At 68.3% G+C, this 55235-nt stretch carries 59 protein-coding genes, 1 tRNA gene, 1 other RNA gene and 1 pseudogene (2 of these 62 only partly in view); 45 read left to right on the top strand and 17 right to left on the bottom strand.

The window, feature by feature from the left end:
* From SROT_RS02880 to SROT_RS02900, 4 genes are all read left to right on the top strand, one after another.
* Positions 1 to 722, top strand: the 3' portion of a protein-coding gene (locus tag SROT_RS02880; RefSeq protein WP_013137509.1) for a decaprenyl-phosphate phosphoribosyltransferase. The gene continues 202 nt to the left of window position 1, outside the view; the window shows 722 of its 924 coding nt (coding positions 203-924); its start codon lies beyond the left edge, outside the window; the stop codon is at positions 720 to 722.
* A complete protein-coding gene (locus SROT_RS02885) occupies positions 700 to 2568 on the top strand; it encodes an arabinofuranosyltransferase AftB family protein (RefSeq protein ID WP_013137510.1) in 1869 nt (622 codons plus the stop codon). The genes SROT_RS02880 and SROT_RS02885 overlap by 23 nt, the downstream gene beginning before the upstream one ends.
* 8 nt (positions 2569 to 2576) lie before the next feature.
* Positions 2577 to 2649, top strand: a tRNA-Leu gene (locus SROT_RS02890).
* A gap of 477 nt (positions 2650 to 3126) precedes the next feature.
* The gene (locus SROT_RS02900) at positions 3127 to 3498 is read left to right on the top strand and encodes a hypothetical protein (RefSeq protein ID WP_013137511.1); all 372 of its coding nucleotides are present in this window, start codon (positions 3127 to 3129) and stop codon (positions 3496 to 3498) included.
* A gap of 40 nt (positions 3499 to 3538) precedes the next feature.
* On the opposite strand, the gene SROT_RS02905 is transcribed toward SROT_RS02900, so the two are convergent.
* The 4 genes from SROT_RS02905 to SROT_RS02920 all read right to left on the bottom strand — a co-directional run bounded on the left by SROT_RS02905 (position 3539) and on the right by SROT_RS02920 (position 6342).
* On the bottom strand, positions 3539 to 3895 hold the full coding sequence (locus SROT_RS02905) for a nucleotide pyrophosphohydrolase (protein ID WP_013137512.1): 357 nt from the start codon (positions 3893 to 3895) through the stop codon (positions 3539 to 3541).
* Complete coding sequence (locus SROT_RS02910; RefSeq protein WP_013137513.1) at positions 3892 to 4980, bottom strand: GNAT family N-acetyltransferase; 1089 nt, start codon at positions 4978 to 4980, stop codon at positions 3892 to 3894. Before SROT_RS02910 ends, SROT_RS02905 begins: the two co-directional genes overlap by 4 nt.
* Positions 4981 to 5353: 373 nt before the next feature.
* A complete protein-coding gene (locus SROT_RS02915; RefSeq protein WP_013137514.1) occupies positions 5354 to 5782 on the bottom strand; it encodes a transglycosylase family protein in 429 nt (142 codons plus the stop codon).
* Positions 5779 to 6342, bottom strand: a complete 564-nt coding sequence (locus SROT_RS02920) for a YfgM family protein (RefSeq protein ID WP_013137515.1) — start codon at positions 6340 to 6342, stop codon at positions 5779 to 5781. The genes SROT_RS02915 and SROT_RS02920 overlap by 4 nt, the downstream gene beginning before the upstream one ends.
* Before the next feature lie 177 nt (positions 6343 to 6519).
* Between SROT_RS02920 and SROT_RS15930 the strand changes: the two genes are divergently transcribed.
* Together SROT_RS15930 and SROT_RS02925 are read left to right on the top strand one after the other, a co-directional pair.
* Positions 6520 to 6831: an LIM domain-containing protein gene (locus SROT_RS15930; RefSeq protein ID WP_013137516.1), complete on the top strand. Its 312-nt coding sequence runs from the start codon at positions 6520 to 6522 to the stop codon at positions 6829 to 6831.
* 108 nt (positions 6832 to 6939) lie between these two features.
* On the top strand, positions 6940 to 8133 hold the full coding sequence (locus SROT_RS02925) for an acetyl-CoA C-acetyltransferase (protein ID WP_013137517.1): 1194 nt from the start codon (positions 6940 to 6942) through the stop codon (positions 8131 to 8133).
* An 18-nt stretch (positions 8134 to 8151) separates the two neighbouring features.
* Here the strand turns inward: SROT_RS02925 and SROT_RS02930 are convergent, their stop codons facing one another.
* On the bottom strand, positions 8152 to 8439 hold the full coding sequence (locus SROT_RS02930; RefSeq protein ID WP_013137518.1) for a hypothetical protein: 288 nt from the start codon (positions 8437 to 8439) through the stop codon (positions 8152 to 8154).
* Positions 8440 to 8601: 162 nt separating this feature from the next.
* Here SROT_RS02930 and priA point away from each other — a divergent pair, with 162 nt between their 5' ends.
* The 8 genes from priA to SROT_RS02970 all read left to right on the top strand — a co-directional run bounded on the left by priA (position 8602) and on the right by SROT_RS02970 (position 14821).
* The gene (gene priA, locus SROT_RS02935) at positions 8602 to 9348 is read left to right on the top strand and encodes a bifunctional 1-(5-phosphoribosyl)-5-((5-phosphoribosylamino)methylideneamino)imidazole-4-carboxamide isomerase/phosphoribosylanthranilate isomerase PriA (RefSeq protein ID WP_013137519.1); all 747 of its coding nucleotides are present in this window, start codon (positions 8602 to 8604) and stop codon (positions 9346 to 9348) included.
* Positions 9349 to 9415: 67 nt separating this feature from the next.
* Positions 9416 to 10219, top strand: a complete 804-nt coding sequence (hisF, locus tag SROT_RS02940; RefSeq protein ID WP_013137520.1) for an imidazole glycerol phosphate synthase subunit HisF — start codon at positions 9416 to 9418, stop codon at positions 10217 to 10219.
* Entirely contained in the window at positions 10216 to 10593 is a 378-nt protein-coding gene (gene hisI, locus SROT_RS02945; protein ID WP_013137521.1) for a phosphoribosyl-AMP cyclohydrolase, read from the top strand. Before hisF ends, hisI begins: the two co-directional genes overlap by 4 nt.
* A gap of 43 nt (positions 10594 to 10636) precedes the next feature.
* Entirely contained in the window at positions 10637 to 11167 is a 531-nt protein-coding gene (locus SROT_RS02950; RefSeq protein WP_013137522.1) for a hypothetical protein, read from the top strand.
* Between the two features lie 33 nt (positions 11168 to 11200).
* Positions 11201 to 11908 (top strand): hypothetical protein, encoded by a 708-nt coding sequence (locus SROT_RS02955; RefSeq protein WP_013137523.1) that lies wholly within the window; start codon positions 11201 to 11203, stop codon positions 11906 to 11908.
* A 121-nt stretch (positions 11909 to 12029) separates the two neighbouring features.
* Positions 12030 to 12932 carry a LysR family transcriptional regulator gene (locus SROT_RS02960; protein ID WP_013137524.1) on the top strand — a complete coding sequence of 301 codons (903 nt, stop codon included), beginning with the start codon at positions 12030 to 12032 and terminating at the stop codon, positions 12930 to 12932.
* Positions 12933 to 13077: 145 nt separating this feature from the next.
* Entirely contained in the window at positions 13078 to 14004 is a 927-nt protein-coding gene (locus SROT_RS02965; RefSeq protein ID WP_013137525.1) for a class I SAM-dependent methyltransferase, read from the top strand.
* Positions 14005 to 14110: 106 nt separating this feature from the next.
* Entirely contained in the window at positions 14111 to 14821 is a 711-nt protein-coding gene (locus SROT_RS02970) for a DUF1906 domain-containing protein (protein WP_013137526.1), read from the top strand.
* Positions 14822 to 14882: 61 nt separating this feature from the next.
* Here the strand turns inward: SROT_RS02970 and SROT_RS02975 are convergent, their stop codons facing one another.
* Entirely contained in the window at positions 14883 to 15134 is a 252-nt protein-coding gene (locus tag SROT_RS02975; RefSeq protein ID WP_013137527.1) for a hypothetical protein, read from the bottom strand.
* Positions 15135 to 15226: 92 nt separating this feature from the next.
* A complete protein-coding gene (locus SROT_RS02980; protein WP_013137528.1) occupies positions 15227 to 15796 on the bottom strand; it encodes an Imm61 family immunity protein in 570 nt (189 codons plus the stop codon).
* Between the two features lie 49 nt (positions 15797 to 15845).
* On the opposite strand from SROT_RS02980, the gene SROT_RS02985 reads away from it, so the two are divergent.
* The 9 genes from SROT_RS02985 to SROT_RS17395 all read left to right on the top strand — a co-directional run bounded on the left by SROT_RS02985 (position 15846) and on the right by SROT_RS17395 (position 23437).
* Positions 15846 to 16625 (top strand): DUF1906 domain-containing protein, encoded by a 780-nt coding sequence (locus SROT_RS02985; RefSeq protein WP_013137529.1) that lies wholly within the window; start codon positions 15846 to 15848, stop codon positions 16623 to 16625.
* A 135-nt stretch (positions 16626 to 16760) separates the two neighbouring features.
* Positions 16761 to 17570 (top strand): DUF1906 domain-containing protein, encoded by an 810-nt coding sequence (locus SROT_RS02990; protein ID WP_083777821.1) that lies wholly within the window; start codon positions 16761 to 16763, stop codon positions 17568 to 17570.
* Between the two features lie 49 nt (positions 17571 to 17619).
* Entirely contained in the window at positions 17620 to 18087 is a 468-nt protein-coding gene (locus SROT_RS02995; protein WP_013137531.1) for a DoxX family protein, read from the top strand.
* A 481-nt stretch (positions 18088 to 18568) separates the two neighbouring features.
* Entirely contained in the window at positions 18569 to 19009 is a 441-nt protein-coding gene (locus SROT_RS03000; protein ID WP_013137532.1) for a hypothetical protein, read from the top strand.
* Positions 18999 to 19343 carry a hypothetical protein gene (locus SROT_RS03005; protein WP_013137533.1) on the top strand — a complete coding sequence of 115 codons (345 nt, stop codon included), beginning with the start codon at positions 18999 to 19001 and terminating at the stop codon, positions 19341 to 19343. The genes SROT_RS03000 and SROT_RS03005 overlap by 11 nt, the downstream gene beginning before the upstream one ends.
* Before the next feature lie 2 nt (positions 19344 to 19345).
* Positions 19346 to 21187 (top strand): alpha/beta hydrolase, encoded by a 1842-nt coding sequence (locus SROT_RS15485; protein ID WP_013137534.1) that lies wholly within the window; start codon positions 19346 to 19348, stop codon positions 21185 to 21187.
* A gap of 8 nt (positions 21188 to 21195) precedes the next feature.
* Positions 21196 to 21861, top strand: coding sequence for a hypothetical protein (locus SROT_RS03015; RefSeq protein ID WP_245535345.1), 666 nt, complete (start codon positions 21196 to 21198; stop codon positions 21859 to 21861).
* Positions 21862 to 22243: 382 nt separating this feature from the next.
* A complete protein-coding gene (locus SROT_RS03020; protein WP_148223322.1) occupies positions 22244 to 23242 on the top strand; it encodes a hypothetical protein in 999 nt (332 codons plus the stop codon).
* 39 nt (positions 23243 to 23281) lie between these two features.
* Positions 23282 to 23437 (top strand): DUF7161 family protein, encoded by a 156-nt coding sequence (locus SROT_RS17395; RefSeq protein WP_013137537.1) that lies wholly within the window; start codon positions 23282 to 23284, stop codon positions 23435 to 23437.
* 93 nt (positions 23438 to 23530) lie between these two features.
* Here the strand turns inward: SROT_RS17395 and menE are convergent, their stop codons facing one another.
* From menE to serS, 6 genes are all read right to left on the bottom strand, one after another.
* On the bottom strand, positions 23531 to 24706 hold the full coding sequence (gene menE, locus SROT_RS03025; RefSeq protein WP_013137538.1) for an o-succinylbenzoate--CoA ligase: 1176 nt from the start codon (positions 24704 to 24706) through the stop codon (positions 23531 to 23533).
* A complete protein-coding gene (locus tag SROT_RS03030; RefSeq protein ID WP_013137539.1) occupies positions 24699 to 25010 on the bottom strand; it encodes a DUF3349 domain-containing protein in 312 nt (103 codons plus the stop codon). Before SROT_RS03030 ends, menE begins: the two co-directional genes overlap by 8 nt.
* Before the next feature lie 69 nt (positions 25011 to 25079).
* The gene (locus SROT_RS03035) at positions 25080 to 25367 is read right to left on the bottom strand and encodes a hypothetical protein (RefSeq protein WP_013137540.1); all 288 of its coding nucleotides are present in this window, start codon (positions 25365 to 25367) and stop codon (positions 25080 to 25082) included.
* Positions 25364 to 26623, bottom strand: a complete 1260-nt coding sequence (locus SROT_RS03040; RefSeq protein WP_041406863.1) for an inorganic phosphate transporter — start codon at positions 26621 to 26623, stop codon at positions 25364 to 25366. The genes SROT_RS03035 and SROT_RS03040 overlap by 4 nt, the downstream gene beginning before the upstream one ends.
* 134 nt (positions 26624 to 26757) lie before the next feature.
* The gene (locus tag SROT_RS03045; RefSeq protein ID WP_013137542.1) at positions 26758 to 27156 is read right to left on the bottom strand and encodes a VOC family protein; all 399 of its coding nucleotides are present in this window, start codon (positions 27154 to 27156) and stop codon (positions 26758 to 26760) included.
* A 16-nt stretch (positions 27157 to 27172) separates the two neighbouring features.
* A complete protein-coding gene (serS, locus tag SROT_RS03050; protein ID WP_013137543.1) occupies positions 27173 to 28444 on the bottom strand; it encodes a serine--tRNA ligase in 1272 nt (423 codons plus the stop codon).
* 75 nt (positions 28445 to 28519) lie between these two features.
* On the opposite strand from serS, the gene menD reads away from it, so the two are divergent.
* Together menD and SROT_RS03060 are read left to right on the top strand one after the other, a co-directional pair.
* Positions 28520 to 30178 (top strand): 2-succinyl-5-enolpyruvyl-6-hydroxy-3-cyclohexene-1-carboxylic-acid synthase, encoded by a 1659-nt coding sequence (menD, locus tag SROT_RS03055; protein ID WP_013137544.1) that lies wholly within the window; start codon positions 28520 to 28522, stop codon positions 30176 to 30178.
* Positions 30175 to 30615, top strand: a complete 441-nt coding sequence (locus SROT_RS03060; RefSeq protein WP_013137545.1) for a DUF3592 domain-containing protein — start codon at positions 30175 to 30177, stop codon at positions 30613 to 30615. Before menD ends, SROT_RS03060 begins: the two co-directional genes overlap by 4 nt.
* Before the next feature lie 82 nt (positions 30616 to 30697).
* Here the strand turns inward: SROT_RS03060 and SROT_RS03065 are convergent, their stop codons facing one another.
* Positions 30698 to 32626, bottom strand: coding sequence for a gamma-glutamyltransferase family protein (locus tag SROT_RS03065; protein ID WP_013137546.1), 1929 nt, complete (start codon positions 32624 to 32626; stop codon positions 30698 to 30700).
* Between the two features lie 17 nt (positions 32627 to 32643).
* Between SROT_RS03065 and SROT_RS03070 the strand changes: the two genes are divergently transcribed.
* The 10 genes from SROT_RS03070 to tpiA are packed head-to-tail and all read left to right on the top strand — an operon-like array spanning position 32644 to position 43986.
* Positions 32644 to 33804, top strand: coding sequence for an isocitrate/isopropylmalate dehydrogenase family protein (locus tag SROT_RS03070; RefSeq protein WP_013137547.1), 1161 nt, complete (start codon positions 32644 to 32646; stop codon positions 33802 to 33804).
* Between the two features lie 39 nt (positions 33805 to 33843).
* On the top strand, positions 33844 to 34749 hold the full coding sequence (locus SROT_RS03075) for a class I SAM-dependent methyltransferase (protein WP_013137548.1): 906 nt from the start codon (positions 33844 to 33846) through the stop codon (positions 34747 to 34749).
* A gap of 34 nt (positions 34750 to 34783) precedes the next feature.
* Positions 34784 to 36748: an excinuclease ABC subunit UvrC gene (uvrC, locus tag SROT_RS03080; protein ID WP_041406865.1), complete on the top strand. Its 1965-nt coding sequence runs from the start codon at positions 34784 to 34786 to the stop codon at positions 36746 to 36748.
* Entirely contained in the window at positions 36745 to 37710 is a 966-nt protein-coding gene (rapZ, locus tag SROT_RS03085) for an RNase adapter RapZ (protein ID WP_013137550.1), read from the top strand. The genes uvrC and rapZ overlap by 4 nt, the downstream gene beginning before the upstream one ends.
* Positions 37710 to 38699 (top strand): gluconeogenesis factor YvcK family protein, encoded by a 990-nt coding sequence (locus SROT_RS03090; protein WP_013137551.1) that lies wholly within the window; start codon positions 37710 to 37712, stop codon positions 38697 to 38699. The genes rapZ and SROT_RS03090 overlap by 1 nt, the downstream gene beginning before the upstream one ends.
* An 8-nt stretch (positions 38700 to 38707) precedes the next feature.
* Positions 38708 to 39688 carry a DNA-binding protein WhiA gene (gene whiA / locus SROT_RS03095; RefSeq protein WP_041407614.1) on the top strand — a complete coding sequence of 327 codons (981 nt, stop codon included), beginning with the start codon at positions 38708 to 38710 and terminating at the stop codon, positions 39686 to 39688.
* Positions 39685 to 40887: a nucleoside hydrolase gene (locus tag SROT_RS03100; RefSeq protein WP_013137553.1), complete on the top strand. Its 1203-nt coding sequence runs from the start codon at positions 39685 to 39687 to the stop codon at positions 40885 to 40887. The genes whiA and SROT_RS03100 overlap by 4 nt, the downstream gene beginning before the upstream one ends.
* 47 nt (positions 40888 to 40934) lie before the next feature.
* Positions 40935 to 41951, top strand: coding sequence for a type I glyceraldehyde-3-phosphate dehydrogenase (gap, locus tag SROT_RS03105; protein ID WP_013137554.1), 1017 nt, complete (start codon positions 40935 to 40937; stop codon positions 41949 to 41951).
* 17 nt (positions 41952 to 41968) lie between these two features.
* The gene (locus SROT_RS03110; RefSeq protein ID WP_013137555.1) at positions 41969 to 43195 is read left to right on the top strand and encodes a phosphoglycerate kinase; all 1227 of its coding nucleotides are present in this window, start codon (positions 41969 to 41971) and stop codon (positions 43193 to 43195) included.
* Entirely contained in the window at positions 43192 to 43986 is a 795-nt protein-coding gene (gene tpiA, locus SROT_RS03115) for a triose-phosphate isomerase (protein WP_013137556.1), read from the top strand. The genes SROT_RS03110 and tpiA overlap by 4 nt, the downstream gene beginning before the upstream one ends.
* Before the next feature lie 13 nt (positions 43987 to 43999).
* Here the strand turns inward: tpiA and SROT_RS03120 are convergent, their stop codons facing one another.
* Positions 44000 to 44797 carry a tyrosine-protein phosphatase gene (locus SROT_RS03120; protein ID WP_245535346.1) on the bottom strand — a complete coding sequence of 266 codons (798 nt, stop codon included), beginning with the start codon at positions 44795 to 44797 and terminating at the stop codon, positions 44000 to 44002.
* Between the two features lie 132 nt (positions 44798 to 44929).
* On the opposite strand from SROT_RS03120, the pseudogene secG reads away from it, so the two are divergent.
* The 7 genes and pseudogenes from secG to rnpB all read left to right on the top strand — a co-directional run.
* Positions 44930 to 45160: pseudogene (secG, locus tag SROT_RS16980) on the top strand (preprotein translocase subunit SecG); the annotation flags it as partial.
* 249 nt (positions 45161 to 45409) lie between these two features.
* The gene (gene ppc / locus SROT_RS03130) at positions 45410 to 48202 is read left to right on the top strand and encodes a phosphoenolpyruvate carboxylase (RefSeq protein WP_013137559.1); all 2793 of its coding nucleotides are present in this window, start codon (positions 45410 to 45412) and stop codon (positions 48200 to 48202) included.
* A 127-nt stretch (positions 48203 to 48329) separates the two neighbouring features.
* A complete protein-coding gene (locus SROT_RS03135; protein WP_013137560.1) occupies positions 48330 to 48797 on the top strand; it encodes a YbaB/EbfC family nucleoid-associated protein in 468 nt (155 codons plus the stop codon).
* A gap of 35 nt (positions 48798 to 48832) precedes the next feature.
* Positions 48833 to 49126: a hypothetical protein gene (locus tag SROT_RS03140; RefSeq protein ID WP_041406867.1), complete on the top strand. Its 294-nt coding sequence runs from the start codon at positions 48833 to 48835 to the stop codon at positions 49124 to 49126.
* A gap of 30 nt (positions 49127 to 49156) precedes the next feature.
* Complete coding sequence (locus tag SROT_RS03145; protein WP_013137562.1) at positions 49157 to 49882, top strand: zinc ribbon domain-containing protein; 726 nt, start codon at positions 49157 to 49159, stop codon at positions 49880 to 49882.
* A gap of 52 nt (positions 49883 to 49934) precedes the next feature.
* Complete coding sequence (locus tag SROT_RS03150; protein ID WP_013137563.1) at positions 49935 to 51071, top strand: bifunctional RNase H/acid phosphatase; 1137 nt, start codon at positions 49935 to 49937, stop codon at positions 51069 to 51071.
* 77 nt (positions 51072 to 51148) lie between these two features.
* Positions 51149 to 51554: RNase P RNA component class A (gene rnpB / locus SROT_RS15865), an RNA gene on the top strand.
* Positions 51555 to 51610: 56 nt separating this feature from the next.
* Here rnpB and SROT_RS03155 read toward each other — a convergent pair.
* The gene (locus SROT_RS03155) at positions 51611 to 52381 is read right to left on the bottom strand and encodes a S1 family peptidase (RefSeq protein WP_245535347.1); all 771 of its coding nucleotides are present in this window, start codon (positions 52379 to 52381) and stop codon (positions 51611 to 51613) included.
* A 347-nt stretch (positions 52382 to 52728) separates the two neighbouring features.
* On the opposite strand from SROT_RS03155, the gene SROT_RS03160 reads away from it, so the two are divergent.
* Positions 52729 to 53007: a WhiB family transcriptional regulator gene (locus tag SROT_RS03160; protein WP_013137565.1), complete on the top strand. Its 279-nt coding sequence runs from the start codon at positions 52729 to 52731 to the stop codon at positions 53005 to 53007.
* Positions 53008 to 53016: 9 nt separating this feature from the next.
* On the opposite strand, the gene SROT_RS03165 is transcribed toward SROT_RS03160, so the two are convergent.
* Positions 53017 to 53589 carry a metallopeptidase family protein gene (locus SROT_RS03165; protein ID WP_013137566.1) on the bottom strand — a complete coding sequence of 191 codons (573 nt, stop codon included), beginning with the start codon at positions 53587 to 53589 and terminating at the stop codon, positions 53017 to 53019.
* Positions 53590 to 53700: 111 nt separating this feature from the next.
* Between SROT_RS03165 and SROT_RS03170 the strand changes: the two genes are divergently transcribed.
* Entirely contained in the window at positions 53701 to 54087 is a 387-nt protein-coding gene (locus tag SROT_RS03170; RefSeq protein ID WP_013137567.1) for a DUF3499 domain-containing protein, read from the top strand.
* Positions 54084 to 55235: the 5' portion of a phosphomannomutase/phosphoglucomutase gene (locus SROT_RS03175; RefSeq protein WP_013137568.1), read on the top strand. The gene runs 246 nt beyond the window's last position; 1152 of the gene's 1398 nt are visible here — the first part of the coding sequence; its start codon is at positions 54084 to 54086; the stop codon falls past the right edge of the window. Before SROT_RS03170 ends, SROT_RS03175 begins: the two co-directional genes overlap by 4 nt.

A 55235-nucleotide genomic window follows, 5' to 3' on the forward strand; every position in this document is an offset into this window, starting at 1 on the left:
TCGCGGCTTCCGGGGTGTACCTGGTCAACGACATCAAGGACGTCGAGGCAGACCGTGCGCACCCGGTCAAGCGCAACCGTCCCATCGCAGCGGGCGTGGTCCCCCCCGCCCTCGCCGCCGCCGCAGCGGCGGTCCTCATGGCGGCTTCGATCGCGATCTCCTTCCTCGCGAACTGGCACCTTGCCGTCGTGATGGCGATCTACCTTTGTTTGCAGCTCGCCTACTGTTTCGGGCTCAAGCACCAGCCGGTGCTGGAGATCTGCGTCGTCTCGTCCGGGTTCCTGCTCCGCGCCATCGGCGGCGGCTCGGCGGCGAACATCGAACTGTCCCAATGGTTCTTGCTGGTGATGACCTTCGGATCGCTGTACATGGCGGCGGGCAAACGGTACGCGGAGCTCAAAGTCGCCGAAGAGACCGGAGCGAAGATCCGCAAGTCGCTCGAAGGCTACACCAGCACGTACGTCAGGTTTGTGTGGACCTTGGCCGCGACCAGCGCCCTGCTGAGCTACGGCCTGTGGGCCTTCAACGGCCACCCCGCCGACGCCGGCGTGTGGTACGCGGTCTCCATGGTGCCGGTCGTGATCGCGACGCTGCGCTACGCAGTGCATGTGGACGGCGGCGACGCAGGGGAACCGGAGGAAATCGCCTTCTCGGACCGCGTGCTCCAGCTGTCCGCGCTCGCCTGGATCGGGGTGATGGTTGTCGCGATTCTCGTGGTCTGACCGATTCTCCAGGCCGAGGCCGACCGCGGCGGCCACGGGGAGCCGGGCCAAGGACCGGACGTTTTGGCTCGCCTCGGCGCTGACCACAGCCCTGTTCATGTTCGGGGCCTGGGAGCACCGCTGGATCGCGGACGACGGCCTGATCGTGCTGCGCACCGTCCGCAACCTGTTGGCGGGCAACGGGCCGGTGTTCAACATGGGGGAGCGCGTGGAGGCCAACACCTCCACGGCGTGGACCTACCTCGTTTTCGCCCTCGCCTGGCTCACCGGCCTGCGGTTGGAATACCTGGTGCTGGGCCTCGCCCTCGTCCTCGCCGCCGCGGGGCTGCTGTTCGCGACGGCAGGATCACGGCGGCTGTGGCGGCGCAGCCCAGGCGTTCTTTTGCCCGCCGGGGCGCTGATCTACATCGCGACCGACCCGGCGCGCGACTTCGCGACTTCCGGCCTCGAGAACTCCCTGTCCCTCTTCTGGCTCGGGCTGCTGTGGTGGTCGCTCATGCGGCTGTCCGAAATATGGGAACGCGGCGACAAGCCGCCGCGGCCCGTGCTCGCCCTGATCGCCTTCTTCGCCGGGCTCGCCCCGCTCGTGCGCCCCGAGCTCGCCCTCGTCGGCGGCGCGGTCCTCCTGCTCATGGCGCTCGCCCCAGTCGGTTGGCCGAACCGGCTCCTCGTCACGGCGGCCGCTGGAGCCGTGCCGGTGGGCTACCAGATCTTCCGGATGGGCTACTACGGCGTTCTCGTCCCGACCCCGGCCATCGCGAAGGACGCGAACGGCTCGAAATGGCTCCAAGGATGGCATTACCTCGTCGATTTCGCCGGACCGTACTGGTTGTGGCTGCCCGTGGCGCTCATCGTCGCAATGCTCGTCGCCGTGCTGCGCGCCGGCCTCGGCGGCGACCGGGTCGGCCAGGCGCACGGCAGCGCCCAAGCCCACTGGGCGACACGCGCAACCGTCATCGCAGGGGTCCTGTCCGCCTTCGGCGTGCTCGAAATGGTGTATTGGATGCGCGAGGGCGGCGACTTCATGCACGGCCGGGTGCTGCTCGCGCCCCTGTTCTGCGCCCTGCTCCCCCTCATGGCCATGCCCGTCGCGCTGCCTAAGAGCCTGTCCCGGCGCAGCGTCGCCCAAGCCGTCCCGGCCCTGCTCTGGACCGGTGTCGCCGGGTGGGCGCTCTTCGCCGCCTTCGGCGCCCATCGGGGCGACCCCACCGCCGTGAACGAATACGGCATCGTCGACGAGCGCCGGTTCTACTCGGCGAACACCGGCCACGCCCATCCGCTCCTCGCCGAGGACTACCTCGACTACCCGAGAATGCACGGGCTTCTCGAAGCGGTCGCCGAGAATCCCTCCGGCGGCGTGCTCCTCCCCGGCTGGGACGCGGACTGGGTCGTCGACCCGCTTCCCGACCCCCCGTTGCGCGGCCAGCCCTACCGGACCACCGTGTATTTCTTGAACCTCGGCATGTCCAGCATGAATCTGCCGCTCAGCGTGCGGGTGCTCGACCAGATGGGCCTCGCCTACCCCCTCGCCTCCCACACCGAGCGCATCCCGAACGGCAGGCTCGGCCACGACAAACTCCTCTTCCCCGACTGGGTCATCGCCGACGCCGGCGGCGCCGACGACCACCCCTACCTGCCCGCCCAATTCGACACCCAATGGGTGCGGGAGGCGCGCGAGGCGCTCACCTGCCCCGAAACCGCGCAGCTCCTCGACTCCTACCGCGCGCCGCTCACCTGGGCCAGGTTCAAACAGAACCTCAAACACGCATTGCGGCTCACCGGCTACCGGATCGACCGGGTTCCCAAATACGAACTGCAACGCTGCGCTTTGCCGCCGGTAGAGTGAAACCACTCGCCCCCGTAGCCCAATGGCAGAGGCAGCGGACTTAAAATCCGCACAGTGTCGGTTCGACCCCGACCGGGGGTACAAAGGGGGTTCATTAATTCTCAGAGCGATGCCGCAGGGCAGGTGGGGTTAAGGCTTGCCTGTGTCCAAACCAGAGGATTCTGGTGCTGAATTATTTCCGCGTCGATTGATCGGCTCTTGCCGGGGATGCTCGGAGGTTTGGCGAACCGGTTCTGAGCGAACTTTCGGCGGGGGTGTTTGGTTCTTGTTTGGGTGTTGCGGCGTCCGTGGGCGCCGCGGTGGCTCCGGCCCGGGCGACTGGGCCGCGCTCGACGACGCGGACGACAACGGGCAAGCCCTCCTCGGCCTCATCGACGAACTCCGCGCCAAAGGATGTTCCTGACCCAAACGGCGCCGCGATCGGCACGGGCCGCTCATGCGCCACCACACGGACAACCCGGCGGCGACAAGGCGGGTTCGTGGAGTCGTTGACATGAATTTCGCGACGGTGCTAGCGTCGTGCCATTCCTAGCTGGAGCGCGTCGCAGAGGAGAGGCTATGCCGTCGGAACGATTTGCCGCGTCGTGGTGGACGCTTGGTTTCGGCGGAGCGATGATTCTGCAGGGAGTGTTTCGCAAACAGTTCGCCGAGCACACGTTCTGGGGCTACAACGGCGGGTGGCAGCGCGAGATCGCGGTGTGGAACCTCGGCACCGTGGTCACTGCCCTCAGCCTGGCAAAAGAGCCAGAGGCGCCCGCGCGGGCCCAGGTTCGCGGTTACGCCGTTCTCTCGGCTCTGTTCGCTGTCAACCATCTCGCTGCGGCTGCGCGCTCGCCGAGGAGCTGGGGCCATTGGGCGGCGGCGGGAGCCAATGCCGCAGGGCTTGCCGTCGGTCTGCCTGCTCTGTTGCGGGCCCGGAAAGCGTCCTGACGCCCTGCTCCCCGCCAGTGCCGGAGCCTGGTCGGCGCGGTCATAGGGCGTTGTGCTTCGTCGCGTTTCCTTTTGCTCGCGCCACTGGGTAGCGGATCTCGTTGACGGCGAGTTTTTCCTCGGCGGCCTCGATCAAGTCGACGCCGACATGGCGCGCGAGACGGAGCAGATAGTTGAGCACGTCGGCCATCTCAAAGGAAAGCGCTCTGCGGAAGTCCTCGTCGTCGGTGGTTTTCTGCCGGATTTCCTCATCGCTCAGCCATTGCATGACAGCCATGAGCTCGCCCACTTCTCCCCCCAACGCCAGCGCGAGGTTCTTCGGGGAGTCGTAGAGATGCCAGTCGCGCGCGGCGACGAATTCGGCCAGGGCTCCTGCGTACTGTTCGAGACCGCTCATGCGAGTTCGGCTTTCTCGTCGGGCGCGGCCCGGCGAAGGTCCTGGGGGCGCGATTCGTCGGGGCTGCACCCGAGCGTGAGCGACCATTGGACGACGCATTGGTCCGAGCGGTACGCTCCGGGCAGCAAACAGTCCACGCGCCATCCGTTCTTGTGCATGACCTTGGTGATGTCTGGTTCTGCGATTTGGTGGGTGTAGTAGCGCGACCGTTGCGAGGGGAAGAGGTCGGGGACGAGAGCGACGAGTTCGGACAAAACTTCCATGTCTCTTCCGCAGAGCGGGGCGACCTTCACGGCGGCTCCTTTCTTGGGGCCTGCCGCGGCCAGGGCGAGCAAGGAGCCGTTCTCGTCCAGGCCGAGATTGATGTCCTTGAATTTTTCGTTGAGGTCGCGTCGGCTCCGCCTGCGGAACCCGTCCACCAGGGATAACGCGACCTGCTTGCTCTGGTCGGCCAAGATCGGGGCGTAGAATTCGCAGACCATGCCGACGACCGCGGGCAAGTCGTTTTCCTCGCACTCGCGGATGATCCATGATCGACGGCCGTGCTGTGGCCGGAGGTCTTTGTAGAGCACGAGTTCCCGAACTCCGTCTTTGTACTGGTCTTGCGCCGAACCGGCGACGACGAACCCGTGCCGGCGGAAGAAGCCGAGCGCTTTGGCGTTGGTTTCTGCGACGGTGCAGTAGATTTGGCGGGCTCTGCGCCGCAGCGCGAACTGTTGCGCGTGCAGAAGCAGCGTCCGGCCGAGCCCTGCGCCGGATTTCGCGCGGGGCGAGACGATCAACGGGCTTATTTTCACCGTTCCCTGCCGTTTGAGCGCGCAGTTGAGGACGCCGAGCTGGTCGGCTCCGGGCGTGGCCAAGATCTGGGTGTCCTGCGCTTGGGAGAAATGCCCGTGCCGGTCTTCCCCGCCGCGCAAGTGCGCGGCGAGGACGCGGTCGGCGTGGGCGACGTGGTCTCCTCCGTAATAGTCGGACAAGGCAGTTGTGAAGATTTCCCGCAGGAACCCTCGGTCGCTTTCGACGGCCGGTCGGAGGAAAGCTCCTTGAGCGGCGATGGAAGACGGCTTCGCGGATGCGCTCACCATAAACTTTCACCTTCTTTCGGGGGAAGCTTCGACGCTGTGTTCCGCGCAGGGAGGATGGTTCTGGGGCTCCTCTCGCGGGATCGGCCCCGGTCTGATTGGGAATTGGCCGATGCCACGCCGCCGGGGGCGATGAGAGAGTCGAATCTTCCCGATGGAATTTTTCTCGCCTCCAATGAGGCCCTTCTCTTCATGAGAAGAGAAGGGAAGCGTTCTTGCGGGCGCTTCCCTTCTTCTTTCCGGAGAGTAACGCACTCGAAAGTGACATGCAACACCCTTTGCGAATTATAGTGATCCATCGAGCCCTATATGACTGGCGATGTTCGTCTGCCGGGCGGTCGCGGCGGGGCGTCGGCCCGGCGGGCGGCGCGGGCCGCTAGTAGCAGCGCAAGGGGATCCAGCACGGGCGTACGGGCAGGGCTTTTTCGAGTTGGGTCAAGATGTTCGGGATGGAGCCGACCGCCGCGTTCCCGGTGCTCATGGCGCACTTGGGCCACGCGGAAGGGCCCTGGGCGGCCATGATCCGGTCTGCCACGGCGATCTGTTCCTGCGGCGATGCGGCCGCGGGCGACCCGACCCCGCCGTTGGCCCGCCAGGTCGAAGCGCTGATTTGCAGCCCGCCGTAGAAGCCGTTTCCGGTGTCGGCCGCCCAGTTGCCGCCCGATTCGCACTGCGCGATGGCGTCCCAATCGACGGGAGACGAGAGTGCCGCGCTGCTGCTCGCGCCGAGCGCGACGGCTGCGAGCAGCAGGACGACGCGCATTCTTCTCCCCATCGGCTTCATGGGGTTCTGATGCGGTTTCATAGGATTCTGATCCCGCTGGTCAGCCATTGGCCCCCGGTTTTTTCCAGGTCGAGGCTCAGGCGAACCCGGTCTTGTCTCGGTTCGGGCGAGTCGCTGTTGCGCACTGATTCGTTCACGAGCAGTTCGATGGTGGCCTTGTCGACGTCCGAAGAAATGAGCGCCACCTCTTCTATGGACCCGCTCGCCGAGACTTTTTTCTCGATGAGCTGCTTGCGCAGTTCGGCGGCTTGGGCCGAATGCGCGTCGTTGAACTCTTTCGTCGAGTTTTTGTAGAGTTCGGAGAAGTTGTTGTCGACCGTCTCGGCGTTGATGTTGGACAGGACGAGGACGTAGCTCTTCGCCGCTCGGACGGCTTGGGCCCCGGCGACTTCGCGCTGGTAGCTCTCGAACGCCTGCCATCCCAGCCAGCCGGCTGCGATTGCCGCCCCCGCGACGAACAGCCAGATGAGGCGGACGCGCACATGCCGCTGATGCCATCGCTCCCGTAGGGCGTGCGGCGGCTGGCCGGCCTGCTCCGCGCCCGTGTCTATCGCGTCTGGGGGTGGTGCTGCGTTCTCCACGGCGGTTTGTCCGTTCTGTTCGTGCGGGATCGTGCGGCGCTGTGCGCGTGTCGATAAATTAGTTTCTGGCACACAACATATATGCCACTGTGATTGCCCGTCCCATCCGCCCTCGGCGTGCCGTGTTTCGGGTCGTGCCGGGGCGGTCCAGCCCGGCTTTGCCCGTAGGCTGCACATGTGCCACGACGCAAGCCGAACGCGGAACCCAGGAAGGGGCGCGCGCCCGCCCCACGGCCTGGGCCGCCGAGCTTTCGGTTCGCCACTTCGGAGGCCGGACCGGACGGCGAGGAGGAGTACGTCGTGGTCGCCGTGCCCGGCGCGAAGGCCGTCAAGGCGTACCGCTGTCCTGGGTGCGACCACGAGATCGGCGTGGGGGAGCCGCACGTCGTCGCCTGGCCCGCGTTCGACGCCTCGGCGGGGGAGCGGCGGCATTGGCATCGCAGTTGTTGGCAGGCGCGGGGTCGGCGCGCTCCGTCCCGGCGCCGTTGAAGACCTGCCCCGAAAGCCTGCCGCCGTCGGCCGCGGTCTGATTGGCCTCGTCGGCGCCGGTCGGCGTAGGCTGGTCCTGGTATCGAATCGCAGATGAAAGGTTCCAGGATGGCCGGCTCAGTGATCGTTGGTGGCGCGCGCACGCCGTTCGCGCGCCTGCTCGGCAACTTGAAGGCGCTCACCGCGCCGCAGCTCGGCGCGGCGGCGATCGCTGGCGCGCTCGAGCGCGGCGGTGTGCCCGCCGACGCGGTGGAGCTTGTCATCATGGGGCAGGTGCTCACCGCTGGTTCCGGGCAGCTGCCCGCGCGCCAGGCCGCCGTCGCGGCCGGGCTGCCGTGGTCGACGTCCGCGATTTCCACCAACAAGGTCTGCTTGTCCGGGTTGGACGCGATCGCCACGGCGGACGTGCTGATCCGCGCGGGGGAGAACGAAGTCGTCGTCGCCGGCGGCCAGGAGTCGATGACCCAGGCCCCGCACTTGCTCCCCGGCAGCCGCGCGGGCTTCAAGTTCGGCGACGTGGCCCTGGTGGACCACATGCAGTACGACGGACTCCACGACGTGTTCACCGAGCAAGCGATGGGCGCGCTCACCGATCAGGTGAACACCGCGCCGCCGTCCGGCCGCTGGCAGCCGGTCAGCCGCGAGGACCAGGACGCCTTCGCCGCGGCCTCCCACCAGCGGGCCGCGAAGGCGTGGAAAGACGGGGTCTTCGCGAACGAGGTCGTGCCGATCACTGTTCCCGGCCGGAAAGAATCACTGACGATCTGCGAGGACGAGGGCATTCGCCCGGACGCGACGACGGATTCGCTCGGCGCGCTGCGACCCGCTTTCGACAAGGCCGGCGCGATCACGGCGGGCAATTCCTCCCCGTTGTCGGACGGCGCGGCTGCCGTGGTGGTGACCAGCGAGGCGAAGGCCCAGTCCTTGGGGCTCACGCCGATCGCGAAGATCCTCGCGCATGCTTCGGTCGCTGGTCCGGACTCGACCTTGCAGCTGCAACCTTCCGACGCGATCGCGAAAGCCTGCGCCAAGGCTGGGCTCAGCCCCGCGGATCTCGACCTGGTCGAGATCAACGAGGCGTTCGCAGCGGTCGGCGTCGCTTCGTCCCGCGCGCTCGGCCTCGATCCTGAGCGGGTCAACGTCAATGGCGGCGCGATCGCGCTGGGCCATCCGCTCGGCGCCTCCGGCACTCGCATCCTCCTGCATTTGGCCTTGGAGCTGCGGCGCAGGGGCGGCGGCGTCGGCGCTGCCGCGCTGTGCGGCGGCGGCGGCCAAGGCATCGCCGTGCTCATCCAGGCATAGTGCCGTTGCGGCGTGGAGTCAGGCCGCGATGGCGCGCATCGCTGAGCCGAACGGCGCCTGCCATCCTTGGCCGTACCGCGAGGTGACCAACTCCCACGCGTCGAGCGGGACAAGGCCGAATTGTTCGAGCAGCACCGCTTGGACCTGGTCGGGGGCCGCGTCCTCCGAATCCAGCAGCAAGTCCGCTTCGAGCGCCGTGCGGTTTTCGCGCAGGCCGCGCTGGGTGTCGTAGAGCGCGATCCAGAACCCCGTCTCATCGTGGTGCACGATCACTTGGTACAAAGCGGGGTCCTCTTGATGCGTCATAACAGAATGATAACGAGGCGGTCTCGTTTTTTCTAGACCCACAATTCGGCGGTTCTCGACGCACACTTCGGGGGACCGAGCCGCCGCCGCGCAGGAGTGCGTCCTCTGCCACAAAAAGCCAGTCTCGGCCAGGGCAGCGGGAGCATCAGGCACAATGGTCCGGTGCATGCCAGCTCTCCTTTGATTCTTTTGCCCGCCGTCGACGTCGTGGACGGGCAGGCCGTGCGCCTCACTCGGGGCGAGGCGGGCAGCGAGACCGGCTACGGGGCTCCGCTCGAAGCAGCGCTGGCCTGGCAGGAGGCCGGAGCCGAATGGGTCCACCTCGTCGATCTCGACGCCGCGTTCGGCCGAGGCAGCAACCGGGAGCTGCTTGCCGAAATCATCGGAAAACTCGATGTGAAAGTCGAGCTTTCCGGGGGCCTGCGAGACGACGAGTCCCTGCGCGCGGCGCTCGCCACCGGCTGCGCCAGGGTCAACCTCGGCACTGCGGCGGTGGAGAATCCCCAGTGGACCGCTCGGGCGCTCGCCGAGCACGGCGAGAAAATCGCCATCGCGTTGGACGTCCTGCACGGGCAGAACGGTTGGCGTTTGCGCGGCAGGGGATGGGTCTCGGACTCCGGCGACCTTTGGGAGGCCCTCGAGCGGCTCGACCAGCAAGGCTGCGCCCGTTATGTCGTCACCGACGTGAGCAAGGACGGCACCCTCGCGGGCCCGAACCTGCGGCTGCTCGGCGAGGTGGCCGACGCGACCAGCGCGAAGGTGATCGCCTCTGGCGGCGTGTCCAGCGTCGACGACCTCGTCGCGATCGCCGGGCTCATTCCGCGCGGCGTGGAGGGGGCCATCGTCGGCAAGGCGCTTTACGCCGGCAATTTCACTTTGCAAGAAGCATTGGCGGCGGTCGCGTCATGACGCTCGCGCGCTGTTTGCCGGTGGCTCGGCGGCAGGAGCGGAGCCCCTTGCCCAGGCGGGCGGGCGCATGACGCTCGCCACACGAGTCATCCCCTGCCTCGACGTCGACAAGGGCAGGGTCGTCAAAGGCGTCAATTTCGTCGATCTGCGCGACGCCGGGGACCCAGTGGAGCTGGCGAAAGCGTACGACACAGTGGGGGCCGACGAGCTGTGCTTCCTCGACATCACCGCCTCCAGCGACGAACGGGCGACCACCCTCGACATGGTGACCCGCACCGCTGAGCAGGTGTTCATCCCGCTCACCGTCGGCGGCGGGGTCCGCGACGTCGCGAGCGCGGACGCGCTTCTGCGCGCCGGCGCGGACAAAGTCGCCGTCAATTCGGCAGCGGTCGCCCGCCCCCGGCTGCTGTCCGAGCTCGCCGAGCGGTGGGGGGCGCAATGCGTGGTCATCGCTATCGACGCTCGGCGGGCGCGCCCGCCGGAGGCGCGCAGCGACCGCCCCGGCGCGGCGGCCGGTCCGTCCTGGAGCGGCTTCGAAGTCGCCACGCACGGTGGTCGGCGGGGCACGGGGATCGACGCGGTGCGGTGGGCGCGCGAGGCGGTCGAGTTCGGAGCCGGTGAAATCCTGCTCACCTCGATGGACCGCGACGGCACGAAGAGCGGCTTCGACCTGGAGCTGATCGGCGCGGTGCGGGCGGTCGCGCCGGTCCCCGTGATCGCGTCCGGCGGGGCCGGGACGGCCGGGCATTTCGCCCCCGCGATCCACGCCGGAGCGGACGCCGTGCTCGCGGCAAGCGTTTTTCATTTCGGAGAGATCGCGATCTGCGAGGTCAAGGCAGCGATGGCGGCCGAAGGTATCGTGGTGCGATGAGCGAATCCCCCGCGCCCGGCCCCGCCCCCGCGCTCGACCCGGCGGTCGCGGCGCGGCTCAAACGCAACGCCGACGGCCTCGTGGCGGCTGTGGTGCAGCGGCGCGGCACCGGCGAGGTGCTCATGATGGCCTGGATGGACGACGAAGCCCTCGCGCGAACGCTCACCAGCCGCCGGGGCACGTACTTCTCCCGCTCACGGGGCAGACTGTGGGTCAAGGGCGAGACGAGCGGCAACACGCAAGAAGTGGTGGAGGTCCGATTGGACTGCGACGGGGACACGGTGCTCGTGGTCGTCGACCAAACCGGCCCGTCCTGCCACACCGGCACGAGCACCTGTTTCGACTCGGACGTGCTGTTGCGCCCGAAAGTGTGAGGCGTCTCTCTGGTCGTGGCGGGATGTGCGAAGATAGATCGCTATGAGCAAGACAGTGCTGCGGACGCTGGCGTTGTTGTTCGGGGCCGTGCTGCCCCTGAACGTCGCCCCGCTCGCCTTGGCGGACGACGATGACGACGACGGCGAGGGGGCTTCCGCCCCCCCGTACTGGAACAACGCCGGTCCGGTGGACCCCGACGACCCCGTGGTCGTGTATTCCGACCAGCCGACCGCCGAAGTGGACTACGAGGTCACCGGCACGTCGCGGTCAGCCGACTTGTTTTTCGGCACTCCGGGCGGCACCCTGCGCCACCAGGGGTACGTCCTCCCGTTCCGCCAAAAGGAAGTGGCCTGGCCTCCGGTGCAGTTCATGCCGATGTTCGCGACCATTCCCGCGATCAACGACTGGATCGCGCTCCCGAACGGCAACAGCCGAAGGCCGGGCGACCACAGCCTGACCGGGGGCACCGCCACCTGCCGCATCTGGGTCTCCGGCAAACTCGTGCAGGAGCGCAGCGCCAGCGGAGTGAACCACACCGCGAAATGCGCGGTGACGGTCCGTTTCTTCCAATAAGCCGGAACGCCCGCGCTCTGGTAGGGTGCGCGCATGCTGAAGAACGCTCGCCGCGCCCAAATTCTTGGCGCGCTTGTCGTCGCGGGAGCCTGCGGCGTCGGCCTTTGCCTGGGCCAAGGGGATGCTTCGCTGGTGCGAGAGGCGCTTGCCGCCCCGACCTCACCCACGGTGCCCCCGCCCCCGCCGGGCGGCGGCGGCACCATGCCGTCGACCTATGTCGCGCCGACCACAGGGATCATCGACACCGTCGTGCCGAGTTCCGCAGTGGTTTCCTACCAGGTGATCAGCGATTCCCCTGAGGTCGTGACGGCGAATGTCAAATACACCGAGGACGGCGCGATCACCGGCTTCGCCCCTGTTGCCCTGCCCTGGACGAAACCAGTGGCAGTTGCTCCGCCGTTGTCCATCGTGACGGTGTACGCGACGCTTCCCCAGTCGCCGGCCGTCGCCGACCCCGAAGGCGGTGGGACGCAGGCCGATCTCGCCGACGCGACGATCCGCTGCCGGGTCCTGGTCAACGGAGCTGTGGTCAAGGAGGATTCCGCCAAAGGCCCCAATGCCACCGCGACCTGCTCGGTGAGCGTGAATGTTGACAGCTCGCTGCCCGCCGCCCCGGCGCCATCCGGCGCGCCGGGCGCGCCAGCCCCCTCCGCCGCCCCCGCGGTTCCCCCTGCGCCCGCTGTTCCGGGCGAACCCCGGGTGACCACGCTCGCGCCTCCCGCTCCTGCCCCCGGACGATGACGTCTCGGCCCGAGCGGCGCGCATGGGCGTCCTTGCACGGCGGACGCGAGACTTCTGTCGCGGGCGATTCGCTTTCCCGGGACATCCCCATCGCGTATAAGCACACGTCAAAAGGGCATCCATGCTGAATGAAGATCTCGATTGGTTCATCACCCTTGCTGAGACCGAACATATGACTGAGGCGGCCCGGCTGCACAGCATGTCGCAGCCCGCGTTGTCACGCGCGCTGGACCGGCTGGAACGCAGGTTGGGCACCAGGCTGTTCGACCGGCACGGCAAGCGGTTGGCGTTGAACCAACGCGGCAGGGTGCTCTACACCCATGCCCGGCGCGCGGTCGCCGAAGTGGAGGCCGCGATCCGCGAGATCGGCGACATGGTCGCGGCCCCTGGAGTCGTCCGGCTCGGTTTCTTGCATTCCTTCGGCATGTGGCTGGTGCCGAAATTGGTCAGCGGGTACCGGGAGGAGCATCCTTCGGTCAACTTCGAGCTGACCCAGGACGCCGCCGACAAAGTGTGCAGGCGCATCATAGACGAAGAGCTCGACCTCGGGATCGTCGCGCCCCGCCCCAACGACCCGAAGCTGGCATGGCAGCCGCTTTTGCGGCAAAAGCTCTGTTTGGCGGTGCCCGCAGGGCATCGGTTGTCCAGGCAGGACAGCGTGCGCCTTGCTGAGGCTTGTGATGAGCCGTTCATTTTGATGTCCCAAGGCCACGGTATGCGCAGGCTGGTCGAAGAGCTGGCGGCGGCGGCGGGTTTCCAGCCGAAAGTCGCTTTCGAGTCCACGGAGCTCTGGACGATCCGGGGTTTGGTCGCGAGCGGGCTGGGGGTGGCGCTCATTCCGTTCGAGGGCGAGGAGGCGGGCGGGCCGCAAGGCGGCAATGTGGTGGTGCTGCCGCTGGAAGACGCCGGGGCCGAGCGCGAGGTTGGTTTGGTGTTCAAGTCCGGGATGGCGCTCTCGGCCCTGGTGCAAGACTTCAAACAGTTCGCTCTGCAGTGGGCTTTCGAGCAGCGGGCACGGGGCTGAAGCTGGCCTTTCCCCGCCTCTCACGACGCCCGAGGCCGGCGACTGGCCAGCGGCGAGCAACTGTCCGCCCAAAAAAGGAACGCACGTTCCGTCATTTTGCCCTATCGTGGTGACGAGCGACGACCGCGAATGAGAGGCAGAAACGATGACAACACCAGACGCCGCATGGGCCCGCTCCGAAGGCGACAGCTGGGACATCGTCAGCAGCGTCGGCTTGACCGCCCTGGGCGTCGCGGCGATGCGCGCCTTGGAGACCAAGCGCGACGACCGGCTGGTCGAGGACCCGTACGCCGAGCATTTCGTCCGAGCGGCGGGCGAGGAGAACCTGCTGGCGCTGCTCGAGCAGCCTGAGCTGGCAGAGCAGTCTGTTTTCGACCCGCATCGGCATATGGGCGTCCGGTCCAAGTTCTTCGACCAGTTCTTCCTCTCCGCAGCCTCGGCGGGCTCCCGGCAAGGGGTCGTCCTCGCCGCCGGTCTCGACGTGCGCGCGCACCGGCTCGACTGGCCGGACGGCCAAGTGGTCTTCGAAATCGACCAACCGCAGGTGCTCGCGTTCAAACGCGAGGTCTTGGCCGAGCTCGGGGCCAGCGCGAAGTCTGACCGCCGCGAGGTGGCCGTCGACCTTCGCGAGGACTGGCCCGCCGCGCTCAAGGCCGCCGGGTTCGACCCGTCCGCCCCGACCGCTTGGTCGGCGGAGGGGCTCTTGCCGTATTTGCCGGGCGCCGCGCAGGACTTGTTGTTCCAACGCGTCGTGGAGCTCTCCGCGCCCGGCAGCCAGATCGCGGTCGAATCGTTCCGCGGCCGTTTCAACCCGACGCGGTTCCAGGACGTCCAAAGGAAGTACACCCAGGATCAAGGCAACCCGTTCGCCAAGATCGACATCTCCAAGCTTTTCTACAATGACGAGCGCGCCGACCCCGAGCAGTGGCTCCGTGAGCGCGGGTGGGCCGTGCGGGCCGCGAACATCCTCGAGCTCTGCGACGAGTACGGGGTCCCTCCCATGGAGCTCCCCGAGGAGATCCGGGACATCGTGCGGCACATGGTCTACTTCAGCGCCGTCCTGCCTCGCTGACGCGGGCCCGCGCGGGAGCGCCGCGCCGTTTCTCGGTTCGGTCACAGCTCGGCCACGGCGGCTCGTCTGTGCGGCTCCGCCGCCGCGGCTGTGCTGTGCTGTTCGTATGACCCTCGACCGACGCGCGGTGCTGCGCGGCGCCGCGACACTGGGCGTGGCTTCCGCCCTTGGGCTCTCCGCCCCGCGCGCGCACGCGGCGGGCGGCGTCTTGTTGGACTTCGCCGGCGCCGCGCCCAGCCCGGCGGCGATCCGGGGCGCTGGGGCCATCGGGACGATCCGGTATGTGAGCGACGAGCGCAACGGTCCAGGGAAGCGGTCGTCCAAACCGGTCACCCGCGACCAGGTGCAAGTGTCGAAAGCCGCAGGCCTCGTCATCGTCTCCTGCTATCAGTACGGCAAGAACGAGACCGCGGATTGGAAAGGCGGCCAGCAAGCCGGGCTCACCCACGCGCGGCGCGGAGTGCAGCTGCATCTTGCGGCGGGCGGGCCTGCCGGGGCCCCGATTTACGCGTGCATCGACGACGACCCCTCCGACGCGGAACTGCAAGGGCCGATCCGGGGCTACCTCCTCGGCTGGCAGCAGATCGTCGGCCCCAACGCCGTCGGCGTCTACGGGAACCCCCGGACCATCGATTTCTGCCTGCGCTCGGGGGTGGGGAAGTGGTTCTGGCAGCACGACTACGGCAACCCCGGCTACCGCACGCATCCGGCGGCGCATCTGCACCAGCGAGCGGCCTCGATGCAGCCCCAACCAGTGGTCGGCGGAACCCTCTGCGATATCAACGACATCATCAAACCGTCATTCGGCGCCTGGTGAGGTTGCTGCGGAGGGCGCTCATGCCTTCAGGGCGCGCGTCGCAGTCGGGCGCGGGCTCTCCCTAGTCGTCCCAGCGGTCGCGGTCACGCCAGCGGCCCCCGTCGTCATTGCACAGCCGGATATGGCCGTGCCGGGTGTGGATGCAGCCTCGGGTCGAGCCGTCGTCGCTGAGGCATCCGCTGAAATGCGGGGTGTCCCCACAGAGCTCCGCGTCGGCCGCTGCCGGTTGGGCCTGGGCGACGGCGAGAAGGCCTGCGCACACGCCCGTCAAAAGCGCGGCATTGCCGAACGCGAACGCCTTTGTCCGTATCATTCGCCCCTCCTGGAATAGGGTGGTGATTGCCTTGCGGGGAAGGTGAGCATGAAGAAAGTATTCTCTGCAAGAAGAATACTGGCGCCCTGTCGTCACGCGCCGCGCGGCTGACCAGGAGCGGGAAGGATTGCTGCGGTCTCAGCCCGCGCGGTCGCATCCCGCACCGCGAAGAGCGGTTTGCCCTCCGGGTCGAGCAATGAGGTTTCCAGCTGGTCGAGCGTCGGGGCGAGAGAGCGGGACAGGGCGACGAGGCTCTGCTGCTCGCCCTTGGCCACAAGCCGCCCGGCAGCGTCCCGCAACCCGTCTTCGATCCGGTAGCCGCTGGCGATGTCCGTCCGCGCCTGAAGTTCCCGCAGGCCGAGCCGTTCGCGCACCGCGTCGGCGAGCAGGCCCCAGAAATACCGTTCCACTGCGGCGAGGCCGCTCGCCGCGAAGACGAGGCGCTCGGCGCTGCCCTTGGCGACCTCGACCCAGCCGTCGCTCTCCCGGCGATGCAGCAGGTACGCCGTCAGGACCCGGCCCCCCTGGTCTTCCTCCCAGATCGAGCAGTCCCCCTGCTCGTCGAAGGACCCGTCGTCGTTCCAGCGGCTCGCCGCCCACCCCGCCCGTGCGAGCCAGGCCAGGAACCTGTCGGAAAGGGCCAGGCTCTGCGCGTCCGTCATAGCCGGTATCCTATCGAGCCCTCACAGGCCGGTCTGCTAAGAAGGGCCTATGACCCTGTCGAGAAGAAATGTGCTGCGGGGGATGGGCGGCGCGGCTTTGGCCGCCGGACTCGTCCATGCTGCTCCTGCCTGGGCCGACCCGGACGACGACGCCGACGACCCCGAAGACGACGCTCCTCGGCCCAAACGGCCGGGCCCTGTCAACTGGGGCCTCGGCAAAATGCTCGACTACTCGGCGGGCGTCCCCGCGCCGGAAGCGATCAAAGCCGCAGGCTACCTCGGCTCTTTCTGCTACGTGTCCGACCAGGCGAAAGGCGAGGAGTGGATGAAGGCGAAGCCGTTGACCCGCCCGGTCGCCGACGCGATGCGGGCGAGCGGCTTGATCATCGCCTCCGTGTGGCAGTGGGGCGGACAGACCACCGCCGACTGGCGGCGGGGGCACGACGCGGGCGTGAAAGCGGCCCGCCGCGCGATCACCCTGCACCAGGCCGCCGGAGGCCCGGACCACGCCGCCATCTACGCGTGCGTCGACGACGACCCGACCCCCGACCTCTGGGAAGACTCCATCGCCGACTACCTGCGGGGTTTCGAAGAGGTCATCGGCCATGAGCGGCTCGGCGTCTTCTGCAACCCGAAGACCATCGACTGGTGTTTGGACGCGGGCCTGGGCACGTATTTCTGGCAGCACGACTGGAACAACGACACATTGGCGTTGCACCCCGCCGCCCACCTGCACCAACTCCCCGGCCGAAAACCGTGGGTGGTGCAGGTGGACAACGTGGAGTGCGATCAGACAGCGGTCTTGAACATGGCCTTCGGCCAGTGGTGACCCGCCCCGGCTCCTCGGCGGCCCAGGGTTTTTTCGGCGTGCGCGGCCTCGCCAAACCCCGCCAACTCTGCTAGACATATCTCGGTCAGATCTCGAAGGCAGCATATGCCGCTCTTGTGACGAATGGTGATAACTATGGCTCTCAGCAGGAGAGACGTTCTGCGCGGCCTGAGCGCCGCGCCAGTGCTGGGCCTCGGCGCGATCGCCGCCCCGGCCCGCGCCGACCAAGAGTCCGACAACGCGGACGGGGGTTTGTGGGGTCTGGGCACATTGGTGGACTTCTCGGCCCGGGTCCCGGACCCCGCCGCGATCAAGGAAGCAGGGCACCTTGGGGCGGTGCGCTACGTCAGCGAACGAAGGCCCACGGAGCCGTGGATGCTCGCCAAACCGGTGACCTCGGACGAGGTGGCGGGCATGCGGGAGCACGGCCTCGCCGTGGCCTCGGTGTACCAGTGGGGCAAGAACCTCACCGCCGACTGGCGCGGCGGGTACGACGGCGGAGTCGACGCGGCCCGTCGTGGGGTCGAACTGCACCTCGCGGCGAGCGGCCCGGCGGACGGCGTGATCTACGCGGCTCTTGACGACGACCCGGACAGAGACGCCTTCGACACGCTCATCGCCCCGTATTTGACGGCGTGGCGCGACGTGATCGGCAACGAACGCCTCGGCGTGTACTGCAACCCGAAGACCATCGACTGGTGTTTGGGCGCGGGCCTGGGCACGTATTTCTGGCAGCACGACTGGGGCAACCCCTCCGGGGCCGAGCACGCTGCCGCGAATCTGCACCAGCTGCCGAACTCCAAAGGCAATCTGCGCGTGATCGACGGCGTGCCGTGCGATGTGAGCGTCATCCTGAAACCGGACTACGGGCAGTGGGGACAGGCGAACGCCGCGCTCGCCGCAAGCGCCGAGCAGGCCGCGAACGACGACCCTGTGTCGAGCTGAGTCCGTTATGCTCAGAGTCGGAACGTTCCTACTCTGAGAGGCAGTGCTCATGGCGCGAGGTATTCGGGATGTCGGACTGTTGCTGGCGCGGCTGGGCTTCGCGTTCGCCCTGCTGCCGCACGGCTGGGAAAAGCTGCACGACATCGGCTTCTCGGGCACGGCGGACGGGTTCGCGAAGATGGGCGTGCCTTTCCCCGAGGTCGCCGCGGGCGTCTCCATCGCCGGGGAGTTCGCCAGCTCGATCCTCCTCGCCCTCGGCCTGCTCACCCCGATCGCCGGTCTTGTCGCCGTCGTTGCCATGCTCGGGGCGGTCTTCACCGCGCCAAAACATTTCTTCACAGCAGGGGCCGCCCACATGGACCAGGGCGTCGTCAACCTGTTGGACACGCACTGGGCCGGTTCGGAGGCGTTCGTCTTCGCCGTCGCCGCCCTCGCCTTGACCGTTGCGGGGCCGGGTCGGTTTAGTGTGGACAAGTCGCTCTTCGGCAGGCCAGAGTGGTTCGCGCCCAGGGAGTGAGGTTTTCGCGATCCGCCATCGCCGGTCACCGGATCCGGGGTATCGCTGGCGCTTCGGCGCAGCCCCGCTGTCCGTCTCTCATGCCAATATCCCGGTGACGAATATTCACACGCCACAATCTTGCACATCACTCCTGTGCGGAACAAGCAGATACAAGCTCGTTGGAAACCATTTTTGCCGCTTCAAACATTTTTTCAAGCGAGGCATTGTCAGCCTTATTCGGGAGTGCTAGGTTCGCGACCATGACCACCGCAGATGCCGGGAGAGCGCTCCTGTCCGGCCCTGGCCCGGAGTTCCGGAGGCCCCAACGCGCTTCAGCCAAGACTCCATGTGCCGCCGGCCCTCCCACCTCCCCGGCGGCACATGGCTCAGCCTGAGACAACGCAAACTGAGACAAGACGAAACGCAAACTGAGACAAGACGAAACGAAACGGCCTCACCGCGCCACCGAGGGCGCGGACCTGCAAAAGGAGAACCTGCAATGACATATGGGGGTCGCAGCCACGGCTACGAGGATGTCGGCCCGCGTGTGAAGCAGTTCGGGCACTTCGAGAGCGCTGATGAGGAGCAGATCGACCCGAGGATTCTGCAAGAAAAGGCCCGTAAGGCCGAGGCCGTGTTGAAGGAGTACGAGCGGCGTGGGCCGCAGTCGTTCGCGACGATGCGGTGGAGCCCGGAGAAAGGCGTGTCTGCCGCGCCGTTGCGGGCGAGGCCGAGCGTTTCGGCGCAGGACGGGTCGGGGGCTGACACGGGTTTCCCCGCGCCGCCGCCTGTCGAGCCTGGTCGGGGCGCTGTGCCTGTGGAGCCGCCGAGAGCGCCGCAAGGCCCGAGCCCTTACGGCCCGCCGTCACCGTATGGCCCGCCGCCGATCCCGCCGCGCCCCAGCGGCCTATCGCGAGGAGGTTCCTCGTATGGCCGGTGACCCGTTAAGCACGAACATCGAGCGTTTGCGCTTGTTCGGGCAGAATGTGTCGGACGGCTCGGAGCAGGCCGAAAGCGCAGGGGCGGGTGGACTCTATGGCTCGGTCTCGTTACCAGGAGCGGAGACCGCGCAAGCCGCCGTGGATGCGGCGCAGGCGCATCGGGCGGTGGTGGGGCGTTTGCGCGGCGAGTACGCGTACGCGGGCGAGGAGACGGCTTCGGATGCCGCGCGTTTCCAAGGGCACGAGGAGGATCACGCGGCCCGGTTCCGGCAGACCTACGATGAGATCGACCAGAGCGCGACGGGCTTGGGCGCGCAGAGCGCGGAGGCGTGAGCATGGGCGAGTTTACGATGAGCCAGATAGCGTCTTGGCGACCGGAAACCCTCATCGCGGGGGCGGACGAGGCCAAGGCGCACAACACGCGACTGCTCGGCATCTTGGACGGCATCAAGGACGCGACGAACAGGATGGCCGGTGAGTCCTCCGGGGCTGGTGAGACGGCCCGTTTCGACTTCATCGACCGCACCACCAAGTTCGGTTACAGCAAGCACGAGCTGATGGTGCAACACCAGCAGCTCGTGGAGGAGGCCGGATACGACCTGAAGGCCAAAGCCGACCGGGTGCTCACCGAGGCGCAAGCGGCGCGCAAGGCCGGTTTGGTCGTGTGGGACGACGGCCAAGTGTCCGGGGAGGTGCCCCGCCAGCGCGAGGAGCTGGAGAAGTACACGGCCAGCATCGGGGAGGCCAAACACGCTTTGGAGCAGGCCGACCGAGAGCACGCGAGGAAAATCCGCGAACTCAACGACAAGATCAAAGAAGGGACCGAGGGCGGCTACCGGGAGGCCGATTACTTCCAGAAGTTCGGCAACTTGAAAGACGAGCCTTTGGACCCGGACAAAGCCGCCAAGGAACGCGCGGGGCGCATCGCGGACGGAAAAGAGCCCCTGCCGACCGATCCCAAAGAGTTGAACGAAGTGTTCAAGCACCTGCACGGGGGTAAGGACGGCCCGGATGGGGACAAGTCGATTTTGGCCGAGTTGTACCGCCGCTACCCCGAGATCGGCAACAAACCAGGGTTTCCGTTCGAGAACCGGGACTACTGCAACCGGCTCCACCTCAACGACCTGAAACAGCTGGTACGGGACGAGATCCAAAGATTGCAGAACGAGCACCCCGATTGGAAGACTGACCAGATCCCCGGTTACAAAGAGAATCCGCACATGCCGCCCGGATTCAACGAGGAGCAAAAACAAGCCCAGCAGTTGAACAACCCTGAGTGGAACGAGTGGAAAACACGCATTGCCGAGATGCAGCACCGCCTGGACGGCTACAACAACCTCCAGGCGACGCTCGACAAGACGACACTGCCCAAAGCGCTCGGGGGCGACGGCCTGCCGCGCTTCCTCAGCTTCCTTGACGACAAGGGCCACACGGCGGTCACCATCGGGGACGCGGACCACGCGACGAAAGTCGCCACGTTCGTGCCGGGAACCGGGCAGGACATGACCAAGATGACCGGCTCCGACGACTACTCGGCACGTCTCTACACAGAGGCTTTAAACCAAGGCAAAGAGCACGGGATTCAACCAACAGATATCTCGGTGACGACGTGGATGTGCTACGACCGGCCTATGGACATCTTCGACCCCACAAAGGGCAGTTGGGCGGGCGACCCGAAATTCGCGCTCGACGGCGCGCAAGCGCTGGACGACTGGCAGTCTGGTTTGCGATTCTCCCACGACGACGCCAACCTTGGAAGGGCGTATCAGACGGTCATCGGGCACAGCTACGGATCGGTGGAGGTCGGCGCGGCGGCGTCGAACGGGCACCACCTGGACGCTGACGCGATGGTCGGCGTGGGCAGCCCCGGCATGATCGGCAACAGCGCCCACGACATGAACATCAACCAGGGCGGGGAGGTCTACATCGCGACCGCCGACAACGACATGATCCGAGTCGCCACCACGCTCGCCCCGATTGGGGACAACCCGCTGGGAAATGATCCGAGCACATGGGGCGACGCCACCCAATTCCAAACCGATCCGGGCAAGAAGGGCGACGGCTGGCTCACCGGAGACCTCAGCGGCGACGCCCACGGCAGCTACTTCCAGCCAAACAGCACGGGATTGAAGAACATGGGCCGGATCATTGTCGGACGAGAACCGGAGCACAAGTGAACGCCGCCATGAAGAACAGCGACATCCGCGTGAAGGGGACAACGGCCCTGCTCTTCTCTGCGCTCGTTGTCGCGATCCTTGCCGGGTGCGGCGGACACGAGCACACACAATCGAGCGCAGCGACACCGCCACACCACAACGACGTGACCACCCTCGACATGAAACCAGAGCCCATGACAGTCTCCCCCAACATCACCAGCCAACGCCAAGCCCAAGAGACCCTGTACGGGTACATGCAGAAGACGCTGCAAGGACTGCCGGACAACATTTTCCTCGACAACAAACGCTACGGCGGGTACGGAGGAGGCCATACAGCCGCGTGCGACTCGGAGCGCGTGGACCGGGAGAACTCCCCGGTGGACTTCGGGGACTATCGGGACATGCACACCCCGCCAGGAAGCGACTATAACGCCCTCATCGCCAAAGTCGGGGATATCTGGAAAAGCTGGGGTTGGCGAGTGGAAGAACGCGACGACGACAAGCCCAACCGCTACGGACACTCGCCAGACGGCTACACCCTGAGCATCCAGTCGGCAGGGGCCTATGAACCGACAATGGTTGGTGGCACGCCGTGCTTCCCTGCGAGCCTTCGTGACGACACCGTGCCGCAACCGAGGGTCATCAGCAAAGACAAGCTGCTGTACGACGAGCCGAGCGCTGCGCCGACGCGATGAAGCTTTCCCCGGTGTTTGTCGCTGTTCTCGCCGCAGCCCTCGTCTCTGGCTGCGCGACCACCGGGCACGCACTGGGCCGGATCGGAGGCGTTCGTCTTCGGTGTCGCGGCCCTCGCCCTGACTGTTTCGGGACCGGGTCGGTTGAGTTTGGACAAGTCGCTCTTCGGCAGGTCGGAGTGGTTCACGCCGGGGGAGTGAGGTTTCCGCAGCTTGCCGAAAGCGGCGGCAAGGTTCTCTTCGTGTGCTGGCGCGTGACTCCTTCTGCTGACAGTTGCGGTATCCAGGGCTGCGCAGAGTTCATTACATCTATAATCCGGACATGAAATCGGGCCTGCATAGGAGGCGGGACGGGGCTAACGCGGCCCCTCACAAGAGCACGAGGGTGTCGAAACTGTTGACATCGTTCCTCGCGGTCTCGGGGCTCATCGTCTGCTTGGGCGGCTGCGACTACCCAGACCGGCGCTCGGAGGCGAACTCCGTAGGGGCAACCGTGCGCGCACTGCCGGGCGTTGCCTCAGCTGATGTCCGCTATGACACGAGTTTCGACGGCGGTGCGCACTTCGACCTGGACGTAAAACTTGCAGACAATGCCTCCGCCGCGCAGGCGGCGGCAATGGGGAGAGTGTTCGTGGATCGAATGAGAGCCTCCGAGCTCGACCAATTCGATGTCACTCTCAACGTCCAGTATAGGTTTACGAGCAGCACCGCCAACGAACCGGCACGAGGCTCTTCGGCAACTCTCAAATTCAACGAGCGCGCGAACCCTCCAAACGGTCCCTCGGGCGCGGAAACGTCCGACAGCCTGGCCTTGTGGTTAACGGTCGCCCAATCACCTTTTTTCTTTGGTGTCGGCATGACCCAACCCACCTTCGAGGGACCAGACTCCTCCAGAGACATGTTCATCGAGCTACCTTTCGATACAGACGACGCGACCATTTCCGACTTCATCCATGAGCACCCCGGCCTAGACACGGCCACTTGGGTCACGACAATCCCGGACTGGGAAGCGGGCCTGCGCCCTGCCGCCTACAAATTACGTGGCGAATTCCCCGACAAGCACCGGCGCGAGCTATGGAAAAAACTCCTCAAACAACTCGGCGCCAGCGACAAGATCGACTTAGAGATCGACGCGATCAAAGCTCCTGCTGGCCGCGCGCCCGTCTACCTTGAAATCATTGATCACAGCTCGAAAGAAAAGGTTCCTCAGGTCGCGCGCTCAGTCGCGGCGGCCGCCCTCGGGTTCGGGGACATCGTTGATCTCAGGTTCGGCTCAGAGTACGGGCGGATCGAGCTCGTCGAAGGCGTATGTGAGCAGCCCCAGCCTTCGAAACTTCTCGCCGATCTAGAGAACGAGCTGCGTCAGCAGTACAAGCACTGCTGACGACCCCACTTCGGTATCGACCCCAAAGAGAGGCGTGAGATGACTGATGATGGCAAGGCTTGGGAGCCTGTCGCTTACGATGCGGTCGGGTTGCGCGGGAGAACTGCGCGGATCACCGCCGACATCCCGCGCGACAGCAGCATCGTGCCCTCCGACCTGGCTGAAGGGGTGAAAAGAGGTCGCCATCGTCCATGACAACGAGCTGGCGGTCCGGTCAGAGCGAGCCCGAACCCGCGCCCTGACCAGCGCCGCTGCAGGCCAAGATAGTTCGGCGTTGGGGAAGGACCGCTACGCGAAGAGGCGCACGAGGGCTTGACGGTCGGTTTTCCCGAGCCCGGTGCGAGGCAGCTCGCCGACGAGGCGCAGCGCCCGAGGCGCTGCCAGCGCATCGAGGAGCCGGGTGACGTGCTCGCGGAGCTCGTCCAGGGCGGGCGGGGACCCCTCGGGCACGACAACGGCCGCGACGGCTTCGCCGAGCCGGTGGTCTGGCACGCCGACGACCGCGCATTCTCGGACGCCAGGATGTCGAAGCAGCGCTTCCTCGACCACTTTCGGGGCGATGGTGAGGCCGCCGGTGGAGATCCCTCCGTCCAACCTGCCGAGCACCCGCAGCCGCCCGGCTTCGCGCTGTCCCGCGTCCGAGGTGGCGAACCAGCCGGGCCGGGCGAAAGCGGGATGCTCCGGCATGCCTCGGTACCCGCTCGCGAGCATGGGACCGGCGAGGTGGATGCGCTGGTGCGCGTCGATCTCGACGCGCACGCCGTCCAACGGGACCTGGTCGTAGACGCATCCGCCGCAGGTTTCGCTCATGCCGTAGGTGGTGACCACCCGCACGCCTGCCGCGTGCGCTTCGGCGCGGATCTGCGGGGCGAGGGCCCCGCCTCCGACGAGCACAGCGTCCAATGCGGCCAACGCTTCCCGCGCGGCGGGCACGCCAAGCGCCTTGACGAGTTGGTTCGGCACCAGCGAGGTGTAGCGTCTGCCCGCGCCGAGCGCGGCGACGGCGGCGGGCAGCGCGGCGGGGTCGAATCCGCCTGACACGTCGATCACCGCGGGTTCGGCGCCTTCCAGAACGGCCCGCACGAGCACCATGAGCCCGGCGATATGCCATGCGGGCAGGGCGAGCAGCCATTGCGCTGGCTTTTCGCCTTGCTCTTGGTCGGGGCCGTTGAGCCGCGCGTGTGTCGCCGCCGCGCTCGCGGCAAGGGCGGCGGGGGACAGCAGCGCCCCTTTCGGGGCTGCGGTGCTGCCGGAAGTGGCGAGCACGAAGGCGGGGCCGTCTTCTATGGGCTCGCCTGCGCGCAACGCGGTGCGGAGCATGGCCGCGTGGTGTTCCTGCTGTTCTGGCACGGGCAGGAAGGCGTGCGGGTTTTCGCCGTCGAGGGCTGCGCGGATCAGGGGGAGCAGTTCGAGAGCGCGCGCTCCGTCGGGAACCGGCAGCGCCTTCAGCGTGCGCTCAGGCACCGGTCTTGCCGGATCCGTCCTCGTCTTCCCACACCAGGTCGCCGAGGCGCTGGCGGATGCGGTCGACGTCCTCCGCCCTGGGCAACTCGTTCGTGATTTTCGTGATGAGCACGCCGATGTCGATGCTGGACGCTGCGCCGCGCCCGTTCTCGTTGAGTGTTTCCGCGAGCTGGCGGATCTCCCCTTCGGAGAGTTTGCGCGGCATGAGCGCGAAGAGCGGGACGTAGTCTTGCTCCGGAATTCCTTGGGGGTAGGCGGCCCGCAGCCACTGCACGATCGCTCTGAGCGTCGGAGGAAGTGACATAGCAGGTCTCCTTTCAGGTTCCCGTTCGGTCCAGGTTACTTGATCGAACGCCGCGAGCGCTCGGCGAGCCTAGACCAAACCCACAGCGTGCAGCAGGGGCTTGCCGAAGACGATCACGGCGATCCCGAAGGCGATCAGGGCGAGGACGGCGGCGAAGGCAAGCCAGGCGAGGGCGACCCGCGCCGGGTTCTTCGTCGCCGCGACCGTGCCGGCGGTTTCCGGCTCGCCGCCGTAGAGGCTGGTGAGCCCCGCGGCGAACAAGGCTGGCAGACCGGCGCCGAAAATGACGCCGACGATCAGCACCGTGATGACGGCTTTGCCGACGCCGAGAAAATAGTCAGCGTTGAACTGGTTCACTCCGCACTTCCCTTCACGCCGACGCCGACCGTCGCCCTCGGGGGCGCGGGGGAAGTCTCGGTTGCTGTCGTTGTCGCGGCCGGGGGGGTCTCGTCGGCCCACTCCGCGTTGACGTTGTCCGGGCTGATGTTGTGCTTGCGGGCGCGCAGCCACATCCAGAAGCAGGCGCCCAGGAGGAGGACGAAGATGGTGAGCGGCCCGCCGAGGCCGGGCACCAAGCGGGCGATCTGGAAGCAGGTCCAGCCGACCACGGCGGCGGCGGGGAGGGTGACCAGCCAGGCCGCCGCCATCCGGCCCGCGACGTTCCACCGGACCTCTGCGCCTTTCTTGCCGATGCCGGTGCCGAGGATGGAGCCGGTCGCCACATGCGTGGTGGACAACGCCATGCCGCCGTAGCTGGAGCTCAAGATGATGGCCGCGGCGGAGGCTTCCGCCGACATCCCCTGCGGCGACTCGATTTCGACCAAACCTTTGCCGAGGGTGCGGATGACCCGCCAACCGCCGGAGTAGGTGCCCAGGGCGATGGCGATCGCGCAGGCGGCTTCGACCCAGAGGGGGACGACCGGGGAGCCTTGCGCGTCGGTGGTCGCGTGGTTCGCGGCGACGAGGGCGAGGGTGATGACGCCCATGGTTTTCTGCGCGTCGCCGGTGCCGTGGGCGAGGGAGACGAGCGAGGCGGAGCCGATCTGGCCGATGCGGAAGCCGCGTTCGCGCGCGGACCCGGTCACCCGAGAGGTGATTTTGTACACCAGCCAGGTGCCGGTCGCGGCGACGACGGCCGCGACGATCGGGGAGACGACGGCGGGGATGACCACGGACTTGAGGACGCCGCTCCACAAAACTTTGCTCACGCCGAGCCCTGCGATGGTCGCGCCGATCAGGCCGCCGAACAAGGCGTGCGAGGAACTGGACGGGAGGCCGAGGAGCCAAGTCAACACGTTCCACAGGATCGCGCCGATGAGGCCGGCGAAGACAATGGTGAGCAGAACGCTCGGCTGCACCCCCTGCGCGGCCTGCCCGGTTTTGCCGTCGTAGATCTTGACGATCTTCGTCGCCACCGACAGCGCGACCTCGGTGGAGAGGAACGCTCCGACCAAATTGAGGACGGCGGAGAGGCCGACTGCCACCTTCGGTTTCAACGCGCCGGTGGCGATGGAGGTGGCCATCGCGTTGCCGGTGTCATGGAATCCGTTGGTGAAATCGAAGCCGAGGGCGGTGACAATGACCAGCGCCAAGACAATGAGTTCGGTGTTCACACCATGCATTGTGTCGGGCGGGGCCGCTGTTGTCTAGCTCGGGGCCGAGGTTTGTTGCGCAGGCCTCCCGCGCGACAACCGGAGTTCACCTGATATTCAGAAACGCTTCGGCGGGGCTTGCCGCCGGGTGCCCCTCACGGCTGCGCCGGAGGCTTCCCGGCCCTGCGCTGCGGGTGGTCCTCCGGAACGTGCGCCAAGATCAACAACGTGCCTTGCGGGTCGCGGACGCGCAATTCGTGCAGCCCCCACGGCTCCTGCTTCGCCTCGCGCTCGATCTCGGCCCCGGCGGCGCGCAACTCGCGCTCGGCGGCGTACACGTCGCGCACCTGGAGGTAGACCGCGGACGCTTTGCCCGGCTCGGGCGGGGCGCTCTCGCCGTGGCCCGCGAGCTCGATCAGCCCGCCCCCGGCGAAGAACACCGTCCCGCCGGGGTACTCGCGAAAGACCGCGAGGCCGAGCACGTCCCGGTAGAACCGCAGCGACCCCTCGTAATCGGAGGGGTACAGAATGAACTTGCTCGCCAAAACGTCCATGCGCCGATCCTACGGCTCAGACCGGGCGCAGCGCGTCCGCGCCCATGAACCCGCGCAAGGCCTCCGGCACGAGGACGCTGCCGTCCGGCTGCTGGAACTGCTCAAGGATCGCGATGACCGTGCGCCCGATCGGCAGCGCCGAGCCGTTGAGCGTCGCAGGCCAGATCCGCTCGCCGTCCTTGCCTTTCACGCGCAGCCCGTTGCGGCGGCTTTGGAAGTCGGCGCAACTGGACACGCTGGAGATCTCGCGGTAGGCGTTTTGGCTGGGCAGCCACGCCTCGATGTCGAAGGTCCGTTCGGCGGTGAAACCGAGGTCGCCCGCGGGCAGGTCGATCACCCGGTAGTGCAAACCCAGCTCGCGCAGGCACCGCTCGGCGTGGCCGAGCATCAGCTCCTGCTGCGCCTGGGCGTGCTCCGGGAGCACGACCCGCACCAGCTCCACTTTGCTGAACTGGTGCTGGCGCAGAATGCCCTTGGTGTCCCTGCCGTACGAGCCTGCCTCCGAGCGGAAACAGCTCGAATGCGCGGTCGCGGCGATGGGCAGCGCGTCGGCGCCGAGGAACTCCCCCGCGTAGTAGTTCACCAGCGGCACTTCCGCGGTCGGGATCAAATACTGCGGCTCGCCGGTGGCGATCTTGAACAGGTCTTCGCCGAATTTCGGCAGTTGTCCCGAGCCGGTGAGCGTCTGCGCGCCCACGATGAGCGGCACGGAGAACTCCTCGTAGCCGTGCTCCCGGGTGTGCAGGTCCAGGAAGAACGAGGCCAGCGCCCGTTCCAGCCGCGCGCCCTGGCCTTTGAGGAAGCTGAACCTGGGGCCGGAGAGCTTCACCGCCCGCCCCAGGTCGAGGATGCCCAGCTGTTCGCCCAGCGCGACGTGGTCCTTCGGGCCGTCCGGGTACTCGGCGGGGTCGAACGTCTGCTGTTCGCCGACCACGCGGACGATCTGGTAGTCCGACTCGCGCAGCCCTTCCGGAGCCGCGTCCGAGGGCAGGTTCGGGATCGTCAGCAGTTCCGCTCGCAGCGCTGCCTCCAGCTCGTCGAGGGCGGCCTCGGTCTCGCGCACCTGCTCTTTCACCGCGCGGGCGTGTTCGGCGTGCGCTTGTTTGTCCACCGCGTCCTTGCCCGCTTTGCCCAGGGCCCGCACTTGCGCGCGCAGCTCGTCGGCCTGGCGGCGCAGGGCCTTGCGCTGTTCGCGAAGAGACTCCAAACGCGCGATGTCGAGCTGGTAGCCGCGCCTGGCGAGCTTCGCGGCGGCTTCCGGGGTCAGGAGGACGTCGAGGTCGTGCATGAGCTGAGAGCCTACTGGGTGCGCGCCCTGCGGCCCAACTGGTTTCTCGTCGGCCGCATCTGGCACGCTGGACGCATGAACCCGTCCACATTGCAAGCGCGGGTGCTGGTCGACGAGTTCCTGCGCGGCGGGGTCCGCGAGGCGGTGCTGTGCCCGGGCTCGCGCAACGCGCCGTTGTCCTTCGCCCTGCACGCCGCCGAACGCGCCGGGCGGGTCCGGCTGCATGTGCGCATCGACGAGCGCTCCGCGGGGTTCCTCGCGGTCGGCCTCGCGGCGGCTTCGGGGGCTCCGGTCATCGTGGTGATGACGTCGGGGACGGCGGTGGCCAATCTCGGGCCTGCCGTCTGCGAGGCCAACTACGCGCGCGTGCCGCTCATCGTGCTCAGCGCCAACCGGCCGTACGAAGTGCTCGGCTCCGGGGTCAACCAGGTGATCGAGCAGCTGGGCCTGTTCGGCTCCCAAGTGCGCGAGGCGGTTTCCGCCGGGCTCGCCGAGCAAGCGGCGACGTCCGGCAGCCAATGGCGGGCCCGCGTGGTCCGGGCGTTGTCGGCGGCCACGGGCACGCGCACCGGCAACGCGGGGCCGGTCCAATTCGACGTGCCGTTCCGCGAGCCCCTCGTGCCGCAGGCCCCCGAGGACGACTTGGAAAGCCACTGCGGCGGGGCGTTCGCGGGCAGGCCCGGCGGCGGGCCGTGGACGCAGATCCCCCAGGGCGGGTTCGAGATCCCCACCCCGATCGACCTGTCCGTGCCGACCGTGGTCGTCTCCGGCCACGGGGCGGGCTCGCATCCCGAGCTCGCCGCGCTCCCCACGGTCGCCGAGCCGACCGCGCCGGTACCGGCCAATCCGTTGCACCCGTTCGCCGTGCCCCACGTCGGGGCCGAACAAGCGGTCATCTGCGGGCGCCCGACCCTGCACCGCCAGGTCGCCTCCTTGCTCGCCGACCCCGCCGTGCGGGTCTACGCGCTGACCACCGGGCCGCGCTGGCCCGATGTGGCGGGCAACGTCGCGGGCACCGGCACGCGCGCCGTCCCGGTCGGCTCCCCGGACCCGGCGTGGCTGCAGCGCTGCGCGCGGGCGCACGCCGCGGCTCTCGGCTCGGTCGGCCGAGGGCTCGACGCCGAGGCGGCCACGACTGGCCTGCATGTGGCCCGCGCCGTGCTCGCGGCCCTGCGGCCGGGGGACCAGCTCGTGCTCGGGGCCTCCAACCCGGTCCGGGACGTCGCGCTCGCGGGCGGCGTCCCCGCCGGGGTCGCGGTGCGCTCCAACCGAGGCGTTTCGGGGATCGACGGGGTGCTCTCCTCCGCGGTCGGCTCCGCGTTGGCCCACGAGGGCCGCACCATCGCCCTGCTCGGCGACCTCACCTTCCTGCACGACGTCTCGGGTTTGGTGATCGGGCCGCACGAGCCGAAGCCTCGCTCGCTCGCCATTGTCGTGGCGAACGACGACGGCGGGGGGATCTTCGAGCTTCTGGAACAGGGCGGGCCGGAGTATCGGGCCGAAGCGTACGGGGACGCCTACGAGCGTCTTTTCGGCACCCCGCACGGGAAAGACTTCTCCGCGTTGTGCGCGGGCTTGGGCGTGGCGCACGTCCGGGCGGCGCTGGACGAGCTGCCCGCGGCGCTCGGCGCTGAGGCCGAGGGTCTGCGCGTGGTCGAAGTCAGGACCGACCGGGGCGCGCTTCGCGATCTGCACCGGGCCATGCGCGAGTTCGACCTCGGCGAGGCCCGGTGAACCCGGCCGCCGCCACATGGACCTGGCGGGGTCTGGCGGCCGTCGGGTGCCTCGTCACCGTCATGTGCGGGCTGCTGTTGGCGGGGACGTGGCGGGACGACCGGAAGATCGACGCCGACATGTCCACCACCCGCGCGGAAGTGGTCTCCACCGTCTCGAACAAAGTGGTCGTGCGCTACGCGGTGACGGCGGCCCCGAGCCTGCGCACGAACGGATTGCTCTCCCCGGGCGGGGTGTTCGGCCTGTTCACCACGGATGTGCCGCAGCCGGGCGAGGGCGTGATGGTGGAGTATTCGCGCGCGAATCCGGACCTGGTGCGGGTCGCGGACCGGGGGTTCGAATGGGCGGCGTTCCGCGTCGCCGCGTTCCTCGCCGTCGTGTGGGCGGCGCTGGGCGGCCTCAGACTGCTGCTGTGGCGCCTCGTGCGCCGGGGATGAGGGGCGCCGGGCTGCGCTTCGGCATTCCGATACAACCAGCCCTTCAGACAGCCACATGGCGACAGTCTCGGAGGCCGGCGAGCTAGGAGGCTGGCGAGGTGCGCTCCGCGTCGCCCATGACCACGCCCTCGCGGCGCGGGTCGGCCCCGCCTTCCCAGCCGGGCCCGGCCCGGCGGACCGCGGACAGCCCAGAGTCTTGCGGCGTGACGTCGACGGTGTGCCCGCGCTGCCGCAGCGCCTGCGCGAGCGGGTCGCTCGCCCCGTTGTCCGCCGCGTCCACCAGCGGGTGCTCGCCCCCGAGGTTCGTCACCGGGGAGTTCTCCGCGCCGAAGTCGACCATGCCGACCGCCTGCTGGGGGTCCAGGCCCCAGTCCACGAGGGCCACCAGGGTCTTCACCACGTATTGGATGATCGTGCCGCCGCCGGGGGAGCCGAGGACGTCTTCCACGCTGCCGCCTGCCGGGCCGTTTGCGCCGAACACCAATGTCGGGGACATCGAGCTGCGCGGGCGCTTGCCCGGCTGCGCGCAATTGGCCACCGGACGCCCTTCGGCGTCGGTTGGCCGCGCGGAAAAGTCGGTGAGCTGGTTGTTCAGGAAAAAACCGTCCACCATGTGGTACGATCCGAACGCGGACTCGACGCTCGTGGTCATGCTCGCGGCATTGCCTCGCGAGTCCACGACAGTGATCTGGCTGGTGCCGTGCTCGTGGCCGGGGGCGACGGCGAAATCCACCGGCCCGAAATCCCCGGCCCGCGCGGTGCCCATGCTGCGGGCCCGGTCGATGAGCGCGGCCCTGCCCGCGAGATAGCCGGGGTCGAGCAGCCCAGGCGGCGCCGTCACGAAATCCGGGTCGGCGAGGTATTTGTCCCGGTCGGCGTAGGCGAGCCGTTCGGCCTCCGCGATCAGATGCGCCGCGAGCGGGTCGGGCCGCCCGCCGTCCTCGCCGGGGCTGGCGGGGCGCAATGCGCCGAGGTCGAAGTGCCCGAGCATCCCGAGAACCTGCGCCACAGCGGTCCCGCCGGAGGACGGCCCCGGCATGCCGCAGACCTGTTTGCGCCGGTACGCGAAGCAGATCGGCGCGCGTTTTTTGGCCTGGTACCCGGCGAGGTCGGCGAGCGTCATCAGACCGGGGGTGCGCCCGCCCGCCGTGTTCGCGACCGCGTCCACGACATCGTGCGCGATGGCTCCCGTGTAGAACGCGTCCGGCCCTTCGCCGGCGATGGCGCCGAGGGTTTTCGCGTAGGCCGGGTTTCTCACACGGGTCCCGGCCGGTTTGGGACTGCCGTCCGGGTTCAAGAAATACGCGCTGGCCTGCGGGTCCAACCGCAGGCGGGCCGCCTCGGGGGCGAGCGCCGCCGCGAGGCGCGGGCTGATCGCGAAACCGTCGTCCGCGAGGGAGACCGCCGGGTCGAAGAGCGAGCGCCAGGGTTGCGAGCCGTGTTCGTTGTGGACGAGTTCGAGCAGGCGCAGCACGCCGGGGACGCCGATGGAGCGCCCGCTCGCCCTCGTGTCAGGCTTCGGCTCGCCGCGGTCGGCGTTGCTGATCCAGCGGAGAGAGTCGCCGTTTGCGGCGGCGGGAGCCGTCTCTCTCCCGTCGTAGGCGTCGAGTGCGCGCGTCGCCGCGTCGTAGTACAGCAGGAACGCGCCGCCGCCCAGTCCGGAGGACTGAGGTTCGACCAGGCCCAACACGGTTTGCGCCGCGACCAGCGCGTCGGCGGCGGTCCCCCCGGCGCGCAGCACGCCGCACGCGGCCCGGCTCGCCAGCGGGTTCGCCGTGACCACCATGAAGCTGCGGGTGGTGACGGCGCGCATGCCGGTGCGGTAGCCGTTGGCGTGCTCGGGGCGCTTGGCGATGTCCTGCGGGCCGTGCGTCGTCGGGACGGCGGTTTTTGCCACGCCCGTGCCGGGGCTGGCGTCCGCGCAGTCCGACGAGGCCGACGACGGGGGACGCCCGGTCCCGCAGGCGACCAGGCCGCCGCCGAGCAGGACGGCTGCGAGCAGGAACCTCATATCGTTACGCTACACAGATGGCCGAATCTGAGAACGCCGCGCCCAGGCCTGAGGTCGCGGCGCCCAGGCCGAAAGCCGCGATGCGCAGGCCCAAGGTCGCTGTGCTGCCGGGCGACGGCGTCGGCCCGGAAGTCCTCGACGCGGCCCTGCCGGTCGTCGAGGCGTTGGGTTTGGACTGGGAGCTGTTGTTCGGAGAGATCGGCTGGACGTGCTGGCAGCGGGACGGCGAGCCGGTCCCGGCGGACACCTGGCGGCTCATCGAGGACAGCGACGCGGGCCTGCTCGGAGCCGTGACGAGCAAACCGGAGCAGGAGGCCCAGGCGGAGCTGGCGCCGCGTCTGCGCGGCGCGGGCCGCGTGTACCGCTCGCCGGTGGTGCAGCTGCGCCAACGGCTGGACCTGTACGCGAATCTGCGCCCGGTCGTCGATTACCGGGCGCAGCCCGCGCAGTTCGACTACGTCATCGTGCGGGAGAACACCGAAGGGCTCTACGCGGGCTTCGACGTCGCGGAAGTCCGGGGCGAGCTGTGGGATCTGGTGCGCTCGCATCCCAACGCCGCGCGCAGCGGCCCGGACGGGGTGCGGGTCGCGTTGCGGCTGCAAACCGACTTCGGCACGGACCGGATCCTGCGGTTCGCCTTCGGCCTCGCCCGCGCGCAGGGGCGGTCCGGGGTCGTCGTCGCCGACAAACCGAACATCCTGCGCTCCAGCGGCGGGCGGCTGCGCGAACGGGTCGAGCGCGTCGCCGCGGAGTACCCGGAGCTGCGCGCCGAGATCTGCAACGTGGACGCGGTGGCGATGCGGTTGGTGACCGATCCGGCGGGCTTCGGCGTCATTGTCGCCGAGAACGTGTTCGGCGACATCCTTTCGGACGTGGCAGCCGGGGTCGCGGGCAGCATCGGCGTCGCGCCGAGCGGCAACGTGGGCGAGCGGTGGAGCTATTTCGAGCCGGTGCACGGCAGCGCCCCCGACATCGCGGGGCGGGGGATCGCGAACCCGTTCGGCATGATCCTCGCTGTCGCGGACCTCGCCGATCATCTCGGCGCGCAGGCCGAGGCGGGCGCGGCGCGCCGCGCGGTGCGCGCGGTGATGACCCGGGGCGAGCAGGTCACCGCGGATCTCGGCGGCTCCGCGACGACGCGGCAGTCGGCGCGTGCGGTGCTCGCCTGCCTCGTATGAGCCCGGACGTTTGTCGCCGAGGAGGACTACAGTTGGGGTGTGGCAGTCAACAATCCTTCTGATCGCACGGAGCACGACAGCTGGGACATCGTGAGCAGTGTCGGGTTCACCGCGCTCGGTGTCGCGGCGGCCCGCGCGCTGCAAAACCGGAGGGCGCAGCCGCTGGCGGTCGACCCCTTCGCTGAGGCTTTCGTCACGGCGGCAGGGCATCCTGAGACACAAGCCCTCCTCGAAAACGCGCCGGAGGAAGCGCAATGGGACGAGCAGACCGCGTTGTGGACGGACTTCTTCGGCGCGCGGACCCGCTATTTCGACGAATACTTCGCGGGGGCGGGCACGCCGCAAGTGGTGATCCTCGCGGCGGGGCTGGACTCCCGCGCCTACCGGCTGCCGTGGCAGACGGGCTCGGTGCTGTTCGAAGTGGACCAGCCCGAAGTCTTGCGGTTCAAAGCGGACGTGATCGGCAAGCTGGGCGCGCAGCCGCTCGTGGACCGGCGCGAGGTCGCCTTCGACTTGCGGGACGAGTGGGCCGCCGCGCTCACGGCCGCAGGGTTCGACCCCGAGAAGCCGACCGCCTGGCTCGCCGAGGGGTTGTTGATCTACCTGCCCGGCCCGGCGCAAGACGCGCTCTTCGCGCAGATGCACGCGCTGTCGGCCCCAGGGAGCCGTATGGGTGTGGAAAACGGGTTCCGCCCCGGGGACGTGGAACGGGTCCGCGAAGCCGCCGCCAAAGGCGTGGTCCTGCGCAGCGGCGGCTCGGATTTCGACCCGACCACGCTGTGGTACGACGATCCCAGGGCGGACCCGCAGCAGTGGCTCGCCGAACGCGGTTGGACGGTCGCCCCGGTCGGCCGCGCCCAGGTCGCCGCCTCCTATGGCAGGCCGTTCCCGGAGCAATTCGCGGCGCTGTGGTCCTCGACCGGCTATTTCACCGCCGAGCGCTGATGCGCCCACGCACTCGCGCGCTAGCCTTGACGCCGTGGCAGATCCAGTGAGCTACCGCCCGGCGGCGGGGGCCATCCCCACCGAGCCGGGCGTGTACCGGTTCCGGGACCCGTCCGGGCAGGTGATCTACGTCGGCAAGGCGAAGAATCTCCGTGCTCGGCTGTCCAACTACTTCCAGGACCTCTACGCCCTCGCGCCGCGCACCAGGCTCATGGTGACAACGGCCTCCGCTGTGGAATGGACAGTGGTGGCCACCGAGGTCGAGGCGTTGCAGCTGGAGTTCAGCTGGATCAAAGAGTTCGACCCCAGGTTCAACGTCCGCTACCGCGACGACAAGAGCTACCCGATGTTGGCGGTGAGCCTGAACGAGGAATATCCGAGGCTCTTCGTCTACCGGGGGGCGCGGCGCAAGGGCGTGCGCTACTTCGGCCCGTATTCCCATGTGTGGGCGATCCGCAACACCGTCGATCTGCTGACCAAGGTGTTCCCGGCGCGGACGTGCTCCAACGGCGTGTTCAAGCGGCACGGCCAAATCGGGAGACCGTGCCTTCTCGGCTACATCGACAAATGTTCCGCGCCGTGTGTCGGCGCGGTCAGCGCCGCCGAGCACCGGCGGATCGTCCAGTCGTTCTGCGAGTTCCTCGCGGGGGGAGCGGACAACTTGGTGCGCGAGACCCGCAAGCGGATGTTGGCCGCCGCCGAGGCGCTCGACTTCGAGGCCGCCGCCCGGTTGCGCGACGAGCTGGCCGCTTTGGACAAGGCGCTGGAGCATCAGACCGTGGTGCTCGCCGACGGCTCGGACGCGGATGTGGTGGCCTTCGACTACGACGAGTTGGAAGTGGCGGTGCAGGTGTTCCAAGTGCGCGAGGGCCGAGTCCGAGGCCAACGCGGCTGGGTGGTGGACAACGCCTATTCGCCGGGGCCGCACGGGGACCGGACCCGAGACGGCCGCGGCTGGGAAGCCGCCAGCCGTCGCGAAATGGTGGAGGAGTTCCTTTTGCAGTTCTACGGCGACCTCGCCGAACTCGAATCGGTGGCTGACAGGTTCGGCCAGTCCGATCGGATGTCCGCGGTGCCGAAAGAAGTGCTCGTCCCCGAGCTTCCGGACGACGTCGAAGGTTTCGCCACCTGGCTCTCCACCTTGCGGGGCACGCCAGTGGCCTTGCGGGTGCCGCGGCGGGGGGACAAACGCAAGCTCATGGAGACGGTCGCCCGCAACGCCCATGAGACCCTCGCCCAGCACAAGCTGCGCCGCAGCGGCGACTTCACGGAGCGCTCCGCCGCGTTGCAGGAGATTTACGAGGCGTTCGACCTGCCCGCGCCCCCGATCCGGATCGAATGCGTCGACGTCTCCCACGTCCAGGGCACCGATGTGGTCGCCTCGCTCGTGGTGTTCGACGACGGCTTGCCCAAGAAGGCCGACTACCGGCATTACACGATCAAAGGCGCAATGGGCGCGGACGGGGCGCCGCAGAACGACGACACCAGGAGCGTCGCCGAAGTCATCGCTCGCCGTTTCGCCAAACGAGGGGACCGCCCAGACCCGGGCCTGCTGGTCATTGACGGCGGGCAGCCCCAGGTCAGGGCGGCGCACAAGGCGCTCGTCGAGCTGGGGGCCGCCGATATCCCCGTGGTCGGGCTCGCGAAACGGCTCGAAGAGCTGTGGCTGCCGGACGACGACGATCCGGTGATCCTGCCCCGCCGAAGCCCCGGCCTGTTCCTCTTGCAGCGGGTCCGCGACGAGGCGCACCGTTTCGCGATCGCCCACCACCGCAAGAAGCGCTCCAAACGCATGACCGTCTCCGCCCTGGACGAGGTGAAAGGCCTCGGCGAGCGCAGGCGCGCCCAGTTGGTCAAGCATTTCGGCTCGGTGCGCAAGCTCGCAGACGCGAGCGCGGACGAGATCGCCGCGCTGCCGGGGTTCGGCCCCGTGCTCGCCGAGTCCGTCGTGACGGCGTTGGCCGCATGCCAAACCCCACCGCAGGAGGCTTCCGCGTGACAGAACCAGAAACACCGCAGAGCGGCTCGGAACCGCAGGAGGCGACCGGCGACGTGGCGCCGCCCGGCGGCGTGGGCCAGCCCGGGACTGGCCGGGCCGCGATCGAAGTGCTGTTCCTCACCGGTCTTTCCGGGGCGGGCTTGGGCACCGCCGCGAAGATCCTCGAAGACGTGGGTTGGTATGTGGCGGACAACCTGCCGCCGCAGCTGGTGACCCGCATGGTGGAGATCGGGCTCGACCCGCAGACCCAGATCCCCCGGCTCGCGGTCGTGGTGGACTCGCGGACCAGGGATTTCACCGGGGACATCCACGCGTTGCTGGCCGAGCTGCGCGCGCAGGGCCTCGATCCGAAGGTGTTGTTCCTCCAAGCCTCCGACGAAGTCCTCATCCGCCGGTTCGAGCAGGTGCGCCGCCGCCATCCCCTGCAAGGGCAGGACACCTTGGCGGAGGGGATCAAACGCGAGCGCGACCTCCTCGCCCCGCTCCTCGCGGAGGCCGATTCGGTGCTCGACACCTCGGTCTCGTCGGTCAAAGAGCTGCGCGACGTCGTGGAGCAAGAGTGGGGCGGGTCGGCCTCCCGGTCGAAGACGAGCGTGACCGTGCAGTCCTTCGGGTTCAAATACGGCCTGCCGCTCGACGCGAACATGGTCGCCGACGTGCGGTTTTTGCCGAATCCGCATTGGGTGCGGCATTTGCGGGACAAAACCGGGCTCACGCCGGAAGTCTCGGAGTACGTGCTCAGCGCGCCGGGGGCGAAAGAGTACCTGCGCGTCTACCATGAGCTGCTGCGCCTGATGCTCACCAGCTACCGCAAAGAGGCGAAGCGCTACATGACGATCGCGGTCGGCTGCACCGGGGGCAAACACCGCAGCGTCGCGATGGCGGTGGCGCTCGGGGCGCTCATCGGCCAAGACCAGCAGCTGACGGTCCGTGTCATCCACCGAGACCTGGGGTTGGAGTGATGGCGCGCCGCGCGGCGGGAAGATTCGCCGTCGCCGCGCTCGGCGGCGGGCATGGCCTGTTCGCGACGCTCTCCGCGGTGCGGCGGCTCACCCCGGACGTGACGGCGGTGGTGACGGTGGCCGACGACGGCGGCTCCTCGGGGAGGCTGCGCCAAGAGCTCGACGTGATCCCGCCGGGCGATCTGCGGATGGCGTTGGTCGCGCTCACCCCGGACGACGGCGACGCGGGCATGTGGGCGCAGGTGCTGCAGCACCGGTTCGGCGGAGTCGGGGCCCTCGCCGGGCATCCCGTGGGCAACCTGTTGCTCGCCGGGCTCGCCGAAGTGCTCGGCGACCCGGTGGCGGCGTTGGACGCGATGGTCCGGACTTTCGGCGCGCAGGGCCGGGTGCTGCCCATGTCCGCGGTTCCCCTGGAGATCGAAGCGGAAGTTTCTGGCATCGAGGACGATCCTCGCCTGATCCGAAGAATCCGAGGCCAGGTTGCGGTTGCGACCACACCGGGTAAGGTGCGGCGGGTGAGGCTGTTGCCAACGGAGCCGCCGGCCTGCGCGGCGGCGGTCGGAGCGATTATGCGGGCCGACCTGGTCGTGTTGGGGCCGGGGTCATGGTTCTCCAGCGTCATCCCGCATGTGCTCGTGCCGGAGCAGTTGCAGGCTTTGACGGCGACCGACGCCCGGAAAGTCCTCGTGTTGAACCTCGCGCCGGAGCCGGGCGAGACGGCGGGTTTTTCCACCGAGCGGCACTTGCATGTACTCTCGCAGCACGCTCCGGGGCTTCGTGTGGACCATATTGTGGTCGATGCGGCCTCGGTGCCGGACGGAGCAGACCGGGAACAGCTCGTCCGGGCGGCGGACAGGTTCGGGGCGAGCCCGACTTTCGCGCGAGTGGCGATCCCTGGAACGCATCAGCACGACCCGGAGGCGCTGGCTGGCGTGCTCAAGGACTTGGTAGGCCAGGACGTGCCTGGGCAAGAGGATGGTGGTCGATGACCAATGGCATGACGACGGAGATGAAGGACGAGCTGTGCTTGGTCCCGCCGGGCGCGCTGTCGGCGCGCAAGGCAGAGGTGGCCGCTGTGCTCAGGTTCGGCGGGGGGTTGCAGATCTTGTCCGGCAGGATCGTGGTGGGCGCGGAGCTCGACCACGCCGGCGCCGCGAAACGGCTTCGGGTCGGTTTGCACGAACTCCACGGGTCGACCAGCGGGGTGCATGTCTTGCCGCCGGGGGGCTCCCACAAGTACCACCGTTACGTGGTGCGGGTGACGCGGGGCGGGGAGATGCTGGCCCGGCAGACCGGCATGATCGACGGCCAGGGCCGCCCGGTGGTGGGGTTGCCCGCCGCTGTGGTCAACGGGAGCTTGGAAGACGTGGAAGGGGCGTGGCGGGGCGCGTTCCTCGCGAGCGGCATGCTCGCCGCGCCGAGCCGCACTGCCGCGCTGGAGGTGGTCGCGCCCAGTCCGCTTGCCGCGCTGGCGCTGGTCGGCGCGGCGCGAAGGCTCGGTGTTCCGGCGAAATCCCGTGAGTTGCGCGGCCAAGACCGGGTCGTGGTGCGCGACGCGGAGGCGATCGGCGAGCTGCTCACTCGGATGGGCGCGAAGAACAGTTGGAAGGTGTGGGAGGAGCACCGCCAGCAACGCCAGGTCCGCGCGGCCCCCCAACGCCTCGCCAACTTCGACGACGCCAACCTGCGCCGGTCGGCCCGCGCCGCGCTCGCCTCGGCGGCCAGGGTGGGCCGCGCCATTGAGATCCTCGGCGACGAGGTGCCCGAGCATCTGCTGGTCGCCGGGCGGTTGCGCATGGCGCACAAGGAGGTCTCGCTCGAACAGCTGGGCTCCCTCGCCGATCCGCCCATGACGAAAGACGCCATTGCGGGACGCATCCGCAGACTTTTGTCGATGGCGGACAAAGTCGCCGCGCTCCGGGGGGTCCCCGACACCGAGTCGGCGGTCTCCTCGGACCTTTTGGACGACGACGAGTGAGGGTTCGGAGCGCCTGCGCGGCGATCCTCTGCGCCGCTCTGCTCCTCGCGGGTCTGCCGTCCGCCGCCGCGCGGGCCGCGCTCGTGGACTCCGAGCCGCAGAAGATCATCATCATCGACACCGACTTCGCCACCATGCTGGACGACGGGCAAGTGGTGTCGATGGCCGCGCAGCTGCACGCCGAGGGGCAGATCGACCTGCTCGGCGTCACCGTGGTCACCGGCGACGAGTGGCGCGACCAGGAGGTCGCCGAGGCAGTCAGGGCGACCGAGCGGCTTGGCGTCGGCGACCCGGGGCCTTGTCGGCGCGTTCCGGCGGACTTCGCGGTCGGGGTGTATCCGGGCGCGGACTACCCCCTCGACCACGGGCCCGCGGCCGTCAAAGCCGACGCGGCGGCGCTCGCGACCGGGGACGGCTTCACCGGGGCGTGGGGCACGAAGAAGCCGGTGTCGCGGGCGGACCTCGTGGCGCCGCCGGACGGATTCGCGACGTGCGCGAGGCCGCGCGCCCAGCGGGCCGTCGATTTCATGGCGGACCAGCTGCGCGCCTTCCCGCACGAGATCACGATTGTCGCCATCGGGCCGTTGACCGACCTGGCCCTGTTGGCCAAGGAGCATCCGGACGCGGTCGGGCTCGTCAAACGGATCGTCATCATGGGCGGGGCGTTCGACGTGCCGGGGAACTCCACGGCGAAGGCGGAGCTGAACTGGTGGTTCGACCCGAAAGCTGCGGACGAGGTGCTGAAGCTGCCGGTCGAAGAAGTCGTGACCCCGTTGGACTTGAGCAACACCGTGCCCCTCGACGACGCGCTGTACCGGCGCATCGCGTTCCCGCCGAGCCCGACGCCCGTCACCGGCCTGTACCGCGACATCGTCGGAGCCGGTCTCGACGGCAAGGGCGGCTTTGACCGGGACCCGGACTACACCCAGCCGCTCTGGGACGAGCTGGCGTTCGCGTACGCCGTCGATCCGGGTTTCGCCACCGAGTCCCGCGTGGTGTGGCCGACGGTGCGCGCCCAGCTCGGCGAAAACGACGGCAGCGTGTCCTACGCCCCTGCCCCGAAGCCGGGGCGGCGCCCGGTGACTGTCATCACCAAATTCGACAACCCGCGCTTTGACGACTGGTATGTGGACCTCATGACCAGGCCCGTGCCCGTGAGAAGGCAGGGGGCGTCGCGCCTGGCTCAGGGAAACCACTAGGCTGATCTCTGCAACAGCACAACTGACTTGACGAAGGAGTTCGCACGGTGGCTATTCGAGTAGGCGTCAACGGTTTCGGACGGATCGGCCGGAACTTCTTCCGGGCGGCGCACGCGGCGAAAGCGGCCGGGCGGGCGGACTTCGAGATCGTCGCGGTCAACGACCTGAGCGATCCCGCGAACCTCGCCCACCTGTTGAAATACGACTCCATCCTGCGCCGCTTCCCCGAGGAGGTCTCGGTCGACGGCCAGGACATCCTCGTCGGCAGCCAGAAGATCCGCGCCCTCGCGGTCAAGGAGGGCCCCGCAGCCCTGCCCTGGGGCGATTTGGGCGTCGACGTGGTCGTCGAGTCCACCGGCATCTTCACCGACGCCGCGAAGGCGAAGGGCCACCTCGACGCCGGCGCGAAGAAGGTCGTCATCTCCGCTCCCGCCACCGGCGAGGACCTGACGGTCGTGCTCGGTGCCAACGAGGACAAGTACGACGGCAGCCAGAAGATCATCTCCAACGCTTCCTGCACCACGAACTCCATCGCCCCGGTGCTCAAGGTGATCGACGAGGCGTTCGGCATCGTCCGGGGCGGGCTCACCACCGTGCACGCGTACACCCAGGACCAGAACCTGCAGGACGGCCCGCACAAGGACCTGCGCCGCGCCCGCGCCGCCGCGCTCAACATCGTCCCGACCTCGACCGGGGCGGCGAAGGCCATCGGCCTCGTGCTGCCGCAGCTGGTGGGCAAGCTCGACGGCTACGCCCTGCGCGTGCCCACGCCGACCGGGTCGATCTCCGACCTCACGTTGGACGTCGAGAAGGAGGCCACCGCCGACGCGGTGAACGCGGCGGTGAAGGCCGCCGCGGAGGGGCCGTTGCAGGGCATCCTCAAGTACTCGACCGACCCGATCGTCTCCGGCGACATCATCGGCGACCCGCATTCGAGCATCTTCGACGCGCCGCTCACCAAGGTCATCTCCGGCCAGATCAAGGTCGCGGCCTGGTATGACAACGAATGGGGCTACTCCTCCAGGCTCGTGGACCTCATCACGCTGATCGGCAAGTCCCTCTAAGGCGCGGGTCACTGCTCATGGCGATTTCCACCCTCGACGATCTGCTCGCCGCTGGCGTCTCCGGGCGTGGCGTGTTGGTCCGCTCCGATCTCAACGTGCCGCTCGACGGCTCGAAGATCACCGATCCCGGCCGTATCGCGGCTTCGGTCCCGACGCTCAAGAAGCTGGCCGAGGCTGGCGCGAAAGTCGTGGTCGCCGCGCATTTGGGCAGGCCGGACGGCGCCCCGGACCCGAAATACTCGCTCGGCCCGGTGGCCGCCGAACTCGCCGAGCGCTTGGGCAGGCATGTCCAGCTCGCGGGAGACGTGGTCGGCCAGGACGCCCTCGCCCGCTCGGAGGGGCTCACCTCTGGCGATGTGCTCTTGTTGGAGAACGTTCGTTTCGACCCTCGTGAGACCAGCAAGGACGACAGCGCGCGCCAGTCGCTCGCCCGCGATCTGGTGGAGCTGGTCGGCGAGGACGGGGCGTTCGTCTCCGACGGCTTCGGCGTGGTGCATCGCAAACAAGCCTCGGTCTACGACGTGGCGACGCTCCTCCCCGCGTACGCGGGCGACCTCGTCGCCGCCGAGGCCGCAGTGCTGCGGCGGCTCACCGAGTCCCCGGAGCGGCCCTACGCCGTCGTGCTCGGCGGCTCGAAGGTCTCCGACAAACTGGCCGTGATCGAACATCTGGCCCCGCGGGTGGACACGTTGGTGATCGGCGGCGGCATGGCGTTCACCTTCCTCCTCGCCCAGGGGCACTCGGTCGGGGGCTCCCTGGTGCAGGAAGACCAGGTCGAAAACGCGAAGAGCCTCTTGCAGCGGTACGGCTCGGTCCTCAAACTCCCGTTGGACGTGGTGGTCGCGGACACGTTCGCGGCGGACGCGCAGACGCAGACCGTCGCGGCGGACGCGATCCCGGACGGCTGGATGGGTTTGGACGTCGGCCCGGCTTCGCACCGGCACTTCCGCCAAGCGCTTTCCGACGCGAAGACAATCTTCTGGAACGGCCCGCTCGGCGTGTTCGAGTTCCCGGCCTTCGCCTGGGGCACCAGGGCTCTCGCCGAGGCGATTGTCGAGGAGACTGCCAAGGGCGCGTTCAGCGTGGTCGGCGGCGGCGACTCGGCCGCGGCGGTTCGCACGTTGAAGCTGGGCGAAGACGACTTCTCGCACATCTCCACCGGCGGCGGCGCGTCCCTGGAATTCCTTGAGGGCAAAACCCTTCCCGGCATCGCCGTGCTCGACCGGTCAGGGCAGGAGCGATGACTTCCCCGTCACGCCAGCCCCTGATCGCGGGCAACTGGAAGATGAACCTGAATCATTTCGAGGCCATCGCCCTGGTGCAGAAACTGTGCCATGCCCTCAAGGCCGAGCATTTCGAGACGGTGCAGACATCGGTGCTCGTCCCGTTCACGGACATCAGGAGCGTCCAAGCAGTGGTGGAATCGGACGGCCTGCCGGTCGAATACGGCGCTCAGGACCTTTCGAAGCACGACGCGGGGGCCTACACCGGCGAAGTCTCCGGGGCGTTCCTCGCCAAACTCGGTTGCACGCAGGTCGTCGTCGGGCACTCCGAGCGCCGGGCCTACCACCACGAGACGGACGAGTTGGTCGCCGCGAAGGCCAAAGCGGCGCTCAAACATGGCCTGACCCCCATTGTCTGTGTCGGCGAAGGCGAGGACGTCCGGGAAGCGGGCAGGCACATTGCGCATTGCGACAGCCAATTGCGCGCCTCGCTCGCCGGGTTGTCCGAGGACGAGCTCGCCAAGGTTGTGATCGCCTACGAGCCTGTTTGGGCCATCGGCACCGGCCGGGTCGCGAGTCCGAAGGACGCCCAGGAGGTGTGCGGCGCGATGCGCAAGGCGCTCGCGGAGATCGGCGGCGACCACGTCGCCCGCGCGGCGCGTGTGCTGTACGGCGGTTCGGTGAACAAAGGCAACGCCGCTGAGCTGCTGGCAGAGCCTGACGTGGACGGGGCCTTGGTCGGCGGCGCTTCGCTCAAGGTCGAAGAGTTCGCGGCGATCGTCGCTTTCGCCGCATTGGCCGCGAAATCCTAGCCCGCCCGGCTGCTCACGCCGTGAGGAGTTTGGCGCGCAGCGCGGCGAGCACCTGCTCGTCCAGGCCCAGTCCGCGCCGCAGGTAGTCGTCCACAGTCCCGTAGTCGCGCTCGATTTGGGCGAGGCCGGCGCCGAAATAGTCGGAGCGCACCTCGAAGATCGGCGCTCGCGCGTTCGCGGCCGCCATGCCTTCCTTCTCCTGGGTTTGCTCCCAGCGGCGATGGTTGATCTCGGCCAGGAACGCATTGCTGAGCAGGTAGTCCGCGACGATGTCGGACTCGCGCACGCCCGCGATGGCCAGGAGCATGGCCGCGGTCCAGCCGCTGCGGTCTTTGCCGTAGGAGCAGTGGAAGATGACCGGGCCTTCGGCTTTGGCGAACGAATGGAACACGGCACGGAACTGGTCGCGTTGCTCCGGGTCGGCCACAAAACCACGATTGAGCCTGCGCAGCGACTCGCGGGCTTCGTCGGGGTCCGGGATGTGCCCGTAGACCGCCTGCTCGGCCTGGGTCCCCGCGCCCAGAACGCTGATGTGCTCATAACGCGCCCCAGGCGGCACCCGGTCCGGCCGGTTCTGCGCTTCCCAAGGCGTGCGCAAGTCCACGACCAGCGAGACGGGCAGCTCGGCGAGGCGCGCGCCGTCGGTGTCGTCGGGGTCGAGGGTGCCGGACCGGAAGAATTGTCTCGCGCGCAGCGGGGTCCCGCCGTGGCCCAGGAGCGGGCGGGGATGCCCGGCCGCGTCTCGGAAATTCACCACGCTCGGAATGTCCAGTCCGCTCGGCGCGGAACGGTCGGACGCTTCGACTGTCATGTCGGTCACGATAGCGGAAGAATATTGCGGCCGGGTGTCCCCCCGCTCAAGGGGTTCGCCCATCGCGCGCCGAAGGGCGGAAGCCGCCGACGATTACCGTTGTCCGGTCTTGATGGATTAGACTTGCCCGCCGTGAGGTTAACGCTTGAGATCACGATTATCGTGACCAGCTTGCTGCTGGTTCTCCTTGTGCTGCTGCACCGGGGGAAGGGCGGCGGCCTGTCCTCCCTCTTCGGCGGCGGCGTGCAGTCGAGCCTCGCCGGCTCGACCCAGGCCGAGCGCAACCTGAACAGGATCACTGTTTTCGTGTCCCTGGTCTGGCTCATCGCCATCGTGGGCATCGGCTATCAGATCAAGCTCAAGACCGAGCAAGACGAGCGCCGGGCCAACGATTCGAGCTTCTCCGACATGGGCGGGGGGCTTGGCGGCCCCGGTGGCGGGGCGCCCAACGTCCCGCCGGTGATCCCCGCCCCGGCGAGTCAAGCCCCGGCGCCCGCGAGCCCTGCTCCTGCCGCCCCGGCGAGTCAAGCCCCTGCGCCCGCGACGCCTGCCCCGGCAACGCGCTGAACGTAGGGCTCGCACTCTCGCGAAGATCAGGGAATACTGGGTTCTGTGACTGACGCGGTATCACTCTTCGACCCGAACGATCCCGAGAGGGTCGCGACCGAACCGCTCCGGGAGGACATCCGTCTTCTGGGGCGTGTGCTCGGCGAGATCATTTGCGAGCAGTCCGGGCAGCATGTGTTCGACCTTGTCGAGCACGCCCGCACCGAGTCGTTCCGAGTTCGCCGCTCGGAGATCGACCGCGCCGAGCTGGCGGACTTCTTCGCCGATGTGGGCGTGGACGAGGCAATCCCCGTGGTTCGGGCGTTCTGCCAGTTCTTGCTGCTCGCGAACCTCGCCGAGGACATCCACACCGAACGGCGAAGGCGTGTGCACGTCCAATCGGGCGAGGCCGCGCCGGACAGCACCCTCGCCGCGACGTGGCGCAAGCTCGACGAGTCCCGGCCGGACCCGGACCGTGTGGCGGCGGCGCTCGCCGACGCGCTGGTCGCTCCAGTCATCACCGCGCACCCCACCGAGACGCGCCGCCGCAGCGTCTTCGAGGCGCAAGGCCGCATCACCGAGCTCATGCGCTACCTGGACCGCACCGCCCTGGACGAGACGGAGCGCGACGAGGTTGTCGAGGAGCTGCGACGGCATGTGACCGCGCTCTGGCAAACCGCCATCACGCGGCTGTCGAGGGTGCGGATTCAAGACGAGATCGAGATGGGCCTGCGGTATTACCAAGCGTCCTTGTTGGAGATGATCCCGAAGCTCAACCTCGAGGTGGACCGGCAGCTGCGCGAGCGTTGGCCCGAGGCGCGGCCCGCTTCGGCGCCGCCCGTCGTGCGGCCCGGCTCGTGGATCGGCGGGGACCGGGACGGCAACCCGAACGTCGACGCGTCGGTGGTCGAGCGGGCGAGCCGCCGAGCCTCCGCCGTCGTCTTGGAGCATTACCTCGCCGAACTCGCCCTCCTGCAGAACGAGCTTTCGATGTCCCGCCGCCTCGTCGAGGTGGACGACGCGGTGCGGCAGCTCGCCGCCCAGGCCGGGCCGTCGGCCGAGTGGCGGGCGGACGAGCCGTACCGGCAGGCGCTCTCCTGGTTGCGCGCCCGGCTGTCCTCGACCGCGGCCGCCGTTGCCCCCGGTTTGGTCGAGGGAGCCTCGGACCCGGAAGGAGCCCCGGCGTATCCGAAGCCGGAGGCGTTCCTCGCCGATCTCGACGTGATCGACTCGTCGTTGCGCGCGCACCACGGCGCCGCCCTGGCCGAGGGGCGCCTCGCCGCCGTCCGCGCGGCGGTGTCGAGTTTCGGCTTCCACTTGCAGAGCCTCGACCTGCGGCAGAACTCGGAAGTGCACGAGCAGGTGGTGGCCGAATTGTTGGCGTGGGCTGGCGCGTGCCGTGAGTACACGTCCCTCGCCGAGGACGAGAAGGTGCGCCTCTTGACCGCGGAGCTGTCCACCCGCCGCCCCCTCGTCGGGCCACGAGCGGCCTTCAGCGAGGTCACCGCCAGGGAACTCGGGATCAACGCCGTCGCCGCGAAGATCATCGCCGAGCTGGGGCCCGCGGCCATCCCGAACTACATCATCAGCATGTGCACATCGGTGAGCGACATGCTCGAAGTGCTGCTGCTGCTCAAAGAGGCGGGCGTCTACGACCCTGGCGCGGGCGCCGAGCCGCCGAGCTGCCCGATCAACGTGATACCGCTGTTCGAGACCATTGAAGACCTGCGCCAGTCCGCGGCCACGCTCGTCGCGACGCTGAGCGTGCCGCTGTACCGCGACCTCGTGGCGGGCAAAGGCATGGCGCAAGAGGTCATGCTGGGGTACTCGGACTCCAACAAGGACGGCGGCTACCTCGCCGCGAACTGGGCCCTGTACCGGGCCGAACTCGACCTCGTGGAGGCTGCGAAGCAGACCGGGGTCCGGTTGCGGCTCTTCCACGGCAGGGGCGGCACCGTCGGACGGGGCGGCGGCCCCAGTTACAGCGCCATCCTCGCCCAACCGCCCGGCGCGGTGGCGGGATCGCTGCGGCTGACCGAGCAGGGCGAGATCATCGCCGCCAAGTACGCGGAGCCCCGGCGGGCCTATCGGAACCTTGAGATCCTGGTCGCCGCCACATTGGAGGCCTCGCTTTTGGACACCGAGGGCCTCGGCGAGCAGGCGGAGGAGGTGTACGCGCTCTTCGACGACTTGGCGGAGCGGGCTCGGGTCGCGTACAGCGCGCTCGTGCATGAGACCCCTGGTTTTGTGGAGTACTTCCTCGCCTCCACCCCGGTGTCGGAGATCGGCGCGCTCAACATCGGTTCGCGCCCCGCCTCGCGCAAACCCACCGCGTCGATCCGAGACCTCCGGGCGATCCCGTGGGTGCTGGCCTGGTCGCAGTCGAGGGTGATGCTGCCCGGCTGGTACGGCGTCGGCACGGCGTTCGAGCAGTGGGCGGGGGACGACCCGGCCAAGCTCGCCGTGCTGCGCGATTTGAACGAGCGGTGGCCGTTCTTCCGCGCGGTGCTCTCGAACCTCGCGCAGGTGCTCGCGAAATCCGACCTCGGCCTCGCGTCTCGTTACGCGGAGCTGGTGCCCGACGCCCGTGTGCGCGAGCAGGTTTTCGGCGCGATCTGCGCCGAGCACGCCCGCACGCTCAAGATGCATGCCGCGATCACCGGCACGGACGATCTTTTGGCGGACAACGCGGCGCTCAAACGCTCGGTGTACAACCGGTTCCCGTATCTTGAGCCCTTGAACCATCTGCAAGTCGAGTTCTTGCGCCGGTATCGGGCCGGGGACCAGTCCGACCGGGTGCGCCTGGGCATCCACCTGACGATGAACGGTCTGGCCACCGCGCTGCGCAACAGCGGGTGAGGGCCGGCCCGCCCGCGCGAGCCCGTGCCGCCATATCGCCGACTTCGGCGATATGGAACCGGTGGCCTCTGCGATGCGTCTAAACTCGCAGACAGTGCAGAACACCTGACGGAGGCCGAGGAGCAGTATGCAGCCGCTGGAAAATTACAGCGACCCGGAGTCCTGGCTCGCGGACTTGAAGACAGAGCTCTCGAATCTGCAAGAGCAAGGCCAACGGGCCAATGAGGCTCTGCAACAAGCGCAGGGCACGGGCACGGCGGCCAACGGCGACGTGACTGTCGTGGTCGGGCAGAGCGGCCAGGTCCAGTCGCTGAAGCTGAACGACAAGGCGTTGCATCTCGGTCCGACCAAGCTCTCGGAGGCGATCCTCACCGCGCTGCGCAAGGCGCAGAACAACGCCATCGACGCGGCGCGCGACGCGGTCGCCGGGCTGATCGGGGAAGAGAAAGCCCACGAGTTCCTGGACCGCTACCGGCTGCCGGACGACGAGGAAGACCTGAGCCCGCCCGACGCCCGCCTCGCGGCGGGGGACGACCTCGAGGACCGCCCGAGCGCCTCGTGGGTGCGCAAAGACGACGGACACAAGCGATGGTGACGCACTGCCCGTGCGTCGCCGAAGAAAGGGAGAATATGGGCTTCGACATCAACCCGGACGGCATCCGGGGCAACGCGGACAGCCTGCGGGGCATCTGTGAACAGTTCGGCTCCATCGGCGAATCGGGCAAGAACACCGAGCTCGGCTGGGATGTGTTCGGCCTCCTCGGCAGGCCGTTCGCCTGGGGGCTCGGCTACGCGACCAAAGCTGCCGGAAGCGGCATCGAGGCGTACGGGCAGATCATCGGCCACACCGCCGAGCAGCTCGACCACGCCGCCGATCACATCGCCGCGCGCGATCAAGAGGCCTCGGACTACCTGGCGCAGTGACGTTCGGCGCGCTCGCCTAATCTGAGTGGAATGAAAGCCGACCCTCAGGCGCAGCGCGGGTTGCTCGAACTCGCCGCGCTCGACACACAAGTGCGCCAGCTGACCCACCGTTTGCGCGCCCTTCCCGAAGCGGAACGCCTCGCCGCCGCCACGTCGGCCGCCCGGACCGCGGCCGACGAAGCCTCTGTGATCGCCATGCGGATCGAAGACGTGGAGCGCGAAATCGCCAAACGCGAAGGGGATGTGGACGCGGTGCGGCAACGCGAGGAGCGCGACGAGCAGTTGCTCAAATCCGGCGCTTTGGACTCCCGCGTGCAGAACGACGTCCAGCATGAGCTCGGCAGCTTGCGCAAACGCCAGGCGGCGTTCGAGGACGAGCTGCTCGGGTTCATGGAGCAGCGCGAACAAGAGCTCGCGGTGCTCGCGCGGGCTCAGGAGCGCAGGGCCGAGGCTCAGGCGGCGGCCCAGGCCGCGCGCGCGGCGCTGTCGGAAGCAGAATCGCAGGTCAAAGAGCAGCTTCAGGCCGCGGAGTCCTCGCGCGAAGCGCGTGCCGCCCAGATTCCCGGGGAGCTGCTGGCGCTCTACGAGCGGTTGCGCGCGCGCGGGACCGCCGCTGGGCGGTTGGACGGGCGCAAATGCGGCGCGTGCCGGTTGGAGCTCACCGTGTCGCAGATGGCGGAAATGTCCGCCGCCGCCCCTGACGAGGTGCTGCGGTGCCCAGAATGCGACGCGATCCTCATCAGGGTGGGGGCGTAGTCGATCGCGGCCAGGCAGGCGCGGCGGACGTCTTCGGAAAGGCGAATGTGACATGAGAGTGGTGATCGAGGCGGACGGCGGTTCTCGGGGCAATCCTGGGCCCGCCGCGTTCGGCGCGGTCGTGCTCGACGGGGATCGGGTGCTCGCGCAACGGGCCGAGCAGATCGGCCACGCCACGAACAACGTCGCCGAGTACCGGGGGCTGATCGCGGGGTTGGAGGCCGCCAAGGAGCTCGGCGCGAGCGAAGTCCTGGTCCGAATGGATTCGAAGCTGGTCGTGGAACAGATGTCGGGCCGCTGGAAGGTCAAGCACGAAGGCATGCGCGAGCTCGCGAGCCGGGCGGCCGCTTTGTCCCGCGCGTTCGACGCGGTGCGCTACACCTGGGTGCCTCGGGAACAGAACAAACGGGCCGACGCGCTGCTCAACGCGGTGCTCGACGGAAAAGAGATCAACACGGGCGGGGCCGCGCCGGTCGCGGCCCCGGAACCGGCGCCTGAAACGGCCCCGGCCGTCGCGCCGGGCGCCCAGCTGAGCTGGGCGCCGCCGAAGCCCGTGTCCACCAGGCTGCTCTTAGTCCGGCATGGCGAGACGGAGGCCTCGCGCGAGTTCCGCCAGTGCGGGAGGTCCGACCTCCCGCTGACCAAAGAGGGCCTGGCCCAGGCGCGCGCCGCTGCCCGCAGGCTCGGCGCGCGGGGCGCCATCACCCAGGTCTACTCCTCCCCGCTCAGCCGCGCCACGCAGACCGCGACGGCGGTGGCGGACGCGCTCGGTGTGCGTGTGCGCACCGATGACCGGCTCGTCGAGATGGACTTCGGCGAATGGGAGGGGCTGACCGGTCAGCAGATTCAGGACCGCGATCCTCGTCTGCGCGAGCAATGGCTCGCCGAGCCCGCGACGCCCGCGCCGGGCGGGGAGAGCTTCGCCCAGGCGGCGGCGCGGGTGGAGGCGTTCATCGCCGATGTGGTCAAGGAGCATCCTGGTGAGGAAATCGTCCTCGTCTCCCATGTGACCCCCATCAAACTCGTGCTCAAGGCCGCCCTTGGGTCCGGCTGGGAATTGTTGACGAGGCTCTTTCTCGACGTCGCTTCGTTGTCGGTTGTCGAGTTCGCGCCGGGCGGGCGCAGCTCGGTGCGCCTCGTCAACGATATTTCGCATTGGGACACTTCGCGTTGGGACCTTTCGCGTTGAGCAAGTCCCGCAATGGCGGCGCAGCTCGCCGCCGTGTCCGTGGCAGGCGCCGTCGGCGGGTATTCTGATTCTTGCGGCGAGCTGGCTAAGCGGCCGCGGCTTCGGAGACAGGCCCGCTGGTCGGGTCCAGTCCGAGGTCGAGGAAAGTCCGGACTCCACAGAGCAGGGTGGTTGCTAACGGCAACCCGAGGCGACTCGCGGGAAAGTGCCACAGAGAACAGACTGCCGGCGCATGGCTCGCCATGGGGCCGGTGAGGGTGAAACGGTGCGGTAAGAGCGCACCAGCGCTCCGGGCGACCGGGGCGGCTCGGTAAACCCCACCTGGAGCAAGGTCAAATGCCCGCACCCCCGTGGTGCGGGTGCGCAAGCGCATGAGGGCTGCTCGCCCGAGCTTGCGGGTGGACCGCATCAGGCGTCCGGCGACGGATGTCGCAGATGGATGGCCGCTCACGACAGAATCCGGCTTATCGGCCAGCTCGCCGCCCGCCGCTCGGCTTTGCGCCCCGGCGTCGGGCCAGCACGCACGCGGTGGCCGGGGGTCACTCCGTGAACTGTTGGAACCCGTCGCCGACGCCGGGGCCGATGGCCCCGAGGACCGTGTCGATGTTCGACCCGGTCTCCGTGCCGCAGGCGTTGCTCCCGACGATGGTCACCGATGTTGTGACGAGACCGACGATGCGGTCGCCCAAGAACACCGGCCCGCCGGAGTCGCCTTCTTTGGTGCAGAAGGTCGCCGCGTGCGCCCAGTCCTTGACTTCGGTGACCTCGCCGCAGGTCAAACCGGTTGTTCGGCCCACCTTGCAGACTTTGTCGCCGACTTCGGGCTCCCCGCCCACGTCGGCGACGTCTATGGTCCGGTCGCCGACGCGCACCTGCGAGCTCGGGATGACTTTCTCCTCGTTGAACTCGATGACCGCGTAATCGAGGTCTTCGACCCACGGGTGCGCCTCGTCCGCCACAGCGGGGTGGCTCATGTCGTGGTTGATTTTGACGATCTTTCCGATCATGCCGACCCCGGAGGAGTCTTCCGAGTACACGATTTTGCCGACCCGTGCGCAATGACCGGCGGTGAGCCCCACGAGACGCTGTTCGTTGTCGTAGCCGATGGCGGTGAGCGTGCATGCCTCTGCTGTGGTTTGCTCCCCGGGGGCGAGGGGGGCCGCGACGATCGCGAGCGGCGCGCCCGGCGCGAGGACGATCGCGTCGGGCTCTGCCGATGCGGTCGGCGCGGGCAGGGCCGCGGCGGCGGCGAGGACCGCGGCTGGCAGCCAAGCGGCGAGGCGGTGCGGCATGGGGTGTCTCCGTTTCATGCTGTCAAGTGGCGGCGTGACCACAAACTGGGCTCAGGTTACCTGGCTCCTCTGAGCCTTCATTCCAGTTCTGCCGGAATGTGACGCCAGCGTGACGATTGCCGCGACACGCCGACGTGAACATGACGGAAGCATAAATATAAATCTTCGGACTTGACCAGACGCGGCGCGCCATGTGTAATCACATGTGTGTCATTTGAAAGCGAGGACGGCGTGAGCAACGCCGCAGCTCAAGATTGGACACCTGTTCAGCCACAATTAGATCATCCGTTCGAGACTATGTCAACCAGGCGCGACGCTCCGGCGACGGCTCGGTGATCCTGATGAGAGAACAGCCGAGGGACCACATGAAAGACTCGCTTGACATCACCCAACAGATTTTCCTCGCCATAGCGGAAGAAGAGGGCGCCGGCCAATGGCAAGAAAACGCACTGTGCGCCCAAACCGACCCGGAAGTCTTCTTCCCGGAGAAGGGCGGCTCCACCCGGGAGGCGAAGCGCATCTGCTTGAACTGCGAGGTCAAGAATGACTGCTTGGAGTTCGCGTTGCAGAACGACGAGCGTTTCGGCATCTGGGGCGGACTGTCCGAGCGCGAACGCCGCCGCCTGCGCCGCCGTCTCGCCTAACAGCCGCGTCTAATAGTCGTACGTGGTGCCCTCGGGGTCGATCGCCTCTTCGGTCAGCCCGAGATATGTCGCAATCTGGCGCACCAAAACGTGATGGAGCAGGTCGACGAGTTCGTCCGGGTCCTCGGCCCGGTCCTCCAGCGGTCTGCGGAACAACACCACGCGAGCCCGCGTGTGGCGGCCGGAGACGTCGACTCCCGCCGGAATGAGCCGGGCGAGGGGCACGGGGCCGTCCGCTGTCACCTCGGGGGGCCATTGCACGAACTGCTGGTGCAACGGATGCATCCGGGGGACCTCGTCCACCGCGATGTCCAGCCCGACGAGGTGGTCGTGCCAGCGCTGGTCGATGGGGGAGAGCGCTTCGAGGACGAGCGAGTCGAACTTCTCCCGTTTGCTGCGCCATGCGGGAAGCTGCTGCGGCACCAGGTCGCCGCGCAGATCGCGCCCCCTGCGGTTGGCCCGTCGGGTCGCGCGCCCCGCGAGGCCCGTGCTCTGGACGGGCTGTCCCGGACCGGTCTGCCGCGCGTGCTTGCGGCGCTGGGTGTTGGAAGCTTGAGGGCTGTGCGAAGGTCGAGCCGTCATCGTTTCAGTGTAATCCCTTCCCGGCGAATGATACCGACAGTGTCACAGTCGAGTCGCGGCCTGCTTTCTCAGACTCGCGTTTCGGGCCCGATGCCGCTAGGCTGATCCCCCGTGAGGATTCCACGCCGATGCTCCAGGCCCGGTTGCAAAATGCCTGCCGTCGCGACATTGACCTACGTCTATGCCGAGTCGACGGCTGTGGTGGGCCCGCTCGCCACGAACGCCGAGCCACACGCTTGGGACCTCTGCGAGATCCACGCCCAGCGCATCACCGCGCCCAAAGGGTGGGCGATGATGCGCTGCGAGGGGTCCTTCACGCCAGTGCACGCCGAGGACGACGATTTGACCGCGCTCGCCGAAGCGGTCCGCGAAGCGGGACGGGGCGAGCGCAAAGGCGCCCGGCTTCCCGCGGTCGCGGGCGCGGGCGCGACTGGCCGCCGCGGCCATCTGCGCGTGGTGCCGGACCTGGCCGACCCGAGCCCTGCCGGCGACAAATGACGGGCGCGGGACGGGGCGGCGCGCGCTCCCCGGAAGCCATTGCCGTCGTCGTCAAGGCGTATGACGTCCGAGGCGTTGTCGGCGAGCAAATCGACGAGGGTTTGATCGCCGACCTAGGGGCCGCGTTCGCGCAACTGATGCGCTCTGAAGGCGCGACGAGCCTGGTGATCGGCCACGACATGCGAGATTCCTCGGGCCCGCTCTCCGACGCGTTCGCCCGAGGCGCGCTGGCGCAAGGCCTGGACGTCACGAGCATCGGACTCGCCTCCACCGATGAGCTGTACTTCGCCTCCGGGGTCCTGGACCGGCCCGGCGCGATGTTCACCGCCAGCCACAACCCCGCGAAGTACAACGGGGTCAAGCTGTGCCGCGCGGGCGCGAAGCCGGTCGGGAAGGAAACCGGCCTCGGCGAGATCTCCCAGGCGCTCATTTCGGGCGTGCGCGACACGGAAGGCGCGGCCCCCGGCGAACGCTCCGCCAAAGACGTCTTGGAGGACTACGCGCAGTATTTGCGCGACCTCGTCGGCCTTGCCCGCATCCGGCCCCTGACCGTGGTGGTGGACGCGGGCAACGGCATGGCCGGGCACACCGCGCCCGCCGTGCTCGGGCCGATTGAAGGGCTCACCGTCATCCCGATGTTCTTCGAGCTGGACGGCAACTTCCCGAACCACGAGGCGAATCCGCTCGACCCGAAGAACATCGTCGATCTGCAGGCCAAGGTGCGTGCGACCGGGGCGGACCTCGGCCTCGCCTTCGACGGCGACGCGGACCGCTGCTTCGTGGTGGACGAGCGTGGCGACGCGATCTCGCCGTCCGCCATCACGGCGCTTGTCGCCGAACGCTCGCTTGAGAAGAGCCCCGGTTCGGTGATCATCCACAACGCCATCGTCTCCAGGGCCGTTCCCGAGCTGGTGCGCGAACGCGGCGGAGTCCCGGAGCGCACCAAGGTCGGGCACTCGTTCATCAAGCAACGGATGGCGGAGACCGGAGCCGTCTTCGGCGGGGAGCACTCCGCGCACTACTACTTCCGCGACTTCTGGGGCGCGGACTCCGGCATGCTGGCCGCCTTGCATGTGCTGGCCGCCCTCGGCGCCAGCGACCGGACGGCCTCGGAGCTCATGGACGGCTACGAGCGCTATGCCGCCTCC

The organism is Segniliparus rotundus DSM 44985 (assembly GCF_000092825.1).
In the GTDB taxonomy this organism is placed as follows: domain Bacteria; phylum Actinomycetota; class Actinomycetes; order Mycobacteriales; family Mycobacteriaceae; genus Segniliparus; species Segniliparus rotundus.

Excerpts from the sequence above, each read along its gene's own strand:
- SROT_RS03090 (WP_013137551.1), top strand. The coding sequence starts at position 37,710 with ATGGCGCGCCGCGCGGCGGGAAGATTCGCCGTCGCCGCGCTCGGCGGC.
- SROT_RS03155 (WP_245535347.1), bottom strand. The coding sequence starts at position 52,381 with ATGAAACGGAGACACCCCATGCCGCACCGCCTCGCCGCTTGGCTGCCA.
- hisF (WP_013137520.1), top strand. The coding sequence starts at position 9,416 with ATGACGCTCGCCACACGAGTCATCCCCTGCCTCGACGTCGACAAGGGC.
- hisI (WP_013137521.1), top strand. The coding sequence starts at position 10,216 with ATGAGCGAATCCCCCGCGCCCGGCCCCGCCCCCGCGCTCGACCCGGCG.
- serS (WP_013137543.1), bottom strand. The coding sequence starts at position 28,444 with ATGCACGACCTCGACGTCCTCCTGACCCCGGAAGCCGCCGCGAAGCTC.
- whiA (WP_041407614.1), top strand. The coding sequence starts at position 38,708 with ATGACGACGGAGATGAAGGACGAGCTGTGCTTGGTCCCGCCGGGCGCG.
- SROT_RS02975 (WP_013137527.1), bottom strand. The coding sequence starts at position 15,134 with ATGATACGGACAAAGGCGTTCGCGTTCGGCAATGCCGCGCTTTTGACG.
- SROT_RS03030 (WP_013137539.1), bottom strand. The coding sequence starts at position 25,010 with ATGTCACTTCCTCCGACGCTCAGAGCGATCGTGCAGTGGCTGCGGGCC.
- SROT_RS03000 (WP_013137532.1), top strand. The coding sequence starts at position 18,569 with ATGACATATGGGGGTCGCAGCCACGGCTACGAGGATGTCGGCCCGCGT.
- SROT_RS03065 (WP_013137546.1), bottom strand. The coding sequence starts at position 32,626 with ATGAGGTTCCTGCTCGCAGCCGTCCTGCTCGGCGGCGGCCTGGTCGCC.
- SROT_RS03120 (WP_245535346.1), bottom strand. The coding sequence starts at position 44,797 with ATGACAGTCGAAGCGTCCGACCGTTCCGCGCCGAGCGGACTGGACATT.
- SROT_RS02990 (WP_083777821.1), top strand. The coding sequence starts at position 16,761 with ATGGCTCTCAGCAGGAGAGACGTTCTGCGCGGCCTGAGCGCCGCGCCA.
- SROT_RS02915 (WP_013137514.1), bottom strand. The coding sequence starts at position 5,782 with ATGAAACCGCATCAGAACCCCATGAAGCCGATGGGGAGAAGAATGCGC.
- SROT_RS03150 (WP_013137563.1), top strand. The coding sequence starts at position 49,935 with ATGAGAGTGGTGATCGAGGCGGACGGCGGTTCTCGGGGCAATCCTGGG.
- SROT_RS03070 (WP_013137547.1), top strand. The coding sequence starts at position 32,644 with ATGGCCGAATCTGAGAACGCCGCGCCCAGGCCTGAGGTCGCGGCGCCC.
- SROT_RS02960 (WP_013137524.1), top strand. The coding sequence starts at position 12,030 with ATGCTGAATGAAGATCTCGATTGGTTCATCACCCTTGCTGAGACCGAA.
- SROT_RS03140 (WP_041406867.1), top strand. The coding sequence starts at position 48,833 with ATGGGCTTCGACATCAACCCGGACGGCATCCGGGGCAACGCGGACAGC.
- SROT_RS02950 (WP_013137522.1), top strand. The coding sequence starts at position 10,637 with ATGAGCAAGACAGTGCTGCGGACGCTGGCGTTGTTGTTCGGGGCCGTG.
- SROT_RS02995 (WP_013137531.1), top strand. The coding sequence starts at position 17,620 with ATGGCGCGAGGTATTCGGGATGTCGGACTGTTGCTGGCGCGGCTGGGC.
- SROT_RS02970 (WP_013137526.1), top strand. The coding sequence starts at position 14,111 with ATGACCCTCGACCGACGCGCGGTGCTGCGCGGCGCCGCGACACTGGGC.
- SROT_RS15485 (WP_013137534.1), top strand. The coding sequence starts at position 19,346 with ATGGGCGAGTTTACGATGAGCCAGATAGCGTCTTGGCGACCGGAAACC.
- SROT_RS02955 (WP_013137523.1), top strand. The coding sequence starts at position 11,201 with ATGCTGAAGAACGCTCGCCGCGCCCAAATTCTTGGCGCGCTTGTCGTC.
- SROT_RS02985 (WP_013137529.1), top strand. The coding sequence starts at position 15,846 with ATGACCCTGTCGAGAAGAAATGTGCTGCGGGGGATGGGCGGCGCGGCT.
- tpiA (WP_013137556.1), top strand. The coding sequence starts at position 43,192 with ATGACTTCCCCGTCACGCCAGCCCCTGATCGCGGGCAACTGGAAGATG.
- SROT_RS03160 (WP_013137565.1), top strand. The coding sequence starts at position 52,729 with ATGAAAGACTCGCTTGACATCACCCAACAGATTTTCCTCGCCATAGCG.
- SROT_RS03165 (WP_013137566.1), bottom strand. The coding sequence starts at position 53,589 with ATGACGGCTCGACCTTCGCACAGCCCTCAAGCTTCCAACACCCAGCGC.
- SROT_RS03005 (WP_013137533.1), top strand. The coding sequence starts at position 18,999 with ATGGCCGGTGACCCGTTAAGCACGAACATCGAGCGTTTGCGCTTGTTC.
- SROT_RS03135 (WP_013137560.1), top strand. The coding sequence starts at position 48,330 with ATGCAGCCGCTGGAAAATTACAGCGACCCGGAGTCCTGGCTCGCGGAC.
- SROT_RS02930 (WP_013137518.1), bottom strand. The coding sequence starts at position 8,439 with ATGACGCATCAAGAGGACCCCGCTTTGTACCAAGTGATCGTGCACCAC.
- SROT_RS02900 (WP_013137511.1), top strand. The coding sequence starts at position 3,127 with ATGCCGTCGGAACGATTTGCCGCGTCGTGGTGGACGCTTGGTTTCGGC.
- SROT_RS02910 (WP_013137513.1), bottom strand. The coding sequence starts at position 4,980 with ATGGTGAGCGCATCCGCGAAGCCGTCTTCCATCGCCGCTCAAGGAGCT.
- SROT_RS02925 (WP_013137517.1), top strand. The coding sequence starts at position 6,940 with ATGGCCGGCTCAGTGATCGTTGGTGGCGCGCGCACGCCGTTCGCGCGC.
- SROT_RS02905 (WP_013137512.1), bottom strand. The coding sequence starts at position 3,895 with ATGAGCGGTCTCGAACAGTACGCAGGAGCCCTGGCCGAATTCGTCGCC.
- SROT_RS03045 (WP_013137542.1), bottom strand. The coding sequence starts at position 27,156 with ATGGACGTTTTGGCGAGCAAGTTCATTCTGTACCCCTCCGATTACGAG.
- SROT_RS17395 (WP_013137537.1), top strand. The coding sequence starts at position 23,282 with ATGACTGATGATGGCAAGGCTTGGGAGCCTGTCGCTTACGATGCGGTC.
- SROT_RS03015 (WP_245535345.1), top strand. The coding sequence starts at position 21,196 with ATGAAGAACAGCGACATCCGCGTGAAGGGGACAACGGCCCTGCTCTTC.
- menD (WP_013137544.1), top strand. The coding sequence starts at position 28,520 with ATGAACCCGTCCACATTGCAAGCGCGGGTGCTGGTCGACGAGTTCCTG.
- SROT_RS03110 (WP_013137555.1), top strand. The coding sequence starts at position 41,969 with ATGGCGATTTCCACCCTCGACGATCTGCTCGCCGCTGGCGTCTCCGGG.
- SROT_RS03145 (WP_013137562.1), top strand. The coding sequence starts at position 49,157 with ATGAAAGCCGACCCTCAGGCGCAGCGCGGGTTGCTCGAACTCGCCGCG.
- SROT_RS02965 (WP_013137525.1), top strand. The coding sequence starts at position 13,078 with ATGACAACACCAGACGCCGCATGGGCCCGCTCCGAAGGCGACAGCTGG.
- SROT_RS02980 (WP_013137528.1), bottom strand. The coding sequence starts at position 15,796 with ATGACGGACGCGCAGAGCCTGGCCCTTTCCGACAGGTTCCTGGCCTGG.